Raw genomic sequence first — 57671 nt, 5'->3', positions numbered from 1 at the left:
ATAAAGAAGGTTTGCATTATCCAAAACGTATTGGATCAAATCACTACAACAGATATAAAGAAGATATCGATTTATTAGCAGAAGCTAAAATAGACATCTATCGTATGTCAATCGCATGAGGAAGAATTTATCCAAATGGAGATGAAGCTAAACCCAATGAAAAAGGCTTAGAATTCTATCGCAATGTTTTAACTTATTGTAAACAAAAAGGTTTAAAAGTAATGGCCACTTTAAGTCACTATGATACACCTTATACAATTGCTCAAAAACATGGCGGTTGAATGAACAAAGAAGTCATTGATATGTTTATGAAATATGCTAAAACTATATTTACTGAATTTGGAGACTTGGTTGATTATTGATTACCATTTAATGAAATTAATATGGCTTTAATTTTTCCAATGATATCAGCAACGTTTCCAGAAGATTATCCTAATGTTAGTTTTGATCAATTGAGATTTCAAACCCTACACAATCAATTAGTTGCGCAAGCAAAAGTTGTCCAATTAGGACATGAAATGTTAAAGAAAAAAAACATGGGATGTATGATTGCAAACATGACTACTTATCCAATTGATTGTAATCCAGTTAACGTTATCGAATGACAAAAATTTGACCAACAAGCTCGTTATTTCTTATTTGATATGGTGGCAAAAGGTGAATATCCAACTTACATGATTAAAATGTTTGAAAAGTTAAAGGTTAAACTTCATACTAACGAAGAAGAAATGAATATTTTAAAAAATAATCCAGTTGACTTCTTAACTTTTAGTTATTACATGACAGGGGTTGTAGGGGAAACAACAGCAAACAAAGTTGGTGGTAATTTACTATCAATGGGTAAAAACCCTTTCCTAAAAGCCAACGAATGAGGATGACAAATTGATCCTCAAGGTTTAAGATATACATTAAATGATTTATGAGATCGATACCACTTACCTTTATTTATTTCTGAAAACGGAATTGGTTGAGATGAAAAATTAAACGACCAAAAAACAGTCGAGGATGATTACCGAATTGATTATATGAAAGAACACTTTATTGCCATTAATGATGCAATTGAAGATGGTGTTGATGTCTTTGGTTATACAATGTGAGGAGTTATAGACTTAGTCTCAAACAGTAGTAATGAAATGTCAAAAAGATATGGAATAATCTACGTTGACTATGATGATTATCACAATGGAACTGGGGATCGTTTCAAGAAAAAATCATTCTATTGATTCAAAAAATTTAAAGAAACATTAGAATTATAATTTTCGATATTTCTATATTCTATATTTTTAAAAATACTTTCCAAAATAGAAAGTATTTTTTTAATCCCACTTCTTGTTTCAAAAAAGAAAATAAAAAAATGCCTCCATAATAGAATATTTTTAGGAGGATAATCAAAAGAATGGAAAAAATTGTCATTTACTCTCCAGCTGATGGAGAGATTAAACCGATAGAAAAAATATCTGATCCAGTTTTTGCTGAAAAAATGCTTGGTGATGGTTTTTATATTGATCCTAAAAGTCGAAAATTTTTTAGCCCTTTTGCTAAGGGTGAAATTGTTAATATTTTTGATACTAAACACGCGATTCATATAAAAGCTAATCAAGGACCAACGATTCTGATGCATTTAGGATTAGAAACCGTTTCATTAGAAGGCAAACCTTTTGATATGAAGGTTAAAAATGGTCAAAAGATTGATGCCAAAACCGAAATTGTTGAAGTTAATTGAACTGAAATTAAAAAGCATAAATTATTAACTTCAACACCAATGGTTATTGACGCTAACGACAACCCTGGTTGAACAATTCAAGATATCAAGTATGGATTAGTAAAACAAGGTGAACCAATTGCAACACTGCATTATGAACAACCAAAAATAGATGAGGAAGTTGACAAACCAAAATTAATCAATTTCAAAGAAGCATTGAAAAATGGAATCAGGTTCACTAATCGGTGAGAAGAATTGGCTGGAAAAATTTATGATCAAGTTGGAGGTAAAAATAACTATAGTCGATACTATAATTGTGTTAGTCGTTTGCGTTTTGTTGTTAAAGATAAAGAATTGGTGGATATAGACACACTAAAAAAAATCGATATTGTCAAAGGAATTCATTGAAATAAAAATGAATTGCAAATTATTATTGGTGGAGAAGTCGAAAAAATTAAAGATGGTTTAGATAACTATCTATTTCATGCCCAACAAGCTCAAAATTTTGATTTAAAAAATGTTAAAGCTGAAAAACAAGGTTTGGGTAAATCAATTTTAGCTTTAATCAAAGGTATTATTATGCCGGCCATTCCGGTTATGATTGGGGTCGGATTAATAAATGCTGTTCAAGCCATTTTGCAACAAACAGGAGCAATTCAAAATGTCTCTCCAAGTGCTAATTTTGCTTCTTATACTCTAATAACTCAATTTGTATATTTAATTGCTGGTGGAGCCTTGGTATTTATGGGTATTTACTTTACATATAATGGAGTTAAATATTTTGGTGGCACCCCAATAATCGGAGTTGCTCTTGGGTTGATTTTAACAGCCCCACTTCTTTATAAAGGGAGTTTAGTTTATAACCCATTAACTAATGGTGTTAGTGCATCACCTTGGAGCTTTCCTTTAATTACTTCCAAAATGCAAGGTCTTGATTTTGTTTGGATGAAAATAGGACCATCACCTGGTTCAATCATTACAACCACAATCATTGCATATATAGCTGTTAAAGTAGAAAAATTTGCTAAAAAAAGATTTGCAAATTGAAGTTTAATGTTAACAGTTCCTACATTCACTATTTTGGCAGCTTCTATTTTGGCCTTCTTTGTAGTTGGACCAATTATTTCTGTTTTTGAATCTAGTGTCGGATATATTTTCTCATGGCTTAACAAAGTGCCTTATGGATTTGGAATTGGAATCTTTGCATTCTTATGGGAAATCATAGTTATTTCAGGGGCTCATTGAGCATTAGGGATGATATTGCATATGCCAATGATGAATGATCCCGACCCATATATTCAAGGGTTGAAAACAATCGATTTAAACATTGGTACTCCAATTGGAGTTTTGGGTCAAGTTGGTGCATCTGTTGGTTATTTGATAATCACTAAAAACGCAACTATTAAACAAATACTTTATGCAGGTATTCCTGCAGGAATTTTCGGAGTTCCAGAGCCGCATATGTTCGGGGTCAATTTACCCAAAGTTAGACCTTTCATATTTGGTTGTGTCGGAGCTGGTGCTGGAGGGTTTGTTGCTGGTATAATGGGAGCTAAATATTATGCTGGAATTCAAACCGGAATGGGAGGAGTACTTTCAATTCTGAATGCAAATGGTCCAAATGGTGATACTAAATCACTGATAGCAACATTAGTTGGATGAGCTATTTGTATTGCTGTTCCGATCATATTAGTCATGTTCTTTTGTAAAGAAAGACCTAGCGAAAAATTTGGTGTTTACAAAGCAACAAGATCTTTAGATAATTTTTTAAAAAATCAAAATGTTGTTGTTGATTCTCAATTGCAACAAGAAATTGATGAATTAAAAACTTTTTACAGTAACAAAGAAGTGACTGATAAAATTAAAGTTTTTGAAAAAAACATGGGCAAAATGCAAACATTACAAAGCAAAATTAGTACCTTAGAAGGCAAAGAATTAGAACGCAAAGAAAGTTTAGCAAAACGTTTTTCTAAAAAACAAGCAAATTTAGAAGACACAAAAAACACTGACCAGTTAATGAATAAAATGGAAAATATTGTGGATCAAATTAATGTACCAAAATATGCTTCTAAAATTAAAGAATTAGAAAAATTATTACAACAAGCACGACAAAACAATAACCCAATTGAAGCTGAAGTTGGGAAATTAACTGAAGAAAATAATTTGAAAGCAAAAAAAATTGCAGATAAATTATACAAACTAACAAATTCTAATCTGTCAGAAAAAATTTATAATCAATATTATAATGCAATCAATTCAATTTTTATTAGTTATGGATTTACATCTAAAAAAGATGTTAAATTTTCAAAATTACAAAAACAAGAATTAAGAAAAACAAATAGAAATTAATGAGCAAGAATAAGGGATAAAATATGAAATTTACTAAAAAAGACTTTTTATGAGGTGGGGCAACTGCTGCCAACCAATTTGAAGGAGAATTTAACAAAGATGGGAAATCATGAAGTGTACTTGAAATGATGCCTTATATAAAATTAGAAGAACGAGGAGGCATGCCTCTGAGTAATTCTAAATTGAGCAAAGAGTATCTTGAAAAGTCATTTGAGAATAAAGAAGGATTACATTATCCTAAGCGCATTGCATCAGATCACTATAATAGATATAAAGAAGACATTGATTTATTAGCAGAAGCTAAAATAGATGTTTATCGTATGTCAATTGCATGAGGACGAATTTATCCAAATGGAGATGAATCTAAGCCAAATGAAAAGGGACTAGAATTCTACCGTAATGTTTTAACTTATTGTAAACAAAAAGGCATCAAATTGATGGTTACTTTAAATCACTATGATACACCATATACCATTGCCCAAAAATATGGTGGTTGAATGAACAAAGAAGTCATTAATATGTTCGTAAAATATGCTAAAACTTTATTTACTGAATTTGGAGACATAGTTGATTATTGATTACCATTTAACGAAATTAATGTTTGCTCAATTTTCCCAATGATGTCAGCAACTTTCCCAGAAGATCATCCCAATGTTAGTTTTGATCAATTAAGATTTCAAACTTTACATAATCAATTAGTTGCACAAGCAAAAGTTGTGCAATTAGGTCATGAAATGTTAAAGAAAAAAATCTTTGGATGTATGATTGCAAATATGACTAATTATCCAATGGATTGTAATCCTGTAAATATCATTGAATGACAAAAAGCTGAACAAACGTATCGTTATTTCTACTTTGATATAATTGCCAAAGGTGTCTATCCAACTTACGCGATTAAAATGTTTGAAAAACTAAATGTAAAACTTGATACCAATGAAGAAGAAATGAATATTTTAAAAAATAATACTGTTGATTTCCTATCATTTAGCTATTACAGTTCAGGAATTATAGGCAAAAAAGAAGCAGATCAATCTGGTGGGAATTTAATATCAATGGGTAAAAACCCATTCTTAAAAGAAAATGAATGGGGATGACAAATTGATCCTCAAGGATTGAGATACACATTAAACGATTTGTGAGATCGATACAATTTACCCCTATTCATTTCTGAAAATGGAATTGGTTGAGATGAAAAATTAAATGACAAAAAAACAGTTGATGATGATTATCGAATTGATTACATGAAACAACACTTTATGGCAATTCATGATGCCATTGAAGATGGTGTTAATGTCTTTGGTTATACAATGTGAGGAGTAATCGATCTAGTTTCAACAAGTTCTAATGAAATGTCAAAAAGATATGGAATAATTTACGTTGATTATGATGATTTACATAACGGAACTGGAGATCGTTTCAAGAAAAAATCATTTAATTGATTCAAGAATTTTAAAGAAACTTTAGAACTATAAGTTTATTAATTAATAAAATAAAAACTGCTTAAAAACTTAATTTTAAGCAGTTTTTTGTTTGAGTTTTTTAATATGTCTTGCAAATTTATAATCATCGTTTAAATTTTTTAATATAAAATCTTTATCTAATTGAGTGAGACACAAGTAATAAAAAATAAATCAATGACTATTTTATTAAAGCATAAGACTGATGATTTCGTTTAGATCAATACACCAAATTCAACCTATTCCATTTGTCTGATTAATTTTCCATTTTCAAATCTGGGAAGAAGTTTAACTTTAGTTTTAGCAATAAAAATGTGTTTGTTAAATTTCATCATCTTTCTGCTCTAAATGATTAGAATTAAATAATTTTATAAATTAACAACAAGCAAAAAAGGTGGTAAATGCATGTATTAATTAAGCACTTAAAGCTTTTATGTTCAAAGTCATTGCTGACTGTGTTGATTTGTATCGTTGTCATATTTACCACCTTTTTGCTTGTGGTTAAAGGTTTTAATCGACATCTATGCCAAAGTTTAATGTCTCTTTTATGGTCAAAAACAATGTTAAGTTTTGATTTTTTTTCACTTTTTTGGGTCCAAAAAGATTATTTTAGTCATTTCTGAGATATTATGAGATTGACCTATGTAAATAGATTAATCATCTATTAAAATAGGTTTTAAAAAAGATCCATTTTTAAAAATAGGATTAAGTTCTCTCCTTAATCAAATATTTTTTTTGCGAAATTGAATATTTGATTAGGTCTTAACTTATAAAAAAGGAAATTAAATATATGAAAAAATTATTAAGCTTTTTAGGGACAACAATTTTTGTTGCCTCCTCAGCCTTAACTGTTGTTTCTTGTGTTCACAATAACCAAGAAGATAAAAACAGTAATTTAACACCGCTTCAAGCCGAAATGTTAGATGGGGCTAACTTTATTTCAAGATTAATTATTGGTGGGAGACATGAAAACTTAAATTACAATGTGAATGAAGTTTTATCAATGTATCTAACCCCTCAAGCAACAGCGATGCAAATGCCTGTGGCATATAAATATAATGAACAAAAAATTAATTTAGGAAGTAAAATTTCTAATTATAAAAACCTTTTAGCTCCATGAATAAAAGGTTTTGATGAAGATGGTTATGCTGGAATGTTTGCCAGTTATGTGATGGGAATGTATGATGATAACTTTTATCAAAAAATGTTTAATCCAGGGTCTGATAGCAAAGGGTATTTCGAAGATACCTTTTCTAAAGGTGGTAATGTTGGATACAACAAGAAAAAAGACAATGCAATGGGATATGCTGCTGGTTTAGGTAAAAATGCAAAACTTTCAGCTGATGAAAATAGACGTAATTTAGCATGAGGAATTCAAGACACTGGCGCTTTATCAAATTACTTATTACACAATGGTTTTGATGGAGCATACCCAACAAATACTAATGGTACAGAAGGTCCAAAATCAAGTGCAAATGAAAATAATAAAGGTACCAATGGATCAGGATATGCTTGATATAATTCGATTTTATATGCTGGAAATGCTAGTCAATCAAGAGATTATAAAGATCAGGGTGTTCAAAACAAATTGGATAAAGGATTAATTTTTTTAAAGGCTGATGATAATACTGATTTTAAATCTACGGTTCATGGTTTTAAATTTAACTCGACCGGAGCTTTAATAACTGCGACAGCAGGAAAACTAAATCTTGACGGTAAAATTTCTTTAATGGCATCATTACTTGAAAATTTTTCATCTACAAAATCTGGTGCTTTAAATTTAGCAGAATTTAGTAACTTTTTATTACCTATGATTGTTGATCCAAATTTTCCCCCTATTATTATACCTGGGCTTCCAGGATTTATTCCAGGAACAACATTTCAAACTATGCAAGGTATTACCTTTTCGCTTATCACCAAAATTTGAGAAACCTTTAAAAAACACAGAAATGAGTTTCCTGAAAACACATGGTCTAAAATTGATGCATTAGATAAAGCGCCAGAACCAGTTAATGGGGTTTCTCCAACAAAAGAACTTAATATACAATATTTATTTAATAAACAAGGAAGAGATATAAACAATCCAGGAACTAATGCTAAAGACATTGTTGACATTATAAATTTATTGGATAAAGAATCTAAACTTGATACAACAACAGAAGGCAAAAAAAATTTTTATCAAAAATATTTTGAAGATAGAAAAACAAACAATACTCCATTCGCAACAGTTTATCATAATATCATTAGTAAAATGGTTCCTGGTGATTGAAACTCTGTATTGGAGCAACCTGATGCTGGTATCAATTTATTAAATTATGCTAAAAATATTTATAAAGCTGTTAGTGAAAAACCTTATCAAGATCAATTGTTGGCTGTAATTGAAAAATTTAAAGACAAAAAATATTTTAGAGAATTAAGTTCAAATGAGCAATCTAACTTTTTGGAACTGTTAGGTTATAAAGGCGACAAATATGTTGATGATTCTGTTTTAAAAGGTTTGTATGAAGGAGTTAAAAATGAATCTGTAGTTCCTGGAAAAAAGGAATTTAAAGAATTCTTTAGTAAGTTTGGAAATAGCACTAGTCAAGGGATGGAAAAAGCTCACGAAAACGTTATATCAAACTTATATGATAATAATTTTTGGAATATGACAGAAGTAAAATTCGAATCAACTAGCAATAGTCAAAAGGGTGCAAAAATGCACTATACTTTAAACTACACAGGAAAAGGGGACACTACATCAACTGCGAATCAACAATTTAAAAAAGTTAATGTAGATCAAAATTTCAATCCATACCAAACAATTATTGAACATCAAAAAGATGTTATCAGCGAAACTAATACAGCTCTAATAGATAAATTAGATTTAACTAAAAAATCAGGAAAAGTTCTAGGTGTTGAACAAAACGTTATTGCCGCTAAAGATTTACAGAATTATGATGGATTGGGTAATTACCAAGATTATAAAGATGTTAATCACACATATAAAATTTCCTGAGAAAATATCTCAGACAATCCAAATAACCCATATTGAGTAATAACAACAATCAAAAGTTTTGATCAAAATGGAAAGGAATTCTTTAACATTTATTAGGAGAACAATATAGAAAATGCTTTTATTTAAAAATGGTCTAAAACGACTCTTAAAAGATTATTTGCAATTTTTCATATATTTAATTTTGATTACAATTACAGTTGTTTTAACATCGACGCTCGGAATTGTTTCGGTCAATTTAAAAAATATCAATAATCAAATTAACAGAAATTATGAAAAGCATGATTACTCTTTTAGATACACTTCAAGTGGATATCCAAGTAATGATACGCAAACATTTACGCCATGGTTTTCATTTAACACAGAATTAGTAGGAAACGAAAAGTTAGGGTTTTTTCCAACCCTAACTTTTGGTGACGAAAAAGATTCAGCATTGCTTAAATATAAGTTTGTAACTGGTCCAGTAAATTCATATAAATCTTCAATTTTTGAATATGGTGATAAAAAATATTTTAATTTCCATTTTGGAGACACAGAATCTGATACAACTAAAGATAAACCATTCGCTCCCAAAGATGATGGTCGAGTTTTAAAATTCTCAGAAGCCAAAAAAATCGATGTTGTCAAAAGTGGAAAATTTGGAGATTTTTATAAATTTAACTTTGGTTCAAAATATTTCAAAAATTCTTTAATCGGACAATTGTATGCTAAAAACAATGGTTTTGAAGGTAGTTTAAATCCACAACAAACAAAATCAGCTTTGGATATTTTTGATTATATGTTTGCTTTAAATAACTCTTCACTAACTTACTCAATTAAACAAGAATTGGTCAAAGTTTATGAAAAAAATATAGGCAACAATCCTAGTCAAGCAGTTGAAGATTATATTAATAATCCAAAAAATGATAAAGAAACAGTTGGGCGAATTGGACAAATTATCAAAGCAACAGATTCCGATGGAAAAGATATAGAAAAATATGAGTTTGTTGAAGATGTTAATCTTTATAAAGAAATTTTTGATCCAATTTCTGATGCTAGTGAGTATAATTTATATAAAAATTATGCAAGTTTTAACATTAAAAAACATGATGCTACAACTATTTTAAAAACAGGTTTATATGTGAATGGATACCATATAAATGATAATCCATTAACTCAAAGAAAATGATTTGAAAGTTATTTTAATTTATTGAGTGATCTAAGTAATTTTAAAATTAGAACAACAAATGAAGCTGTTATGTGAGATGCGAATGGACATAAATTCAGGTATATTTCTTCATTCTACAATCACAAACTAGAAGATTCTGACAAATTTAATGTCACTTTCTATAATGAAGATCTTTATTCATTTTTCAAAAAAAATGATAGTCCCGATCTTTTTACAGAAAATAGTTTTATGGTTTCAAATGGATATGCTGAATTCAACAAGTTAAAACTTGGTCAAGTATATAATATTTTTCCAGGATCAATGGGATCTAATGCTCAATATCGTTTAGATGCAACCGGAGCTGATAGCTTAAACATTTATCCGATTATTTATGAAGACGATATTTTAACTAATCAAGAAAATGAAGCCATTTATTATATTAGTAGTAGCACATTTTCTAAAATGTTTAATGGTGGAGTTGATCCTGGTAAATTTCAAGATGTAAGTCGAGCATATTTAATTCATAATTCTGGTAGTCCTCATGATTTAATCAATGATAAAAAGGTTTTCTCAACATATTTAGCAGATAATGTCATGAAATTAAAAGAAGTTGCAACTGCCTTAAATAATCATCAATTAAATGATGAATTAACAACAACTAAAATTCAAGAATATGCCAAAACACCACTATTGAATTTTAGAAGTACACTATTTCCATCAACACTTCAAAAATTTGTGTTAATTTCAATCATTTTTACTGTCATCTTTATTGCTGCATTATGTTTTGTGATTTATACAATCTTTAAAAAAGTTATTAATACAGAACGAGGTCAAATCGGGAATCTAAAAGCTTTAGGAGTTTCTAATTTTAAAATTTTAGTTAATTATATTTCCTATATGTTAATTCCAGTCATTTTTGTCACCTTAATTGGTTGGGGAATTAGTTTAGCACTTCAACCAATCTTTATGACGACATTTGAACGATATTTTAATATCCCAAGCGTCTTTAATATTGATTGAAAAGTGTTATTAATCGAATTATTTGCTTTAGCTGTGATTGTCATTGGAATGGTTTTCATGACTACTTATTTTGTGATTAAACAATCACCAATTATCTTGCTATCCCCAGCTAAAAGCATGCGGCCAAATCTCTTTTTAAAGAAAGTCTTTTCTAAAATTCCGGTTGTTAGATTTAATTCAAAATTAAAATTAGTAATTTTAGCCAGTTCTTGAAAAGATTTATTAGTCTTTTTCTCAGTCTTATTTATTGCCAGTTTAGTAATCTTTTTTGCCGCTTCGATTCCATCGATTTTGAATTCCATGACCAATGAATTTTATCGAAATATTCACTATAATAATAACTATTCTTACATCAATACACTCTCAAATAATCCTTTAACAAGATACTCATTTTATGCTCATGAAAATGATCCTAAAAATAGTAATCTCGAAGCTTCAATTTTTAATGTTTATATTCCTAAAAAAGAAAAAGCAAACGAATATGTTGGTTTTGTAGATCAAAAGGATTTAGAGTATTGAAAAAAAGATAATGGAGAAGAATATCGAAATGTTTTTGAATCAATTCTTTTCAAAAACTTCTTAACCTTTAAAGGTGGGTTAATCTCTGTTGGTGTGATGGATCAAGTTTTAGATTATGCAAGCAAAATCAATGAAGAAAGTCGTAGTATTGTAGAAAAAAAATTCAACCAATTAACTAGTAAAATTTTCCCAATGTTGTTAGGACAAAAACCGATTGATGATGAGAAAAAAGGTTATGAAGAAAATATTAAATATATGTCCAATAACCTACTTCCTTCAGCGACAAAAGAACTATGAGATAAAGACCCAAAAGAAATTAAAAACTTTAGTTTTAACTTTTCTTCAATTCCCGTCAATCCAAATGAAGATGAATTATTTACCAAAATTGAAGGAACAATTGATAATGCTGATGATACAAAAATCATTGGTTTTGGAGTTAATACAGAGCATCCAAATCCTAAACTGCAACTAAACAATCGATCAATCATTGCCCATAATGAAACATTGGATTATATCCCAATCACAATTAGTAAAAAATTAGCTTTACAAAATTTAAAAGTTGGTGATTCATTTAATCTAAATATGAATATACAAAAACTTGCCTTTTCAAATCAAAAAAGTGAAATTGAAGTAATTGAACCTGGGGCATGAAAATATGATTTAGGTGGTAAAGATAATGTTGTTGATTTATATGATATTGATTTAACTAAAATGACATACGATAATGATCCATCAACTTCAAATAATTTTTATTATTATGATTACTTGTCTAAGAGGTATGAACCTTATTACAACTTAAAAAATGTCTTTTTAGATTTAGATAAAAATAAATTCAATCAAGAATTATTTAAAACAGTAAATGAGCAATATCAAGAATATGCAAATAAAAAGACTTACAAACAAAAAACTAACAGAATTTACCCATTTGATATTCTTAAATATGAAGATGGGCAAGCAATTGAAATCGGTCAAGACCTATTACTTTCAGGAACTAATAATTGAATGAATATTGCTTTACAAAATAATTTATTCACTAATAAATTAGTTAAACAAGGTTCATCGAAAAAATTAAAAGTTGTCGCGATTGAAGATTTATATGATGGGGATAAAATTTATTTAGATCAAAAATATGCCAATGAATTACTTGGAATTTCAGAAGCAATTGATCAGACTCAAACGTTGGCTGATGGTCAGCATGTAAATGTTTGAAGTAATGCTAAAATGAGTAGTAACCCCATGATCTCTGACCAATTGCAAAAACTAATTTTGCAATCAATTAATGGTAATAACGCCACAGCTGGAATTGTCAAATATTTCAAAACCGGAATTGGTTTCACAGAATATGTTGATATGAATAAAATGGCGATGCAAAATTTAATTTCAGCCGCCCTTGTTTTTGCCACAATTATTATTCCAATCTTTATTGTGACTGGGGTGATTACCATTTATTTAATTACTGATATTTTTATCAGAAGATATAAGAACTTTATGAATTATATGCGTATTCAAGGTTATACAATGCGCGAATTTCACTCATTAATGCTCTGAATTTTTACCCCAGTGGCTGTTCTGGCAACGAGTTTAGGAATGCTGACAATGTGATTGTTTATTAAATATACAATTCCAATGGCTTTGGTGAAAATTAAAATTGCCTTGCCACTAATTGTGAATCCGTGGTTATTTGTCGGTGTTGCTCTTGTTTGTCTGTTAATCTTTATTGTTGCTTACATTGTGATTATGCAAGGTGTGAAAAAAATAAAATTAAATACACTTCTGGGCAATTCATAAACTTTAATGATTTTTAGGTCTAAGAAAAGGATAACTGATATACAAAAAACAATTTAGAGTTATAATAGTTTAGTAATTATTTTATGAGAGGATAAAGAAAATATGTCAAAAATAACAAGTATTAAAGCCCGTGAAGTTTTAGATTCACGTGGATTCCCAACTGTTCAAGTTGAAGTGACAACTGAATTTGGTGGATTTGGATCAGCAATGGTTCCATCTGGGGCCTCAACTGGTTCAAGAGAAGCTTTAGAATTAAGAGATGGAGATAAAAAAAGATTTAATGGTAAAGGTGTTTTAAAAGCTGTTGCTAATGTCAATGATAAAATTGCTCCCAAAATTATTGGAATGGAAGTGACAGATCAAATTAAAGTTGATATGACGATGATTGCTCTTGATGGTGATGATTTTAAGAAAAACTTAGGAGCAAATGCCATTTTAGGAGTTTCACTTGCGACAGCTAAAGCTGCTGCAAGTGAATTGGAAATGCCATTGTATCGTTATATTGGAGGAGTAAATGCTCGTCGTTTACCAGTTCCAATGTTAAACGTGATTAACGGTGGAGAACATGCTGATTCTGCTTTAGATTTCCAAGAATTTATGATTATGCCAGTTGGAGCGTCTAACTTTAGAGAAGCATTAAGATGAGCAAGTGAAACTTTCCAAGCTCTAAAATCACTTTTACATGCAAAAGGGGATGTAACTGCAGTTGGAGACGAAGGTGGATTTGCCCCAAACTTTAACTGAGCTTACAAAGACCAAAAAATGGAAACTTTCCAACAACATTCACCAGCTGAAGTTGCTTTAGATTTATTAGTTGAAGCGATTGCAAAAGCTGGATATAAAACTGGAAAAGACGGAATCATGATTGCCATGGATACTGCTAGTTCAGAATTATACTTAGAAGATAAAAAATACCACTTCAAAAAAATTGAAGCTTTAACTGGTAAAACATGAGCCTTAACAACTGATGAAATGAATGCTTATTTAAACAAATTAGTTGATAAATACCCAATTGTTTCAATTGAAGACGGTCTTGCTGAATCTGATTGAGATGGATTTGCTAAACAAGTTAAGTTAATGGGAGATAAAATCCAAATTGTCGGAGATGATCTATATGTGACTAACCCAAAAATTACAGCTGAAGGAATTGCTAAAAACACATCAAATTCAGTTTTAATTAAATTAAACCAAATTGGAACATTAACAGAAACTATTGAAACCATTCAAATGGCCCAAAAAGCTGGTTGAACTGCTGTAACTTCACACCGTTCTGGTGAAACTGAAGATACAACCATTGCTGATTTAGCAGTTGCTTTAAACACAGGACAAATCAAAACTGGTTCAATGTCACGTTCTGATAGAATCGCTAAATACAACCGTTTATTAGAAATTAATGACGAGTTAGGTGAAGCTGCAATTTATGATGGATACAAAACTTTCTATAATATGAAAGCCACAAAATAAGCCAAGCTTTGAACTAATCTTGAAGTTTATCAAAATTTAAAGATAAAAAACCGTACGATAACGGTTTTTTATTTTAAAATATTAGATATGAATAAAATATTTTTAAAACACATCCCCGTGATGGTCATCTTAACTTCTTTAATTACCATTTTTCTTGTGGGAACTTTTTTTGACAAACAATTTTCTGAATTGTTTGTCAGAGATGGTTATGAAAAAAACTTTTTTGGTGTTTTTGTCGATATTTTTGGAGTTCCAACTTTTACAATCCCTCTAATGGTTGTTGTAACAGTGTTATATAATTGATTTTTATTTAGCAAAATCAAACCAAAAACACGTGATCGAATTCAACGTTGAAAATTAATTACCTTTTGATTAATTGTTTTTATTGCTTTAACTTTAATGACTTCAATTCCCGTGATGCGAAGTTATAATCCAAATTATTATTTATTAATTTGAGTCTTTTCAACGTTAATTTATTGAACCCTTTTTGGCTATATTTTTTGATTTTTTAATAAAAAAGATCAACGTCAAAAATTTATCAATCAAGAATATAATCTACAAACACTTTTGGTGATGGCCATCTTTTGTGTTGGAGTTTATTTCACAGTTTTCATCTTAAAAATTATTTTCAACAGACCACGACCTGAAGCTACATTATTATCAAATTCTGTTCAAGAATATCAAGCATGATGAAACATTTCTTATCAAAATTTTTCTTTGAAAAATGAATCATTTCCATCTGGTCATGTTGGGATTAGTATGTCTTTGCTTTCAATTTTATTTTTATTTAAAAATAAAAATTGAAAATGATGAACATTAACGACAGTGATTAGTTTAGTAATTTTATTAATTGCTTTTGGGAGAATTATTTTCTTGAAACATTTCATCACTGATGTAACAATGTCAATGATTCTTGGGGTTTTATTTTATGCAGGTGCTGCCAGAATGTTAAAAAAGAATTGATTAAAAAAATGGGAGGTAACAAAGCATGGATAGAAAAATTTTAGGATTAGACGTCGGAAGCAAAACAATTGGTTTAGCCACAAGCAATGGTCAAATTGCTAGTCCATATAAAACCATTCGCTTTGAAGAATATAATTTTGATGAAGGTTTAGAGCAATTAAGTCAAGAAATCGAACAATATCACCCTGATGTGATTGTTGTTGGATATCCACGAAATATGGATGGGAGTATTGGATCGCGAGCTGAGATGGTTGATTACTTTATTGAAGGAATTTTAGCATATAATCCATCATTCCAAGAAAATCAAATTGTACGCATTGATGAGCGTAGAACCACAAAAATGGCCAAAAATATCATGATTGATGCCGGAATTAGTCGAGAAAAACAAAAAAAATCTAAAGACGGACTTGCAGCCCAATTGATTTTAGAGTTATACTTACAAATAAACAACAAATAAGAAGGAGCCAAATGCAACACCCATTAGTTAAAAAAATCTTACATACAAGAGAAGAAATTTCCCTTCGTTCTCAAGCGATGGCTTTAGATGTTGATGCTTATTACAAGCAGCAAAAAGTTCAAGATAACACCGTTTTAGTGGTCGGGATTTTAAAAGGATGTGTCCCTTTTATGTCTGAATTATTAAATCATGTAAAATCTGAATGTGAAATCGATTATATGGTCATGTCTTCATATAAAGGTGGGGTCAAAGCTAATGCTAATCCTGAAATTGTGTTAGATATTAGTACTAATTTAAAAGGTCGTCACGTTTTACTTGTTGAAGATATTATTGATTCAGGTTTAACTTTAGATTTTGTGAAAAAAGATTTTTATCATCGTGGGGCTGCTGATGTAAAAATCATTACAATGATTGATAAACCAGCCAACCGTCAAGCCAAAATTACAGCTGATTGATTCGGTTTTGAAGTCGAAGATGAATTCTTAATCGGATTTGGTCTAGATTATGAAGAAAGATTAAGAAACTTACCATATGTTGCAATTTGTGACACTTCAAAACTTAAAACTTGAAAATGATAACTCTCTAAACTTCAAAAACTTTTATGAGTTTTTGAAGTTTTTTTATTTCAGAAAAAGCTTGGTAAATAAATTATTCTTTTTTGCCCTTTTTAATTGAAATTTGGTTTGACTAAATTACAATTAAAAAGCAATTCTGGGAGAGGAAACGAAAGAAATGACAAAGCAAAAGAAAAATGCTTTAAAAACTAAAAAACAAAGTAAGAATGAACAAATGGTGATTGATGAAAATGATCACATCAATTTTGATTTAATCTTGCTGCGAAGAATGATGTAATTTAATGATTAAAGATTGGATTAATCATCAAGAACAGTTTTAAGTGTTTTTGCATTTTTTTAAGTTTGTTTTTAAAAGATTTTTGATGAATATGAATTTATTCATGGAAAAAATCTTTTAAAAACGATTTTTTAATTTATTCTCGAAAATATTGTGGTAACATTTTCAAAGGTTAAAATCGGAGGAAAAAAAGTGAGCGATATTATTGAGAAAAAACACAAACCCAGTTTAAATTTTATGGGTTATAAAAACGTTATTAGAGATATGAAAGAATTATCCAAAGGGTTTAAAATGCTTCTACTAGTCGGTGGAATTGTCTTAATCTTTTTTGGATTTTTTTCAATCGATGTTTACAAAGAAGAGGCAGGTTTCATCGTTCCTGACAATTTAAAGTATATGGTGGGCTCGCATTTTGCCCCATTTAAACAATATATTAATGCATTTCTTCATGGTTCACCGCTTGGGGAAGCAGGAACCACAATTGCTCTGGCATCAACCATTCTTTATTCAATTAATGGTTTTGCAGCTTTTACAGGCTTGTTTGCTGTGGCGATGATTGTTAGTGGAAAAACATCACAATTCTTTTGAGGGTTAATTAATGCAATTCTCTTTGCTTCATTTGCTTTAGTCGCTGGAAACATTGGTGATTTTCTAGGTCAATCAATGTTAGTACTGGGAGCACCACTAGGTTGATACTTATTCAATTTTGTTTATAAAGAAGGACACGCTAGAACAATTCGAGATCTTGATAAATGATGATTAAGATTAGCTTGTGTGCTGGGAGCATTGGTAGTGATTGTCGGATTATGTTTTGGATGATATTACCTGATTCCTGCTGCTTATGAAGGAATATTTAAATTAGAATATACAATTCCCGACACTCAACATTTCTTTGATGGAGTGGCGAATGGAATTGCCATGTTTGGATATTTCATGCAATTAGGATTCATTTCAGAACAGTTTTGAATTTGAGAATTTATTAATATCTTTAAAATTTTAATGTACAGTCCAGTTGGAATGGGTGATCAATATGTAATTACAATTATTATTCAATACATAGTTTGAACAGCCTTATCTGGATATGGTTTATACAAATTACAACTAATTCCAATTTATGAAATGTTAAAAGCGAAAAGAAAAATTCAATCAACTTAATTTCTAAAAACCAACAAAACGAATCAGTTTTGTTGGTTTTTTTGTTTTCTGAAACATCTTAAACATCAAAAAAGTTGAAAATAAGAATTATCAAATATTCTATGTAATACTATAAATGTAGACAAAAAATCCGAAAAATATTGATCTTACATTTTAAAAATTCAACAAATAGGAGAAATTTTAATGACAAATACTATTCAATCAAAACAAAAAACCAACATTAATTTTATGGGTTACCAAAACGTGATTAAAGATATTAAGGAATTATCCAAAGGCTTTAAAATTCTTTTACTAGTTGGGGGAATTGTTTTAATTTTCTTCGGATTTTTTTCGATTGAAGTCTTTACAGATCCAGAAAATCAGCTTCCAACACATTTAAAATACATGGTTGGTTCACATTTTTCTCCCTTCAAACAATATGCAGAATCTTTTATTAACGGTTCACCAATTGGGCGTCATGGTGCTGGCATTGCATTAGCTTCATCAATTCTCTATTCAATTAATGGAATCGCTGCATTTTCTGGATTGCTGGCTGTAGCAATGGTTGTGGGTGGTAAAACATCACAATGATTTTGGGGCATTATCAATGGAATTTTATATGGTACTTTTGCGATTGTTGCGGGATACATTGGTGATTTTTTAGGGCAAATAATGATTGTTATTGGAGCAGTGATTGGATGATGCTTGTTTACTTTTGTTTATAAAGAAGAAAAATTCAGAAGCTTAAAAGATCTGAGACAATGATGATTAAAAATAGTTTGTTTAGTTCTTGGATTGGGGATTATGATCGGATTTTGTTTTGGCTGGTATTACATGATTCCCGTGGCTTATGAAGGTATGTTTGGTTTAGAATACACCAAGGTTGTGACTTCAACCCAACACTTTTTTGATGGAGTTTCAAATGGGGTAAATATGTTTGCATATTTTATGCAAATTGCCTTTATCACGGAACAATGGTGAATTTGAGAACTGACAAATATTTTTAAAATTTTAATGTATAGTCCGGTTGGATTGAATGAAAACTATGTGATCACAATGATGATTCAATATGTCGTTTGAACAATTATTTCTGGTTATGGTTTATATAAATTAGAAATCGCTCCTTTGTATCAAAAAATAATCACTAAAATAAAAGTACAAAAACAACACAAAAAATAGTCATATTTTAAACACAAAATAAACTTTTTAGAGAGAACCAAAGTGGATTCTGAAAAAACCTACTGATAAAATATTTTTTTACTTAAATAATAGAATTATAATTATAAGGGGATAAAAACATGGAAAACCAAAAACAAGAAAAAAAATGTTGTCAAAGAAAATACTGCTTAGTCAGAGTTATTCGAGAATGAAAAGCAAAAAGAAAAGAAGCTAAAAATAAATAATCAAAAAGATAGACAATTGCGATTGTCTATCTTTTTGTTCTATTGAATCATCGCAGCGTATTTGGTTCATGTTCCTTTGATTCAACGATAAGCATAAATAAATGAACGTGATATTGGATCAAGAACGACGGCAATATAAATTAAGATTAATCCAACCCCTTCATATGTTTTAAATCCATAAACAATGGTGAATGGTAAAGCAACCATCCCAATTCCCATGGTCACAATTGAAACTAATAATGGATACCATAAATCCCCAACTGCCCAACATGCTCTAAGTAAGGTCATATTGACTGTGTCAAAAATTAATTTAAAAGCAACAATTCCCATTAATGTATAACCTCATGGAAAAATTTGAGCATTGTCATGATTGAAAAGTAGCAACAATGGATAGGCTAAAGAAATTGTAAAAATCCCAAATCCAAATGAAGCATACATCGCTGTTTTTCAACAATTAATTCCAGCCTCATATGCCCCTTGAATGTTGTCTTCACCAATCTTTCTTGAAACCATGACCGCAGTTACTGTTCCCATTGCTTGCATGAAAGCAAATGAAAATTGATTGATTGAATTGATTGAACGATGTAAGACAATTCAAGTACTGGTTCCGGTTTCACCAGCTCCATCTGGAACTAAGTGAGCAATCACTGTTCCAGTGGCAAAATTACATAAACTTCAAACTCCCATTTCCAAAGCAATTGGGAGTCCAACTTTGATTGTTTCTTTGACAAGTTTTAAGTTAATTTGATGCCCTTTATTGATTTTATAATCAATAAATTTGATGTTCATAATCACCATGTAAATGAGTTGAAAAACCCCAGCCACAACAATGGATAAAGCTGATCAAAGTGGATTGAGATCAAAAACAAATAATACAAAAACCACAAAGATTAAATCAACAATATTACTGGCAACTGCCCCAATTGTGACATGAATATTTTTTTTAATTGCTTGTAAACCAGAAATAAACACTTGGCAAAATGCTAAAACTAATAATTGAAGATTTAATAAACGATAATAATTACGAATAAAGTCTTGGGGCATTTCCCCATTTGGCAACATTGTTGTTGCTTGTGAAGAATTCATTAAATATAAAATATTGTCAGAAAAAATTTCAACCAAAACAAAAATTACACTCGTGATTAAGAAATTAATAATGATTCCAGTGACCATCACCTTACTGATTTCGTTATTGCGCCCTTGACCAATCAAATTACCACAAACGACCAAACTCCCACTAGCAATTAGGGTTGGGACAAATTGCAGGGTTGTATAGGTTAAAACGGCCTTAGAAACGGAATCTGAATAAATTCCACCTTGATAATAATTAATCGCGACAATATTAATTTGTGTAATGATCACGTTAAAAGCTAATTGGACAAAAATCGGAATTGCCATTTGTAAAATATCTTTTCAATTTTCAATTTTTCAATAAGGATTTTTAATCCGTTCAAAACTTTGTAATGCTCTTTTTTCGCCTTTATTTATCAATTTTAGATCCTACCTTTAAAATATATACTCTCATAATTTGCCATCGATATAAACCTTGATTTTGAATTACTATCAAATAATTTTAAAATTGATAAATAAAATTAGCTTTGTTAAATCAAAAAACACAACCAACTTGTTGGTTGTGAAATTTTGGTTATGTAAAAATATTTATTGAACTAGTTTATTATTTGTTTTCCAATAATTAAATAAATTATTTGGTGATGATTTAGTCTTTAAAATTTGGTTTTTTATCAGCAGTTCATTCGGGATTAGTATCTTCGTCAAAAGAACCATGCCACCCCACTCTTCCAACATCTCATCTTGAAATATCTTGGTTAAACGCTCTTGCACCTTCAAACATATTACCCATTTCCACGACTTTCGAAGTGTCTCATTCTCCAATATCTTGGTTAAATGCTAATGAGTTATTAAACATTCTATGCATTTCTGTTACTCTTGACGTATCTCAGTTTGAAATATCACCATTAAATTTTTTCGCATCAGAAAACATTTCTGACATTTGTCAGACTTTTTTAACATTTCAATTTAGTTTTTTCGGGTTAAATCGTAATGCACCAGAAAACATATATTCCATTGTTTCCACATTTGATGTGTCTCAATTGGAAATATCCCCATTAAACGCCCTCGCGCCATAAAACATATAATTCATATCTTCCACATTTGAAGTGTTTCATTTTTTTCCATCATGGATCAAATCTTGATTAAATGCTCTTGCATCATGAAACATGTGAGTTGTAGTAGAAACATTTGAAGTATCTCATTGTGAAATGTCACCATTAAATTTTTGAGTATATGCAAACATAAAATCCATTAGTTTCACTTGTGAAGTATCTCAACCATTTAAATCTTGACTAAATTCATCAGCTCCATAAAACATAGTGTTCATATCGGTGACTTTTGAAGTATTTCACATATTTAATGGTTGGTTAAACACTTTTGCACCACGAAACATATTTTCCATAGTAATGATATTTGAAGTATTTCATTTTGAAACATTAGCATCATTAAACTTGTTTGTATATTCAAACGTTTGGAACAATTGTTTTATTTGAGGCGAAATATATGGAGGAACTTTTTCAATTGTTTGTGGCATTTGATATGCTTTATAGTCGTCTGTGCCCCCTGTTGGTTTATGTCAACCAATATGAATAACTTCCTTGGTCCCTTCGCTTAAAATAGTACCTATTTCTGGATCTGTAGTGCTTCCGGGAGCACTACCATCAATCATTTTAATTTTGTGATCATTAGCATCAACGTAGATAGTTTCACTGAATGTTTCTTTGTCTTCGACTTGGTATATTTCTAATGAACCATCATATTTATATTCGTTAATGACATTACCTTGACCAGTGAATTTTCATTGCTTAACTGGTATTTTGCCTTCTTTGGACAATTCGACTTCAGAAACTGTGATACCACCATTGATATCTAATTTTTGATCAACAATTGCTTGTTCTAATGTTTCTTTTGTTCAATATTGTTCTTGAGATAAGACAATCTTCTCTAATTCATTTTGAATTAGAGAAATATCTTGTGTAGTTGAAATCAGTGGATTTCAAGTATGAGTTAAACTAATTGTGCCAGAATATCAATGTTCATTATTTGCATTCCCTTTGCCAGTAAAAAGATAATTGTTATTATGGGTCTCACCTGGATTGGAACTACGAATTGAACTAGTTGATTCAACGATAATTTCATCTAGACCATAAACTTCATCAATTTTTGTTTGCAAATCCTTTAAGTTTCATGCTTCATTTTCTTCCATATCTAAAATTGCTTTTAAACTGGTTTTGATATCTGAAATAGGTAGTGTATCATCAACTGTTTTTCTTCAATCATGTATCAACATGATTGCTCCAAAATATTGATATGGATTATCTTCATTACCTTTGCCAAAAAACAAATATTGCTCATAATATAGTTGTTCATGACTAGCTCGTGGAGAACTTATTTTTATAAAATTAACCCCTCCCAAAGGCCATTTTTCATCAATTTTTTGTTGTAGTTCATTTTCGTTTCAAGCTGTATTTGGTTTTTCCTTTAAAAGATTGTTTAACTCGGTTCTAATGGTGGAAATATTTTGTGTATTATCAACTGGCTCGGTTCAATTATGAGTTAAAATAATTGAACCGATATAGATTTTTTCCCCAACAAATCGATATTTATCTGGGTGATTAATAGAATTGGAACTATAAGTTGAGGTTTTGATTTGATTAACTTTAATTGTTCCAGCTCCATATCATGTATCAACTTCAGTTTGTAAATCCTTCAATTTTCAAGGTTGATCTTGTTGTATATTTAAAATTTCTTGTAGTTCATTTTCGATTGATGTAATTGGAGTAAAGTAAATAATTTGGCTTGTACAAGCAACAACTGTTGTGACACTTCCTCCAAAAACTAGAATACTTCCTAATAATGTTAATAACTTTTTCATGATTTTAGAATCCCTTCAAGCCTATCCAGCTTAATTTAATTTTCATTCTTTTTTTTTTTTTTTTTCAACGAAGTGCTTGATAAATCAATCCTTTTGTGATTAAAAAAACAAAAAAAGTCCAAAAAAAATCCAAAATTATGGCTTTTTCATAATTTCAATCTTTTATATGAAATATTGATCATGATAGAAAACAACCGTTCAATATTACTTCTTTTTCGTTAAATGGCATATTTAAAAACCTCATTTGAAATACAAATGAGAAAGATATTGGTTACTTAAATTTATCTTAATTATGTTTTTCCATCATAAAAGAAAGCACCACCTTTTTTAAATGGTGGTGCCTTAACATATTCTAATTAATTAATGTGTTTATTCTATTTTAATTATGAAACCAGCAGTTGGATCATCCTAACTAGATCTGATTGTTTTGCTTCAGAAATTGAATTTTGGAACCCCTTTCAATACGTCATAAAAACCACCACTTCTTTTTTCAATTATAAGTCTAATTTCTCGACTTCCAGATTTATTTTTCCCTGATTCAACCGAAATTCCAAGCCCTGGTAGAGCACTAAAATTAGTAAAATTAATTGGCATCACATTGGCCAATGGGGCATACTTTTTACCAAAATTAATTAAATCTCTATCAGTTTTGATAAGGAATCATTCATTTAAAAATGGTTGGATTGTTGATCAAAATTCGCCATCACTCAATGGTACGTAATCAATTTTAATTACTTTTGTTTGTACTGCTTTTGCTTTTCTAAATGCGTTTGGTGTAAAGACTACATAAAACTCACCTTTTCTTGATGGTGTTGCATCTTCATATTTAACATCAATATGAACGCCGAACATTGAATGGTTTTTGTCATTGTATTTAAAAGCCTCTTTACGGGTTTTGATTTTTGAAACACGATTAAATTCATCTTTAATCGCATTTTCAAAAGCAATTTGAGGATCAAATTCAATTACATTTTTGTTTGACATTATTGGGGTTAAGCCTTCGTATTTTCCCCCATGTTTGGGAGTAAAAGTAACATAGAACAGACCATCTAATCGTTCTTCTGGGATTCTATATTCCAGTTTAATATCAACATCAGGAATTTTAATTTGTCCTTTATCAAATTTATCTCTATATGCGTCTGCTTGTTTATGTGTTTTTATATTATTAGCAATCTTAACTTCTTTATCAATTGCACTTTGATCAATTTTATCAGTTCATTTATGAACTAATTTAAGTTGTCCGTTTCATTTGTATTTATTATCAATTTTCCCCAGACCAACAAATTTGTATTTATCTTCATGGTTGGGGAAGATGATACCAGGAGGTTTTAAACCAATTGGTAGAACTTCAATTTCTCCAGCCCCATATTTTTTATTAACTCTAGTTTGTAAATCTTTGATTTTTCATTCTTGATTTTTACGTTCATTTAAAATTGCTTGTAATTCTTTTTCAATTTTTGAAAGATTGACAGTCTGATCCACTTTCTCACTTCACTTATGAACTAATGGAACTTCACCACTTCATTTGTGCTTATTATCGATTTTTCCTAAACCAATAAATTTGTATTTATCTTCATGATTTTGCATTCCAAAAGCACGTGGTTTTAAACCACTTGGTCGAACTTCAATTTCTCCTGCTCCATATTTCTTATTAACTTTAGCTTGTAAATCTGCTAATTTTCATGCTTCATTTTTGTGCTCATTTAAAATTGCTTGTAATTCTTTTTCAATTTTTGAAAGATTGACAGTCTGATCAACTTTCTCATTTCAATCATGAGTTAATTGAACTTCTCCGTTTCACTTGTGATTGTTTTGGATATTTCCAAGCCCGACAAATTTGTATTTGTCTTTGTGATTTTGGATTCCGAAAGCACGAGTTTTCAAGCCAATCGGTTGAACAATAATTTCTCCAGCACCATATTTTTTATCAACTTTGGCTTGTAAATCTTCTAATTTTCAACTTTGACTTTTGTGTTCATTTAAAATCGCTTGTAAATCTTTTTGAATCTTTGAAATATTGCCAGTTTTATCAATTTGTTCATTTCAATCATGAATTAATGTAACTTCTTTATTTCATTTGTGATTGTTTTTGATGTTACCAAGACCAACAAATTTATATTTATCTTTGTGATTTTGCATTCCAAAAGCACGGTTTTTTACACCAATTTTTTGAACTTTAATTTCTCCATCACCATAAATTACATTAATTTTTGCTTGTAAATCTTCTAATTTTCATGCTTCATTTTTCTTTTCATCTAAAATGATTTGTAAAGCTTTTTGAATATTTGAAATGTTGACAGTTTTATCAACTGTTGCACTTCATTCGTGAGTTAATACAATTTCACTATTTCATTTGTGGTCATTTTGCATGTTACCAAGACCAATAAATTTGTATTTATCAATGTGATTTTCATCGCTAAATGCACGAGTGTTTAATTGTTTTTGTTGTTGAACCTTAATTTGTTTAGGTCCATATTTTTTGTCAACTTTTGCTTGTAAAGCTTTTAAGTCTCATTTTTTATTTTTTTGTTCATTTAAAATCGCTTGTAAGTCTTTTTCAATCTTTGAAATATTGACAGTCTGATCAACTTTTTCACTTCACTCATGAACTAATTTAATTTCACCATTTCATTTGTGGTTGTTTTGAGCATTACCAAGACCAACAAATTTGTATTTATCTTGATGGTTTTGCATTCCAAAAGCACGAGCGTTCAACCCACTTGGAAGAACCTTGATTTCTCCAACCCCAAATGTTTCATCAACTTTAGCTTGTAAAGTTTCTAAGCTTCAAGGTGAAGTTTCCTTTTCTGGAACATCCAAAATCGCTTGTAATTCATTTTGAATCTCTGAAATATTGACAGTCTTATCAACTGTTGCTTTTCATTTATGAGCTAATTTAATTTCTTTATTTCATTTGCGATTGTTTTGAGCGTTACCAAGACCAACAAATTTGTATTCATCAACTTGATTATCAACAACAAAAGCACGAGGTTTTAAACCGCTTGGTCGAACTTCAATTTCTCCTTTGCCATAAATTGCATCAACTTTGGCTTGTAAATCTTTTAAATTTCATGCTTGATTTACTTTTTCGTTTAATATTACTTCTAAACCATTTTTAATGGCTGAAATATTTACAGTCTTATCAACTTTCTCACTTCACTCATGTGCCAAGTTAATTTCATCATTTCATTTGCGGTTGTTTTGGATGTTACCAAGACCAACAAATTTATATTCATCAACATGATTCTCTACAACAAATGCACGAGGTCTTAAACGTTTTGGTTGTAGAACTTTAATTTCTCCAACCCCATATTTTTTATCAACTTTTGCTTGTAAATCTGCTAATTTTCAACCATGATTTTTTTGCTCATTCAAAATTGCTTGTAATTCTTTTTGAATCTTTGAAATATTTACAGTCTGATCCACTTTTTCATTTCATTTGTGAGTTAATTTAATTTCACTATTTCATTTGTGATTGTTTTGGATGTTACCAAGTCCAACAAATCTATATTCTTTAACGTGATTTTGGACACCAAAAGCACGAGCTTGAAGACCAATTGGTAGAACTCTAATTTCTTCAACCCCAAATTCTGCATCAACAGCTTTTTGTAAAGCATTCAAACTTCATGATTCATCCACTTTTTGATTTAAAAGTGTTTGTAATTGATCTTTAATTGTTGTGATATTGTTAGTCTGATCAACTTTTTCACCTCATTTATGAGTTAGTTTAATTTCACCACTTCATTTTTTAATGTTTTGGGCGTTACCAAGTCCAACAAATTTGTATTCATCAACATGATTTTCGTTAGCAAAAGCACGGGTTTTCAAACCACTTGGTAGAACCCTAATTTCTCCAACTCCATAAATTGTATCCATTTTAGCTTGTAATTCTTCTATGGTTCAAGCCTCATTTGGTCTTCCATTCAAGACTGCTTCTAAAACAGTTTTAAGAGCTGAAATATCCACAGTTTGATCAACTTTTTCATTTCACTCATGGGTTAATTTAATTTGACTATTTCATTTGTGCTGGTTTTGCACGTTACCAAGACCAATAAATCTATAATCCTTAACGTGCTTTTGGTTTCCAAAAGCACGAGTTTGAAGACCACTTGGTAGCACCCTAATTTCTCCAGCCCCAAACTCTTGATCAACAACATTTTGTAAATCAATTAAGTTTCATGCTTCAGCATTTTTTTGATTTAAAAGGATTTGTAGTTGTTCTTTAATCTCTGAGATATTAACAGTGTGATCAATTATTTCTTGTCACTCATGACCAAGAGTGATGCTATTTTTATATTTGTGTTGATTATTGACTGCTCCATGACCAATAAATTTGTATCGGTCTAGATGATTTTCAAGATTAAACGCACGATCTTTAAGTCCAACTGTTTGAACAGTAATTTCTCCATCCCCAAAAACTGCATCCACAGCTATTTGTAAAGCATTTAAGTCTCATGCTGCATTTGTCTTTTCATTTAAAATGGTTTCTAGACCTGTTTTAATTGTTGAAATATCTTCTGTGCGATCAATGACTTGTGTTCAAGTGTGGGTTAGTGCAATGGCACCTTTTCATTTGTGATTATTCCCGATCACTCCATTACCAATAAAGTTGTATTTACTTAAAGGCGGAGTTATTTCATTGGCGCGTTCGACAGGAATTGATTTAATTGTAATTTCTCCAACCCCATAAATTGCATCCACAGCTTTTTGTAAATCAACTAAGTTTCAACTTGAACTTGGTTTTTGATTCAAAATGGTTTGTAACCCATTTTGAATCGCTGAAATATTTAAAGTTGTATCGATGATTGGTGCAAATCAAATATGGGTTAAAATGATTTCGTTGACAAACTTACCTGTCTGACCAATAAATTTATATTTATTTTGTTGTTCACTTGAATTTGGGTCATGTTGATCCCCATGACTAGATTGGACAGTGATGACATTTACCCCATATTTTGTATCAATTTCTTTTTGGAGATCCCCCAATTCTCAAGCTTGATCAATTTTTTCGTTTAAAATCGTTTGCAAATCATCTGCAATTTTGGAAATTGAGGTTTTTTGATTTCCACAAGCAACAACGGTTGCTGATGTTGCTGTAAGTAATCCAATACTTCCAAGTAATGTTAATAGCCTTTTCATAATTTAAATCCCTTCCGATGAATTTAATTCAGATTATAGTTTCACCTTTTGGTGTAGGATACGTTTAAGTTTTTCGCTTATTCGACCCTTATTCACATTATATTATTAAAAGCAATGCTAAGTTAAAACACACCCCTTAAAAGTTAAAAAAAGTCCAAAAAAAGTCCAAATTAAGCACCAAAATGGAGCAAAATAAAATTAAAAATCCCTAAAATTACCAATTTATTCTTCCTTTTTTGCACACAAAAAGTGTCATTATTTTAGTAATGACACTTAATATGTTTAAAATTTTGGTTGTTTGTTTTATCTTTAATTCTTATTAAAATGAGGTTTTCATTCATCTTTTCATTGAGAATTAGAACCAAGATCTCCAGCAAAATCGTCGTATTTTTCAACTTTTGTAACATCTCAACCACTTAAGTCGTTGTTAAATGTTTTTGCCGCATAAAACATATAACTCATATCAGTCACATTTGAAGTTTTTCAATTATTTAAAGGTTGATTAAACGATTCTGCACTTGCAAAACAACTAACTAGTGAATTTATTTTTGGACTAATCTTATTAGGCGCTCTCTCGATTGTTGAAGGCGTTTCATATGCTACACCCTTTTTGTCTCAACCAATGTTGACAATTTCTTTTGTTCCTTCAGGAGCTTTATCAGCAATTTTTTTAATTTCATTCGTGCGTACGTCTTTATATCAAGTTCAAGATTATTTAAAGTTGGGTTGTTTTTCTTTTGGAAGTATTGCCCGACCACCAGCGAATTCTTTATACTGTGTCACACTATCAACATTTCAAGTTGAAATATCTTGATTAAATGCTTCTGCAGAGTAAAACATATAACTCATATCGTTCACTTTCGAAGTGTCTCATTTAGAAATATCTTGATTAAATGGTTTTGTCCAATTAAACATATTAGCCATATTTGTTACATTTGAAGTATCTCAACTTGAAATATCTTGGTTAAAGGCATGTGCATAATAAAACATATAACTCATATTAGTCACCTTTGAAACATCTCAATTATTTAAAGGCTGATTAAACGATTTTGCATTACTAAACATTCAAACCATATTGGTCACTTTGGAAGTGTCTCATTTAGATATATCTTGGTTAAATGATTCTGCCCCATTAAACGTTCTTTCCATATTAGTCACCTTTGAAACATCTCAATTATTTAAAGGTTGATTAAACGATTCTGCCCAACCAAACAAATGATATAGCGATTCTATTTTTGGACTAATATATGGTGGAACTTTTTGAATACTTCTAGGCATTTCATGAACTTTTTTATTTGAACTTCAACCAATATTAATAACCTCTTTAACTCCCTCTGGTGCTGAATTGTCATTTGATTTTATCGTACCATCTTGGTCTATATAAATTGTTTTATCTTGATTTTCTCGATTCAAGACTTGAGAGACAATGATTTCACCTTGATATTTACTATATTCATATTGATCATCAGCTCTGATTTTAAAACGTTTAACTTTAAGATTTGGATCATGGGCAACTTCGGTTACTTTTAAGGTATTTTTCTTATCAAGATTTTCCTTTTCGATTGCTAGTTGTAATTCATGAGCTGTTCAAAATTGGTCTTGTTTTGAAGTGGCTAGAATGTCCATGTCATTTTCGATGTTTTGAATATCTAAAACAAAAGTAACAACTGTTTTTTGAAGATAGTCATTCTTTCCTGTTAGTTCCACACCAAATTTTCCATTGTAATCCTTAACTTCCCCGATGGTGTAGTCTTTACCTTCTTTAAGGGTGTATGTTTCTTCTAAACGTTTTTTAATTGTTTCATGCTTATTGTCTTTTAAGCTACCAATTGATGTTTTTCAAAAAATAGTACTACGAATGTCTTTACGATCAGTTGCATTTAAAAATTTATAAGTTGCTTGTCATAAATTTTCAGTCATTTCATCAACTTGATCTTGTTTATCAATTAAAGGTGGGTTTTTAACATAATCTTTGGCCTTAAGTATTTCAGTTTGAAATATATTCCAATCGGATTGTTTCTTGTTTTTTATATTTATTGTTTCTGCCATTTTGATATTCGAATTTAATCATGTTAAATCAGCATTTTGATTTGAGATGTTGTTGAAATCTTTTGCTGCTTGTTGTAAATTTGTAACTTCTTGATCGACAATATTTTGTCGATCAACTGATGGTTTTCCATCGACAACTCCTTGAGCATGCTTAATTGCTTGTTGAAGTTTAAGTCATGCTTGGTTATTTTTAAAATCTTGAGCAATTTTTTTGGCCTCAACAATTGCTTGGTTTAATGCGTCAACATTCGCTTCTGCTTTACTTGCACCAAAAAAGATTTGAATTTCCTTTTTTAAGATTTCAACTTCTTGATCAACAATATTCTGGTCAGCTGTTGTATATTTTTGCTCAATAACTTTTTGCGCATTAGCAATTGCTTTGGTTAAGGATTGGATTACTCCTGGGTGTTTTTTAGGGTAATCTTTTAAAGCCTTTTTGGCCTCATCCATCGCTTTGGTTAAATCTGCATAATTTGCCAAGTCATTAGTTGAATTCAAAAAGTTCACAATTCCAGTTTGCAAGTTTAATAAAGCTTGATCAACTAAATTTTGATCTTTGCGCAGTGTTACTTTTGAAACTAAATTCTCGGCTTCACCAATAACTTTTTTTAATTTTTGTTTTTCTGTCTCTAATTTATTAGTATTTGTTTGTAAAGCATTATTTGCACTTGTGATTCGATTTTTTAAACTTTCTATGTTGGCTTTTTCATCATCAGTTTGTTTAAAAGCATTTATTGCGGCTGTCAATTTTTGATAAGCCTCATTTAAAACATTGAAATTTTCTGTTTCATTGATGTAAATATCCGACGCCCCTTTAGCTTGTCCAATGGCTTGATGCAAGAGCTTGTATGCATTGATTGGTTTACTTTGTTCTTGAGTTGCTAGGGTTTTAGCATCAGTAATTAATTGATTTAATTGGTCTTTAGTTATTATTGCACTTAGAACTTCAGGAATGTTGGTTCTTGGTAATTTGGCAAAAGCAACAATAGCAGTTGCACTAGTTGAAACGAGCCCAAGTGTTCCTAATATATTTAATAGTTTTTTCATTATCAGGATCCCTCCCATCGTGTGAATTTTTCAATTCTTAACTTTATTGTATTAAAAAAAAAAAAAAAACTTGTAAAAAACCTTAAAAAGTCCATATTTAATGCCTAAAAACATCCAAAAAACTCAAAATGGAAAAAAATAAGATTAAAAATTCCTAAAATTGCCAACTTATTGTTCTTTTTAGATTTTTTTTAGTAAAAAAGCAAAGAACTTTTTTATAGTTGATTTATTTAAATCTATGCTTTGTTTATGATCCTAGTTTTACCGTTTTTGCGAAAAATTTTGAATTAATAATCCTTAGATTTTGTATTTGAGACAAAATTCAGTTTTTTAGTTAAAAAAGGTTGTTTTTTAATTAAAATTAGCTTTTTAACTCATTTCATCTTAGACTACAGTTATATAATATTTGTGAGAACAATAAAAAAATAAGAAAGGTGAATAATGAAATTATTATTTATAGCACCCGTCATGTTCTCGGGTATAAATCCTGTCATTGGTCAAGGTATTTTGAATGAAAAAATTGAAAATAAAACACAATTTAATATTCAAAAATATAGTCAAAAAGATGTTGATTCTAATTATAAAGAAGATACTAAAGTTGACGGAACAGATATTGAATACAGATTGTATATAGATACACTGAATGATCGAATGCCTGAAGGTAATAGAAAGATAAATTTTAACTTAGGTTATGTTGAAAAAGATAAATGATATGATGTTAAAATTAATCTAGCAAAATTTAATTTTAAAGATTTTAATGTAGTAAATAAAGAACAATTACTTGAAATTATTGGTAATAAATTTACAATGAACTATTTTTATGCATTTAATGCTTGAGATTCAACCACTGGTTGAAAACATGTTGGAGGTAAATATGTTCATAAAATAAATACATCAACAATTATGGATTTAACCACATCAAGTTATAGTCAAGATATTCAATATGAAAATGCATCAACACAAAAAGGTAAATCTAGACTAGCATATAATCAACAATGAGATTCTTCAGGACTGAATATATCAATTTCTTTGGGTGTCACGTACACATGAAATTGAGGAAGTTGAGTTCAACATGCATCATTAACTAAATTCGGTTTTGATGATGAGCATAGATTTAACACAAATGGAAATCAAACTTTAAAATTTGGTGCTGAAATTAAACCAGTATCACAAATGTATAATACATCTTCATCAATCATTGATTTTAATATTGATCCAATAATTGATGAAGCTAAAAAAATATATAAACAAAAAGAAGAAAGTCATTGAAAATTTGCTTCATTAACTTCAATTCAATTTTCTGGTGCTGGAGTATTATCTGATTACGGAAATGTTGCTTATGTTACGGTGAATCTATTAAATACTCCCGAATTATTTTTGGACATACAAACATTGATACAAACTGGTCTTAACACTAAGCCAAAACTTTTTATTAAAAACTATAATTCAGGTGGTGTATTGTTATCTCAACTTGTGCACAAAAATATTTTAGGAGTGGAGACAACTCTAGCTTCTACAAACATATATAATTCTAGTTCTAACTTATCAGGTTTATTTGTTGGAGTGCAGTCACTTTCATATGTATACATGGAAAAGCAAAATGAAAACAATAAGAATTAATAATTTATCTAAAAATATCAAAAATAAAGTCATTTTAAAAAATATAAATTTGACTTTAAAAGAATCTAAAGTTTATGGTTTGTTAGGTAATAATGGAGTTGGAAAAACAACACTAATAAAATGCATTTTCAACGAATTCAAAATTAATGAAGGGAAAATTTTAGTTAATGATCATCAAATTAGTTTTGATGATTTGAAAGATATGCATTATTTTCCTGAAAACGTTGATTTACCAAAAGAAATGACCGTTTTTGACTACTTACAGATCCAATATTTATTGCATAAAAACAATCTTGATCAATTCAAAGAAAAGATAAATAGAGAAAGTTATCTATTAAAAGATATTAATTTCAAAAAAACCAAAATTAATTCTTTATCAAGTGGACAACAAAAAATAGTTTCTATAATTTTGTGCAAAATATTAGATCCTAATATTATTTTCTTTGATGAACCAACAGCAAATTTAGATATTTCCAATAAAAATATTGTTTTAAATGAAATAAAAAACATGAAAAACCAGAATAAAATTATTGTGATTGTCACACATCTAATAAAAGAGGTAGAACATTTGTTAGATGAAATTATTATATTAAATAACCAAACCATTGTTTTAAATAAACCTGTAAAAGATGAAAATCTTGAACAACTTTTTTTAAAAACAATTAATCAAGAATTGGGGACAAATAAATGTTAAAAACACAATTTAATTATTTAAAACTAAGATCTTTTAAAATTCTATCAAGTAAATTTTTCATCATTTTATTTACAATATTCTTTACAATGATTATTGGTATTAATATTTTTTTAATGCTGCAAATCAATAGAATTAATGATAATGATATTTCTATATGTTATGCGGTTATTACAATTATCTACTCAATTTTAATTGTGATAATGTCAACATATTTGGTAAACAAATTTTATAAAGTTGACATTGAAGAACTCATTAATAAATTGGAGTTACGTAGTGGTTTTAGTAATTTATTCATTTTTTCTTATCGCTATTCATTATCTTTATTATTTACTTTTATGTTTTTAGGAATTCAATTTCTCATAATGGCTATATTTTATGGAATTAATTCATCTAATGAAAATGGCCTTGCTTATAGATTTTTTATTTCCCCAATGCCATGAATTGTTTTTATTGCAATGCTATCCTTTTTCATAAATATCTTATTTACAGTTCTTATAAATTCAAAATATTCCCAAATATTTTCAACAACCATTTTAATTTTGGTAATTGCTTTATCTTCGATTTCTGCAAATTTTTTCACTACTAAAATTGATACAAGTCAGCATCAAAAAAGTAATTTATTAAAACGAGGTAATATAAATGTTGAACTACGACCATTTGAAATTGATGAAAAAAAAGCTTTTGTATATGCAAATAATTTTAATTATTATTTAAATTTTGGGAAAGAAATTGAATTAAATTTTTCTAATTTAAATAATTGATTTTTAGAAAACGAAAATGATGCTCAGCATGATCCACATTTACTTTTTGAAAAAATAGAAAGTTCTCCAGAGTACAAAAACACTAGTTCAGAATTATTAGACATTACTCAAAAAAATACAAAGTTTGGTTTAATGGTTGATTGAGATGGAGTAGTGAAAGATTTGAAAAAAAGTCAAATTGTCATATTAAAAGATTTTGGTCTAATTATGGAAGAATTTGATTTTAAAAGTAATTATGGACTACTTAATTCCATATATGAATGAAATTCTTCAGATGTACAAAAACAATTGATTAATCAATTTTATGGTTTCGCAATTGAGTCATTTCTTTTCACTCACAAAGGAGCCAAATTAGATTTTATAAAAATAAGGGAATTATCCTTAATCAAAGAATTGAATGAAAAAATTAAGTTAAATAAATTTTTAAATCCTTTGCTTCATTTGAATAATTTGTTTTATTTTGAAAATAAAACAAATGCTTTGTATGATGATTTAACAATGACCTATAGACCAATTTTTACAAAACAATTAAATTATAATTATGAAATTGATTATGAAACAGAGAAAATAGATAATTTGAATTACATTTTGAAAATTAAAAATGTTAAAACATCTAAAATAGTGCTAATAGAAATCATGACTTTAGTTTATTCATTAATATTTTTAATCTCTTCATGGTTAACATATTTACATTTTAGAAAAAAGTTAAAAATTTAAAATAAATTACCCATATCATACAAATAATTACAGAAACTTTGGTTTCTGTTTTTGTAATTTAAAAATAATTTTTTCTTAATTTTCTTACTTTTCTTGGAGTAATTTACTTTATAGGTAATATGTCGTGAATAGAATATATAATATTATAAGTGAAAAAGAAAAGGGGTTCCTATGATTAAAAAAATTGGAGTATTAACTTCTGGGGGCGATGCACCTGGAATGAATGCTGCTGTATCTGCTGTGATCAGATATGCTTCCTCAAATAAAATTGAGGTTTTTGTAATAAAAGATGGATATAAAGGTTTGATCAATGATTGAATTGAACAAGCGGATATTAATTATGCACAAAATATTATTGCACTTGGAGGAACAGCGATTGGTTCTGCCCGTTTACCAGAATTTGCCGATATCAAAGTCAGAGAAAAAGCTGTGGCAAATTTAAAAAAACACGCGATTGAAGCTTTGGTTGTGATCGGTGGAGATGGAAGTTATATGGGGGCTCAACGCTTAACTGAAATGGGAATTAATTGTGTGGGGTTGCCAGGAACAATTGATAACGATATTGTTTCTTCAGATTACACAATTGGTTTTGATACAGCTTTAAATACCATTGTTCAAGCCATTGATAAAATTCGTGACACGATGCAATCACATAATCGTGCTGCTGTAATTGAGGTGATGGGAAACCAATGTGGTGATTTAGCATTGTATGCTTCAATCGCCACAGGAGCTGATGTGATTTCTACAAGTGAATCAAAATTAACAGAACAAGAAATTGTTGATCAAGTAACAGCAATTGCCAAAACTGGTAAAAGAAGTGTCGTGGTTGTCGTATCTGAAAAAATGTATCCTGATGTCCATGCATTAGCTGAAAAAGTTGAAGCAAGTTCAGGATATGTGACCCGCGCAACTGTGCTTGGACACATCCAACGTGGTGGATCACCAAGTGCGATGGATCGTCATTTAGCAGTCACTAGTGCGATGTTTGCCGTTGATCAAATCATTGCTGGTAAAGGTGGATTATATATCGGATTAGATGGAACTAAATTAGTTGCTCGTGATATTAACTCAACTTTAAATATGCCAAGAAAAGACAAAACTGAAGAAACGAATAAAATTCGTTTCTTAAACGCACAATTTTTAAAATAAAAAATGATTTCATAATAGAATAAAATAGGAGAAAAAATATGAACAAAAAAGAATTAGATTTAAAGTTAAAAAGAACTAAAATCATTACAACAATCGGTCCATCAACACATGAACCAGAAAACATTGAAGAATTATATATGAATGGGATGACAACTATTCGTTTAAACTTCTCACATGGGGATCAAGTTGAACAAGGATACCGTATTGTTGGGGCGAGAAAAATTCGTGAAAAATTAGGAAAACCAATTTCAATCTTATTAGATACAAAAGGTCCAGAAATTCGTGTTGGAAAATTCAAAGATGGAGCCCAAATCTTTACCAAAGGGGAAAAAGTAACAGTCTTAACTGATGCTGATTCATACAAAAATAAAGAATGTGGACAAGGTGAAATGACTGTCGCTTATGATATGAGCCAAGATTTAAAAGCCGGAAACTTAATCTTAATTGATGACGGAAAATTAGAATTAATCGTTGATTCTGTTAAACCTGGAGTGATCCAAGCAACAGCTTTTAACACTTATAAAGTTAAAACAAACAAACGTGTTAACTTACCTGGTGTCGAATTTTCAATGGAATTCATGAGCGAAAAAGACAAAAATGATATCATTTTTGCTTGCAAAGAAGGATTGGATTATATTGCTGCTTCATTTGTGAATAATGCTAATAATATTGCTCAAATTCGCGAAATTTTAAAAGCAAATAACGGTGAAGATATTCAAATTATTGCCAAAATTGAATCTCAAACTGGACTAGATAACATCGATGCAATTATTGAAGCATCAGATGGAATTATGGTTGCTCGTGGTGATTTAGGATTAGAAATCCCATACTATGATGTGCCATATTGAGAAAAAGTTTTAATCCGCAAATGTCGTGCAGCTGGAAAACCAGTGATTGTGGCAACTCAAATGTTAGAATCAATGACTGATAACCCAAGCCCAACTCGTGCTGAAGTAACTGATGTTTACTATGCAACAGAATTAGGATCAGACGCAACCATGTTGTCTGGTGAATCAGCTGCTGGAACTTTCCCCTTCATTACAACTAACACAATGGCAACTATCAATAAACGTGCAGAAGTTGAATTTTACAATAAAGGGTATTACCAAAAACAATTAGATAATGCTAAAAAATCATCAACAGGACCACGTGCTGAAATCGCTAGTTTATTAGCTGATAAAACTCATTCTGGAGAATATGCTTTCTCAATCGTTTTATCAAGAACTGGAGAATTGTTGAAAGCGGTTTCAAAATTCCGTCCCAACACAGCAATTTTAGGAGTGACAGAATCAGATCGTCTATGAACTGCTTTTGGAATTTGACATTCAATTTTCATGAACAAAACTAAAGACTTAAATGCTTTAGAAACAAATGTTGCTGAATTGTCAAAAATTGCTAAATTATGAGGAGCTAAAACTGGTGAAAAAGTATTAGTTGTTCGTAACACAGATATTCGTGAAATTACAATTGTTTAATTTCATAATTTAAAACAAAAATCCAAGCTTGTAGCATTACTACAAAGCTTGGATTTTTTAATCTAGTAATTTATTAAGCTTTATTATTTGAACCAAAAGCTCTAATTTTTTTAATTGCTTCTTTTTTGACAGCATCAATTCCAGCTTGACCAAATTTTCTGGCATCATATCCATCTGGATTATTGTTTAATCATGTTCTAAAAGCATCAGCGTTAGCAATTTTTAAATCAGTTCCAATATTAATTTTAGTAATTCCCAAACTAATTGCTTTTTGTAAATCTTCTAAATCAACCCCGCTTGATCCATGTAAAACTAAAGGAGTATCAACTTTTGCATTAATTTCTTTGATTAAATCAAATTGTAATTCAGGTTTTCCGTTGTAAACACCATGTGCTGTTCCAACAGCAATTGCTAAAGCATCAACTTTGGTTAATTCAGCAAATTTAATTGCTTCTTCAACACTTGTATAACCACCATTTTTTGACACGCGATCATCTTCTTTACCACCAACATGACCAATTTCAGATTCAACTTGTACACCTTTAGCATGAGCATAAGCCACAACTTCTTGAGTGTGTTTGACATTGTCTTCAAAAGGTTCTTTTGAAGCATCTAACATCACTGAAGTGTAACCATTGTCAACGGCTTTTTTAATCAGTTCAATGTTAAAACCATGATCTCAATGTAAGATAACTGGAACTGTTGAATGTTCCACGGCTGCTTGACCAATGGCAAATACATATTCCAATCCCATATATTTTGCAGCTGATTCTGTACTCATTAAAATGACTGGTGATTTTTCTTCTTCAGCTGCTTGAATAATCCCTTTGGCCATTTCTAAATCATCAAAATTAAAGGCTGGTATGGCATACTTGCCTTGTTTTGCTTTGATTAATTGTTCTTTTAAATTTGCTTTCATCTTTATCTCCATTACAAAATAATTATAGTCATAAACTTTTTTTAAACCAAACATTTTAAATCTTATTTACATTCATTGTTGTTTGGAATAGAATAAATAAGTATTTAAACTTTATGAAAAAAACAATATTATTTTTAGTACCAACATTGTTGGTCCCCACTTTTGCCACGCAAGTTATTTCTTGTGGTCCAAAATATCAAATTTTAAGCCAAGATATATCTAATTGAGATGTATCTACTATTTTTCAATCCAATGCTAATTTATACCAAGCTATTGCGGCTGGAAAAGACAATGTTTATTTAGATCCAGCTAAGGGGTCGACACCATTTTTAGATGAAAAAGGTAATTTCTTGAGTATTTCAGAAGTGGTTGCAAAAAACTGACCAGGTGGGTCTGATAACAATAAAGGTGATCGATCATCTATGTGAATGAACTTGCAATATGTTGCCCCAAGTATGCTTTCTTGATACCAAAAACAATCAGGCGAGGATTTAATATTGACTGATTATCAATTAATAATGGATAATTTCGAAATTGGTTATAGTGGTAGATTGGATATTAACACTGCAGTTGCGAAATTTGGAGAACCTTCAGCAATCCAAAAAATGAATGATGCCAAAATTGAATATGTACCAAAAACTTATTCAGAATATTTGGAAAAAGCAGACCAAGAAAAGAAACAAGAACACACAAATACTTTTTTAGCACCAATGAAAAAATTAAGTCAATCAGGTTTGGCTTCAGAAGCGGTGCAAGTACCTTTTTCAATCCACTTTTTTATCAAACAAGATCATAATCAAACACCAATTTCAAAAGAAATTGATGGAAAAACATATCAATTTAATGTTTCAAAAGATGGATATTATTCAACCAATCTAAATGAACAAAAAGAGCCAACAAATGCTTTGTTAAATATTCGTGTTGGATTCATGTTTACTGCATCGGTATTTTAATATGAAAAGAGATGAACGTGTTCAAAATTACATCGCTGAAATCAAATCTCGTGGTGTAATCACTCAGAAAGAATTTTTCGTTTTAGCCGATAGTTATGAAATTAAAAATTTAACAGCGAGAAGAGATTTGAATTTTCTTTTAGAAAAGAAAATTATTTCTAATCATCTCGGAAAAATAATGGTAGTTAAAAGAAACAATTATCTGGAACAAACTCGTGATGAAAAAAAATATGTTAATGTTGATAAAAAAACCAAAATTGCCAATGCTGCGAATAAAAAAATCCCGATTAATAAAGTGGTTTATGTTTCTGCTGGAACCACTAATGAAGAATTTATCAGAAATTTAAAAAAACCAATTTATGAATTATTTACCAATTCACTGGAGATTTTTAATCTTGCGATTAAATCCAATTATGTGAATTATATTTATTTAGTTGGGGGCCGATATCGTGGTGCTTCAACAGCTTTTGTTGATAAAAATTATTTTCAATGTTTAACTCAACAAACTTTTGATGTTTGTATTTTAACCGGAACAAATTTATGAGAAGACGGGAGCATTTATAACAACGATAAAGGTGAATCCGAATTGATTCAAATAGTTGCTCAAAGGTCTAATCAAATCGTTGCCTTAATGGATTCAACTAAAATAAAGAAGGCTGGCTATTCAAGTGTGATGAAACTTTGCAAAGCTGACACGTTAATTATTGATGATAATTTAACTGAAACACAAAAACAAAATTTAGAAGCGATCACAAATGTTATTTATGTTTAAAAAATGATAAAAAATTATCATTTTTTATTTGCTATTTATTTAAAATCATTGTTGATTTTGGTGCTGTTTTTTAAAATATATACATGGTTATTATTTTTAACTATAGAAAGGAAAATTTAATGACTAACAAAAATAAAAATTCTACAGTCGTAGAACACAAAAACAAAAGTCAAAAAGTCGAAACCTTTTTAAATAATAAGGTTTTGCCCGTACTTAAAGTTGTTTCAGGAAACAAATATTTACGTGCATTAATGGAAGGTTTTTACGTTACATTACCAATTATTGTGTTTTCATCAATTATTGGAATTATCATGTGAGTACCACCAGCAATTAAAGGTGATATGTCATGATATCCACTTGTAATGCGTCAACTTCTAAATCGACTTTATGTCTTAACAATGGGGTTAGTTTCATTATGGTTTGTGATGGGGATTTCCACATCACTTGCTGAGAAACTAAACGCCGAATTACCAGCTGGTCGCAAAATGAACATTATGATGGTTGCATTTGCTGCTGGTTCATCAATCTTTTTGATGTCAGTGACAGGATCATTTGCTTTAACATCAGATGGATTAGCAACTGAAAATTTTGCCAATATTTTAATTGGTAACCTTGGTTCACAAGGAATGATGACAAGTATTATTGTCGGGTTAACATTACCATGACTATTTTACATTCCAGTTAAATATAATTGGACGATCCGATTACCAAAAGCAGTACCACAAGGAGTATCACAATCATTTGCTGATATCGTACCTTATGGATTATCTGTCTTGGTTTATTGAGGATTTGGATATATCTTTATCGGAACATTGGGGGTATCTTTTACAGATTCACTATATCAACTATTTGCCCCAATCTTTTCAGGTCTAGATAGTTATGGATTCTTAGCGGGTGTCTCGCTCTTAACCGCCATGACTTGATTTATTGGAGTCCATGGTCCAAGTGTTACGAGACCATTTTTAACACCGTTTATGTATTCAAATTTAGCAAATAACCAAGCGTTATTTGCTCAAGGAGAACACCCACACTGAGCACTTACATATGAGTTCTCATATGACTTCTCAGCAACACTAGGAGGAACTGGGGCAACCTTTGTAATTCCGTTCATCTTCATTGTGTTTGCAAAATCAAAACAATTAAAAGCAGTTGGAATTGCCTCATATATTCCAGTTTGATTCCAAGTAAATGAACCAGCACTATTTGGTGCGCCAATGATTTTAAACCCAGTTTACTTATTACCATTCTGAATCCTACCAGTAATTAACGTTTTATTATATAAAATGTTTATTGATGTGTTTGGAATGAATGCAGCGATTGCTGATGTACCTTGAAGTATCCCGGCTGTCGTCGGATTACTGATCGGTTCCGCTTTTGATCCACTAACAGTTCTCTTGTGGATTATTATGGTAACAGTAGACTTCTTCTTCTATCTCCCATTTGTCTTAATTCATGACAAAATGGTGATGGCTGATGAAGTAAAAACAGCCGAGGAAAAAGGAATTCCACAACCATTGCACTACGCAATTGGAACGAGGGTCTGGTATGGCATTGGTAAAGCGATGGCCCCAAACAAAGAAAAACGTTTAAACTATGCAACTTTAGGAGCTGAAATTACAGCTGATCTAAAAATTGAAAAAGAAGAAAAAGCTGTTTTCAAAAAAGAAGAAAAAGCAAGAATGGTTCAAGAAAAACTTGATAAAAAAAGCAAAATTAAGCCAGAAACTCAAGAACTACAATTAAAAGAAAAAGATGATAAAATTCATGTTTTGGTTGTATGTTATGGTGCTGGTTCATCAGCGATGATGGCAGCTTCTGCTCAAAAAGCATTCAAAGCTAAAGGAATGGACAACTTTGTGATTGATTCTGCAGCTTATGGAGCGCATTTAACTAAAATGAATTCTGCAAATATTGTTATTTTATCTCCACAAGTTAAAATGTATGTTGAAGATTTTGAAAAAGCTATCCAACCAAATACCAAAATTGTTATTACAAATGGTAAAAAATATGTTGATGCAACTAATAATCCAGAAATAGCATTTGATATTATTATGGATGCAGCCAAAGAAATTATAAAAAAATAAGATAGAAAGAAGTGAAAATTGTGAACATTAAAAAACGTAGACTAATCAATTTTTATTGAGGATTGATTTCATTAATTGTTGTTTTTGGAATAGTATTGGTATCAATTCTGTCTAAAAATTCAACTAGTTGATCATGAAAAACAGATGGAGCGATTTTGGTCGCATTAGATTTTGCAATCTTTTGAGCTTTTTATTTGATTATGACATCATTTAAAAAAACCAAATACCCATTTTTAACCGCTCATCCACAAGATTTCGAAAGAGGATGAATGCAAGCAATTGCTTGGTATAAATGATTATGAATCATTGTTTTACCAATCATTGCTGCTGCAATTGTTCCGATATTTTATGCAATTAGTGTGGCAATGACTGGGATGAATGTTTCAACTGGCCAAATTCTAGTTTATATTTTTGTTCCAATTTTAATTTCAATCAATAATATTGTTTATTCAATCATCATCACAAGAAGTGTTAAACATCTTGAGACAACAGGTGAATTTGAATTAAAAAATAGATAGGAGAACAAAATGACAAAAAAAGAAATGAGTGAAAAAGGGATGGTTTTAGTTGGTTATTCTGGTGATGCCAGAAGTAGCTATCTAATTGCCCTAAAAAAAGCTAAAGAAGGAAAATGAAAAGAAGTGGAAACACTACTAGCTGAGGGAGATGAAATGCTTTTAGAAGCACATCAAGCTCAAACAGAACTCCTTCAAGCTGAAGCTCAAGAAAAATATTCTGATGTAACAATGATAATGGTACATGGTCAAGATCATTTAATGACAACTGTTCTATTAAAAGATCTAATCCAAACATTATTAGACGTTTATCGAAAATAGAAAGGAGAAAGAATTAATGAAAAAATTCTTAACACTTTTCAGTAGCGTTGCTGCGTTGGCAACAACAGCAGCAACTGTTGTTGGATGTGCTGACAGACCAGTCGATTCATTGGCAAACTCTCCCATTAAAATGAAAGAGAAAAATGTTTATGATATAACTTCTTGATCTTCTGATGCCATTAACGCTGCTAAATATAAAGAACATTTCATGTTAGGAATAACTGAAGGTTTCAAAATTGGAAAAATAACATCATTATTGAGTTTTGTTCAAAATGATTATAAACAAACTGATAAACCTTTTATTGCAGTCATGTTAGAGGACTTTAACAAAACTGCAAATCAAAAACTTCCATTAGATGGTGATGCTGATAAATTTACAGCTGATGCACTTGCTAAAAATCTTGAATTTAGTCTTTATGATTTAAATAAAGAAGAACAACCAAGAGTTTCAACTTGAGATGGAACAGATTGAGATTCAGTAAAAACTGATGAAGATGAAAAAATAAATAAAGATCTTTCCATTAAATATCGTGATGATACTAAAGCATTCGTTATTAGTATGGGAATTGAAATTAAACCTCTTAATGTTGAAACAGGTCCGTTTGTTGGTGCTAAAATCAATGTGGGAGAAAACAATAAGGCAGATGCTCTTGATAATTTTTATTCAAAAGAAATCAAAGAGAATTCAGAGTATTACAACCAAACAACAACTCATAAAAAAGGAGAAGATGGAAAAATTCACTTTACATCAAAGGTCTATGATTACCGATATAAAGTGCAATTTAATTTCCAAGTATCATAATGGAAAAAATTAAATTACTCTTACTTGGTAAAAATAACTTTACGTATAAAGAAGATTTATCTAAAGTTATCCAAGATTTAAAAAAAGAATTAATTGTTGAAGAAGCAGAAATGTCTTTTGAAAAATTAATTGAAATAAATGATGAAATTCAAACTAAGAAATTTGATCGCTTAGTGATCATTGAAGATTTTGGGTCATTACCTTTCATGGTTTTGGCTAAATTCCACAGCAACATTGTGGCTCAAATTTCTGACGAATATTCATCACACATGACAAGTGAACATAATGGTTCAAACATTATGGTCATTGGTTCTCAATTAACAGGAAAGGACACTATTCATAATGTTGTCAAACAATATGTAGCCACTGATTTTGCAGCTGGTAGACATATGGTTCGAATTGATATGTTGAATGAACTGGTTTAAGATGAAAATTGCTATTGGATGTGATCACATCGTCACTGATGTGAAAGATAAAGTAAAAAAAATGCTTGAAAATGATGGGCATGAAGTTATTGATTGTGGAACTTTCGATTTCGAAAGAACACATTATCCGATTTTTGGACGCAAAGTTGCGATGCAAGTCAATGAAAAAAAAGCTGACTTTGGTGTGGCAATTTGTGGAACTGGTGTCGGAATTAGTAACGCAGTGCAAAAAACATTTGGAGCAAGAACTGTTCTTGTTCGTGATGCAATTACTGCAATTGATGCGAGAAAAAATTATGATGCAAATGTAATTTCTTTTGGTGGAGCTGTTACAGGAACTGGCCTAATTTATGAAATAATTAAAAAATTTATTTCAACTAAATATGAACCAACCCCTGCAAAAGATGAGCTAATTAAAAAAATAAATAGTTTAATCACAGTTAAAAAATTTGAAGATAATTTATTTGATGAAGAATTAACTAAATGAGATAAAGGACTTTATCACGACTAAAAAATTTGAGTTTTAAACTCAAATTTTTTTTAATTTCTTGGCCAAAAATCCTTGTTGATTGCACATTTTAGAGCATTTGTGGTTAAAAATATTCCATCATATTGATAATTATTTCTCAAATTATGTAAAAAGATGGAATATTTTCACCAATTTCTAAAATTTTTGTCTTATAATGGAATTAACATTTATTAGACACGGTGTCTATTCAGAACTTTAAAGAGAATTGTCGGTTGGTGCAAGACATAAGGGATGGATAAACATTACTACTAATTGCCAAGGTGTTACGTTAAGCGCGTCAAAGCTTTAATTGAGATAACGTAAGTTATGAATTAGGATGGTACCGCGGTGTAAATCGCTCCTAAACATTAAATAGAATTTAATTTTTAGGAGGTTTATATGAAAATTAAATTATTAGATGGTTCAATTAATGAATACAACAAATCAATGACAATTAAAGAAATTGCTGTTGATTTATCAACTAGTTTGGGTAAAACAGTGATCGCTGGAAAAGTCGATGGACTTTTAGTTCCAAGTGATTTTATTGTTGAAAAAGATGCTCAAGTCGAAATTGTTGTCAACAAATCCGAGTTGATTGAAGAAATTGTCAATGCAACTGCTGGGTTTTTAACAATGGTGGCGATTAATAAAATTGATCGCAATGCGATTAATGCTGAAATCAGTTACAAAAAAAATGACATGGAATTTAACGCAACTTTTTTTGCCGATCCACGATGAAAATTAGACCAAATTGAAAGTTTACAAAATGTTGTGAACCAATTAATGGATAAAAATAAAATTGCTTACAAAGCAATTGATGGCAAAATTCTTGACCAAGAATTTAGCCAAAACAAATATTTCTTAGAATTAGGTAAAGAATATATTGCCAAAAATGGGATTGCTTTTTGTTATGAATTAGATGGTGTCAAAGTGGTAACTGATCAAGTGATTTTATTAGACTTATCATTTATTAAAGCCATTGAATTACAACAATTAACTGGTTCATATTGAAAAGATAGTGCTAAAAACGAAATGTTACAACGTGTTCATGGACTAGCAGCGACTGGTAAAAAAATCCTTGAAGAGAAAAAAGCGATGATTGAAGAACGTAAAAGTAACGATCACCGTGAAATCAATAAACGCTTAAAACTATTTGGTTTTGACCCGTTAATTGGTGCTGGATTACCATTATGATTACCAAATGGGGTAATTATTAAAGATGAAATCAGAAAATTTATTAATGAAAAACGTTGAGAATATGATTATTTAAAAGTAACAACACCAGTCATTGGAACTGTTGATCTTTACAAAACTTCAGGTCATTGAGCACATTATAAAACTGATATGTTCCAACCTTTCAAAGCTGGAAATGACGAAGAATTTATTCTTCGTCCAATGAACTGTCCTCACCATATTGCAGTTTTTCGTCAAGAACCACATACATATAAAGAATTACCAATGCGTATTTGTGAGGATGCTTTCCAACATCGTTATGAATCAAGTGGTTCATTAACAGGGTTAGAACGTGTGCGTGCGATGGAAATTACAGATACTCACATCTTTGTTCGACCAGACCAATTAGCAGCAGAGTTTAAATCAATTTATAAAATGGTGAAAGAAATTTTAGATACTTTCCACATTGAAATTGATTACCTATCATTTAGTGTGCGTGATCCTTTAGATAAAGAAAAATTCTTTGATGATGATAAAATCTGAAATGAAGCTGAAGCACAATTAGAAGCTGTGTTAAAAGATATGGGTGTTGAATACAAGAGAATGGTTGGAGAAGCGGCTTTCTATGGACCAAAATTTGATATTCAAATCAGAACTGTGCAAAACCATGAAATCACAGTTGCAACCATTCAATTAGACTTTGTCCAACCACTTAAATTTGATGTGACATATATTGATGCTGACCAATCATTGAAACGCCCAATTATGATTCACTGTGCTCAAATTGGAACTTATGAACGTTTTATCGCAACTTTACTAGAACAACACAAAGGGGCGTTACCATTGTGATTATCACCAAACCAAGTAGAAATTATTGCCGTTGGTGGTCCTGAATCTGAAGCGTATGCTGAAGATGTGAAAAACATGTTGAGAAAACAATATATTCGAGCACGAGTTGATGCAAGAGATGAACGTTTGGCTTGAAAAATTCGTGAAGCTCAAATTCACAAAATTCCTTACCAACTTGTTTTAGGACCAAATGAAGTGAAAAACAATTCTGTTAACTATCGTCAATATGGTGGTGAAGAATTGATTGAAATTTCAAAAAACGACTTCTTAAACAAAGTTTTACAAGAAATTAAACTAAAAAAATAATGCAAAATCCAAAAACCACATCATTTTAATAATGATGTGGTTTTTTGTACTTGGTTGTAGTCTTTTATAAATATTATGTTTAATTTCTTGTGAGTGGTAAAAAAATGTTATAAACATTTTGGACAATTTTTAAAACTTCAAGTTTTATCAAATTGATAACAATAATAATGATTAAGTGAGAGGAATCAAATTATGAAAAAAATACTAACAATCTTGGGAAGTGTTGGAATGGTTGTGTCAACCACTGGAGCGACGTTAACTGTAACTTCATGCACAAATCACAAAGATTTATCACAAATGACAGAACAACAAAAACCAATTGTGCTTTCTCAGATATCAGAGATAGAAAATCAACTAAGGATTTGAAAAGCAATTCACGCTTTTGCATCTGGAGCTATTGAAAAAACCGATTATGAAATTTTATATTATCGAACAGGGGTTAAAATTATGGCAACACCAACTTCTTCAAAGCTAAATGGTGAAATCAAAATTATATTTACTGAAAAAAGAAATATTGATCATTTATGAGGTACAACTGATGGAGACATTCCAGTTGTTGGGGCAAAGAAAAATATTGCTAAAGCAATGATCATCAGTAGAATTAATACAGCACGATGAATTGGAGAAAATCCAATTACAGAACAAGACGTTGTTTTTGAAGGTTCTGCATTGGCTGGTTCAGGAGACGAAATAGTTGCAGGACATTTATATGTCACAGCTAAGGAATCGACTAGATTCAATGGTTGATTCGTGATTAATATCGTTTAATCATTATTTAGATGAAACAACACAAAAAGTAGCAATTCAATTGGATTGCTACTTTTTGTGTTTGAGATATTATTTTAAATATTGTTGCCTCAATGATGATTAGAAATCTAATTTGCAAATAAGTTCTATATCTTGTCCAAGTTTCTTAAGATAATCAAAATGATCGAAATGGTGACAACAATAAAAAGTGATCAATTTATTCATTTGTTTTTATTGCTCATAATGCTTAAATCTCTCCAAATCTTTTTAATGTTTCCAGTTATTTGATAACTTCGTATTTTCCTTGGGCAGCTAATTCATTACCCCCACCTTTAGCCACGATATCTTTTTGATTTCTTAAAATTTCAACAGCTGAAGCTTTACCTTTTAATGATTCACTAATTGTGACATAAATGAAATTACCTTCTTCTGATTGGCTTTTTAAAATCACAATCAGGTCAGCATAATTTTTCTTGAATTCTTCACCAATACTTCTTAAAACGGTGATGTTTAAATTATCTTTTTCGAACTTAATTTCATTGATGCCATCAGCATTTAATTGCGGTTTAAGATCTTTAATTTCTTGAAAAATATTGGCTTCATTTTTTTTCGCAACTTCTTTTTCTAAAATTCGAAGCAATTCAGACAATTCATCAAGTTGAGTTTGAAATAAATGAATATTTTCTCGATTGTGTTCAATCAATTGGATTTCATTAATCGCATGATCAATGTTTTTATTACAGTTTTCATTTTTCATGCCGTTATATTTAGCAATTAGTGACCCAAGTTTTTTGTTTTGTTCATCCAACAAATTATCATAATGGTTTTTAACTGTTTCATAGCTTGTTAATGCTTTAATACGGAATCGACCATTCCCTTTAGATTCCAGATTGGTAATCACATAATCTTCTAAATCTTTAGTATTTGGCACGTGGGTTCCAGCACAAAGTTCACATGAAAAATTACCAAATCTAATAATTCGAACAAGTGTATCTTCATCAAATTTATCACCATCAAAAGAAAGCGCATGATATTTATTAATTGCTTCATCTGGGGTTGTGAAATGGATTTCTCTAGCGATTGCATCATGAATACTTTTCAAAGTTAGACTTTGAATTTTAGCCAATTCTTGTTGAGTCACAGCACGGTGATATGCAAAATCTTTGCGCATTCCGTGTTCATCATTAAATGAGGTTGTGTGATCTAAACTTGGTCCTAAAACTTCGTAAGCTGCAGCTGTTGTTAAATGGGTGGCTGTATGGTTTTTCATTGTTAATAAACGTTTAATTTTATCAACCTTGGCATCAACCTTGTCCCCAACTTTTAACTCGCCTTGGATTTCAATTTCGTGAATATTAATCCCTTCACTTGTTGGTTGGACATCAATTATAATCCCACTTCCTCCAGCTCATTGAATAGTTCCACGATCATTGATTTGTCCACCTTTTTCAGCATAAAATGGTGTTTGATCAAAAACGGCATAAACAACTTGGTTGTGAGCTTGTTTGATTTCATTAATTCCATCATGTAATAAAATGACATTAACCCCTTTTGCCTCTAAATTTTCTTCGCCAACAAATTCAGATTTTAAATCTGAAGATTTAAAATCATTTTGTTCTTTAATAAAATTTCTTAATTTTTCCATAGTCATGTTCTCCTTCGATATTTGCACATATATTAATTATAAGCAATTTTGACAACGATATTTATAATAGTGGTCTGTTAATTTTACAAAAAATTACTAATTTTTGTGCCTAGAACCCTACATAAAACACCTCTTTTATTATATAATTTCAAAGTAGGTGAAACAATGAATAAAAAAATTAAAGGAATCGGTGCTAGTGAAGGAATTGCTGTTGCAAAAGCCTTAGTTCTTGTTGAAGAACACATGAACATTGAACAAAAACAAGTTTCAGATATTAAAGCTGAAATTGAAAAATTAGAAAATGCAATTTCAATTTCTGTTGAAGAATTAGAAAGTTTAAGACAATCAACAGAAAAAAAACTTGGTGAAGAAAAAGCCGCCATTTTTGAAGCGCATAAAGATATTGCCGCAGATCCAGCGATGAAAGATGAATATTTGGAAATGATTAATAGCCAAAAAGTCAATGCTGAATTTGCTGTACATACGATTGCAAATAATTATTATAGTATGTTTATGGAAATGGATGATCCATATTTCAAAGAAAGAAGTGCTGATATTAAGGACGTTTCTTCAAGAATTATCAAACATTTAATGGGGATTAAAATTGTTGATTTAACAACAATTAAAGAAGAAGTGATTATTGTTGCTGAAGATTTAACTCCAAGCCAAACTGCGCAATTAGACAAAAAATTTGTTAAAGGATTTGCAACTAATATTGGGGGAAGAACTAGTCACGCTGCAATTATGGCCAGAAGCTTAGAAATTCCAGCCGTTTTAGGGTTAAAAACAATTACAAGTGATGTCAAAGATGGAGAAGTTTTTGCCTTAGATGGAACTCATGGAATTGTTGAACTTGGTCTTGACCAAAAAATCATTGATCAATACCAAGTTCAAGCCGAACAATTTATTGCTTTTAAAAATGAACTAAAAAAATTCAAAGATGTCCCAACAAAAACCAAAGATGGACAAGAAAAATTAATTGAAGCAAATATCGGTTCACCAACTGATGTTGAAGGTGTCATTGAAAATGGGGGCGAAGGAATTGGGTTATTCCGTTCTGAATTCTTATACATGGACAACGATCATTTCCCAACTGAAGAAGAACAGTTTGTGGCTTATAAAAATGTGATGGAATCAATGAATAATAAAGTTGTAATTATTCGTACATTGGATATTGGGGGAGATAAAAAATTATCTTATTTTGAATTCCCACATGAAATGAATCCATTTTTAGGGTATCGTGCAATTCGTTTCTCTTTAGATAAAAAAGAAATTTTCCGTGACCAAATTCGTGCTTTGTTAAGAGCTTCTGTTTTTGGACAATTAGGAATTATGTTCCCAATGATTGCAACAGTTGATGAATTTAAAGATGCTAAAGCCTTTGTTGAAACATGCAAAAAAGAATTAGACCAAGAAAATATTGCTTATGACAAAAATGTCCAAGTCGGAATGATGGTTGAAATTCCAGCTGCCGCTGTTAATGCTGATCAATTTGCTAAATATGCTGACTTCTTCTCAATTGGAACTAACGATTTAGTCCAATATTCAATGGCTGCAGACCGTATGAGTGAAAAAGTTTCGTATTTATACCAACCAACTAATCCATCATTGCTACGTTTAATTAAAATGACCATTGATGGAGGACATGCCCAAAATCGTTGAGTCGGAATGTGTGGCGAAATGGCTGGAGATGTTCAATCAATTCCATTGTTAATGGGATTAGGATTAGATGCTTTCTCAATGAGTGCTTCTTCAATGTTACGTGCTCGTCAATTGATGAGTCAAATCGACATGAAAGATGCTGAAAAATTAGCCAACAAAGCATTACAATTAGAAACTGATGAACAAGTTCTTGCTTTAGTTGATGATTTCTTAAACAACTTAAAATAATCTAAAAAAGTGATTTTGAATCACTTTTTTAATTTAAATTATCCATTTTCGAAATCAAAGAATATAATTGAAGTGATCATTAAGTAGTAAATGATTAAAGTGTAGCAAGATGTATCTCTTGTAGCGGTTGGGTCAATACGTTGATCCAACTGCGTTTTTTATCTAAAATTTATTCTTAAAGCTTTATCCTTTGAAAAAGGATGTGTTAAAAATATTGTTTTTGTCCCAAAAAATATTATCTTTGTCCCAAAAAATAATATCTTTGTCCCAAAAATATTAATTTTGTCCCAAATTAATGCTAATTCATTTTTGAATTTGTATATAATAAGGATAAAGAATTATGGAGGTTATTTGAATGAATATTGCAGATAAAGAATTATTAAAAATTGCTGAATTTATTTCAAATCAAGTAGAAAATACAGAATCGTTGCAGATTTTAAAAAAAATACACCAGTTGTTTGTTGAAAGCAATTTAAATAATGAGTCAAAAATCCTTCTTGATATGATGGGGAATAGAAATACTAGTTCAAAGACTTCTTCTCAATTTAAAAACATGCAGCCAATAAAAATTTTAAAGTTAGAGAATCATATAGAAGATATGATGGAACTAGATCATGAAGAAGAAAAAATTTTAAATTTAATTAGCAATGAAAAAATTATTTATAAGATGAAAGGATTGAAAATCTTAATAACAGGAAGACCAGGAACGGGTAAAACAACATTTGTAAAAAGTATTTGCAAAGCATCTGGTAGACAACTTTATTCAATAAATGCATCAAAATTAATATCTTATAAATTAGGAGAAACACAAAAAAATATTGATTTAGTCTTTGAGGAAATTAGAAGTGTCTATGATAATTCAATAATTTTAATCGATGAATTTGATTCTATAATAGGGTCTAGAGATTTAGATATGAACAATGAATATCACAGAATGATAGGAAATTTTAATAAGTCATTGGATGATTTGCCAAACGGTTCCATTTTATTTGCAATTTCAAATAGAGACGACCTGATTGACGAATCTACAGTTAGAAGATTTAATGTAAGAATCAAAAAAAACGATATTGATATTGATAAAATGATGAGCATGTTTTTACATAAAGTTGCTGAATTTGAATTAAAAATCGATGAAAAAGTATTGTATAAAATATTAAAAAATAGTTTGGATAAAATAAGTTATGCAATTGTTGATGAGGTTGTAACTAAGAGTTTAATTCATAATCAAAGTTTAGTAAAATCTTTAATTGAAATTTTGCAATTGGACACCACTGATCTTATTGGATTTGATATTACTTACCGGGATTTAGAAAATGCAATGGGGGTTTCTAAATCAACACTTCAAAGAAAGGCTAAAGTTAAATAATGTCCAAAATTATTATATATAGTCAACCTAAAACCAAACTTAATAAGTTTACGGGAAGAAAATTTTCATTTGAAAAATGAAACTATGATATGAAAAAAACCATAAATGATTCAATAGAATCATTAAAAAATATTAAAAAGTATTTTTTAGATTTCCAAGAGTTTGCAGAATTTCCTGTGACGGTTTCGTATAAAAGGGTTGTCCCTAAAACATTTAGGATTCAAGCGATTTTAGTAAATCATGAGTTTTCTGGACCGAATCAAATAGGGTCTAAATATATTTTCAATCGTAATAATAAGTTAGAACGCATAGATGTAATTTACTCTTTATCTATTTCTGATTTGGATAAAACAATCGACAATATGTGCGAGGTTGAAGATTTCATATTGAAAAATCCCATTTTTCAAAAGGAAGTTACTGAAATAACCAATTCTAATCAAAAAGCTGAAGAAAAAAACCAAAAAATAAAAGAACTAATAACTCTTAAATACAGTTCATTAAAAACTATGCATAAAAAGTTGTTAGACGATTTTGTGAATATACTTGAATTAAAAATAAATTTAATAGAACCATTTGAAAAAACACCAATTTTTTCATTCCTAGATCTTAAAATCAATAATTTCAATAAAATTATTGATTTACTTTTAGATAATGGAATCGATATAAGTGAAGAATCTTTAATTGCTTCAGAGTTTTGAAATATCGATATTGAAAAAGTCAATCAAATTGTTACAAAATATCCATTTATTTTTTCACAAACTATGAATGATATTGAAATTGATTTAGATGTTCAAGAATTCATTCAAAGCAGCAAAGTGGAATTGCCCATTATAAAAAATGAAGATATTAATAAAACCGTGATCGGTCTTATAGATTCTCGAGTTAAATATATTGATGAATGATGAGAACAAAAATTTATTGAAAGCCAATATGATATGTTGGAAATCCATCAAAACGAAGATTTGGATCACGGAACACAAGTTGCGTCAATAATTTCATTAAATGATTTTATAAACGAAGAAAAAGATGGATTAGGGATATTTAGAGTTAGATCTTTTAATGTTTTACCAAAGGGAAGAATTTTAACATCCATGTTAATGCGTAAAATACATAAAATTATTTCAGAAAATTATCATGAAATTAAAATTTGAAACATTTCTTTAGGTTCTGAGAAAAGTTATAACGAACTAATAATAACTCCTTTTGGAAAATTGATAGATAAATTACAATTTGAATTTGGAGTTCAAATTGTAACATCTGCTGGTAATTCAGAAAATAGAAATTTAAGTGCTCCAGCAGATTCTTTAACATCTATATCTGTGGGGAGTTTATATAAATCAAGAACAACTGGAAAAGTTCTAGAATGAGAAAGGTCTGGATCTGGAAAAATATTTGGAATGTATCAAAAACCGAATTGTTATGAATTCGGAAACAATAGGGGTAATCCATATTGGGGTGGACCAATTGTTCATTCATTACCTGGTTTATCTGAGAACTTAAAGATTGAAAATGGAACTTCATTTTCAACGCCATTGGTAACTAGAAAAGTTGCATATTTAATTGAAAATTTTAAAATTTCTCCCCAAAGTGCGAGAGCGGTGATCAATTATTTATCGAAATCAAATTCACATGGTATTCCAGATCTTGAAATATTAAAAGGTGAAAATGATATTTTTATTTTTATAGAAGGTTTTATTGATACAAAAGGCAAATATGAAATCGATGTAAATCTTCCTATTAATAGTTCAAATAAAACAGAATTTTCAGCTTCGTATTCTGTTTGTTACAACATTCCTAATGAAATAGAAATCGGAGATGAATATTCTCCTTTAGATATAAGTTTTAGGTTAGCTCAAAAGAATGGGTCCTCACGAAGTAATATATTAAGTCCAATATCAAAAAAAGATAGCGTTGATGCTGACGAAAAGGCTTTAAAGGAATATTTTGGAAAATATAATCCGAATACAGTTGTTTTTGATAAGAATTTTAGTGAAAATAACCCAATTTCATTAAAGAGTAAAGAGTCTTTTTCTTTTGTTGTTGAAAGAATGGATCTACTTAATCATGGGATTCCTTCTGTTGAGTATGGAATTATGGTGCATTTAAAAGAGATTGCAGAGAATTCATTAATAAATTTTGAAGAATTAAATTTTGAAAACATAATTTCAATTTTCAATTATGGTGATATCGATATTGATATCGAATTGTAATCAAGAAAGTATTAATGTGAATACGATTAAAGATGATTTTTTGTAATTTTTTACAAAATTTTACTGCAAAATCTAATTTTGTTTATAAAATTTTGTATTAACAAGCAAAAAAAAGATAAAATGATTATGTAGTTAATAGCGCTTGTATAAACCAACATAACGGGTTGGTGTTTCTACAATTAGACCGATCTAATTACTATAAGTTACTATTGAACTTTGCTGCAAAGCTCTATTAATTACGGGATAAAAACCAAATTAATAGAGCTTTTTTGTTTAAACACTTTCACCTAGTGGCTTATTTTTAAATTTTCTATTTTTGGTTTTAAGAAAATAGGAGTTTAATGAACAAGAATAAAACATTTAAAGCTGATAAAAGCTTAAAACAAAATTATCTTCAGAATAATAAAATCGCTAAATATTTTAAATTTAGTGATTTTAATACATCTTTTAAAAAGGAAATTATTGGTGGAATTAGTACCTTTTTATCAATGATCTATATTTTATCAGTTGAACCAAACTTATTAGGAAAAGCTCAAAGTGTGGCTGATCCAAACCAATTTATGAATGCCGGGGGTGTGTTTGTCGCCACTGCCCTAACTTCATTTGTTGCCACATTTATCATGGGGGTTTGTGCCAATGTCCCAATTGCACTAGCCCCAAGCATGGGGCTCAACGCGATGTTTTCCTTTAACATTGCCAATCAAGGTGGGATTGGTTATGAAGGAGCATTAATTGCGACAACAATTTCTTCAATTATCTTTTGTATTATGTCAGTGACAAAATTACGAGTGATGTTAATCAAAAGTTTACCGCACTCAATTCACTTAGCGATTGGGGTTGGAATTGGATTTTTCATCGCTTATGTCGGAATTGTGAATATGGGTTGAGTTGAAAAATCAGCATCAGGTTTACCAGTTGCTAATTTATCAAATTTTAAATTAAATTACCCAGGGATAATTTTAGGAACTGTGGTTCTATTTGGGGCGATTATCTTATTTTATAAAAAGTTCTTTGCCCCAATTATTGTCATGCTAATTGGGGGATTTATTATTGCAATTATTTTAGCCAATGTAACTGATAATGAAGCAATTCAACATTCATTTGGGGCTGCCAAATGAAAAGCTGGACAATGGAATTATGATGAATTTAAAGGGTTCTTTTCGAATCTAGAAAATACATATAAACAATTTTTAAACCCAGTGATTTGAGCTAAACCAACAATGTATATCTCAATTTTTATCTTTATTATTTTAAACTTTTTTGATGCGACAGGAACATTGACAAGTGTCAATATTGAAATGAATCGTGCATCTGGGTTAAACCAACAACTTTCACATAAAGCCTTAGTGATTGACGCTGGGGCAACTGTTTTAGGATCTGGACTAGGAGTTTCACATATGGCATGTTACACAGAGAGCTGTGTTGGAATTATGCAAGGGGCGAGAACTGGTTTTGCCAACATCATTACAAGTTTTGGCTTTCTTTTAAGTTTAGCTTTATTTCCCATTTTTAGAATGATGCCTGATTGTTTAAGTGGGGCGGCTACCGTCTTTATTGGAACTGTGATGATTAAATCAATTATGGATATTGAATGAAGTAAAACCGAAATTGGACTTGGAGCCTTTTTCACAATTCTCTTTATGATTATTACCTATTCAATTGCCAATGGAATTGTTGTAGGAATTATTGCTTATTCAATTGGGGCGATTGCTACCAAACGCGCTAAACAAGTTCATTACTTAGTCTGGATCTTAGATTTTGTCTTCGTGATCTACTTAGTGGCTTACGCCTTTATGAATTAGATATGCTTTAAAACTCATTTTTTACCAATTGAAATTACAAGTGTTGCACTTGTGATTTCAATTGGTATTTTTTGTTTCTTTAATCAAAAAATACTAGCTTTTGCTAGTATTTTAGTTTTTACATAAATATGCTGAGATTGATTATCTTTTGGCTAATCTTTTTAATGCACCCATTACATATTTATCTTTTTTAATATTTTTTTCTCAAGAGTCAATATTTGCAACGACTCAATCATAATTTTTTTCTTCCATAACAAACGACCTCCTGTTATTTGAATTAATTATGTTCTTTAAATTAAAACATAATTGTTTTTGATGTTTATTAAAACATTTTTTAATGTGTAAAAATTTGCAAAGCTAAAATAGTTAAATGCAATTATATTTACTATCTTTTAGCCAATCTTTTTACTGCACCCATTATATTTTTATCTTTTAAAATTGTTTTTTCTCAAGAGTCAATATTTGCAACGACTCATTCGTATGTTTCTTTCATGTCATCCATAATAAATTACCTCCTTATTTTTATTAATTATACCT

The 57671-nt window shown here is 30.0% G+C and carries 37 protein-coding genes and 1 riboswitch (1 of these 38 running past the window's edge); of the genes, 30 read left to right on the top strand and 7 right to left on the bottom strand.

Annotation, left to right across the window (positions count from 1 at the left end; all coding sequences use genetic code 4):
* The 11 genes from ELUMI_RS04275 to pnuC (ELUMI_RS04225) all read left to right on the top strand — a co-directional run.
* Nucleotides 1-1256: the 3' portion of a glycoside hydrolase family 1 protein gene (locus ELUMI_RS04275; RefSeq protein ID WP_100618556.1), read on the top strand. 193 nt of this gene lie to the left of the window's left edge; only the last 1256 of its 1449 coding nucleotides appear in the window; its start codon lies beyond the left edge, outside the window; the stop codon is at nt 1254-1256.
* Between the two features lie 140 nt (nt 1257-1396).
* Nucleotides 1397-4051, top strand: coding sequence for a glucose PTS transporter subunit IIA (locus ELUMI_RS04270; RefSeq protein WP_025734769.1), 2655 nt, complete (start codon nt 1397-1399; stop codon nt 4049-4051).
* 23 nt (nt 4052-4074) lie between these two features.
* Nucleotides 4075-5523 carry a glycoside hydrolase family 1 protein gene (locus tag ELUMI_RS04265; protein ID WP_025734768.1) on the top strand — a complete coding sequence of 483 codons (1449 nt, stop codon included), beginning with the start codon at nt 4075-4077 and terminating at the stop codon, nt 5521-5523.
* Between the two features lie 775 nt (nt 5524-6298).
* A complete protein-coding gene (locus tag ELUMI_RS04260) occupies nt 6299-8602 on the top strand; it encodes a lipoprotein (RefSeq protein WP_025734767.1) in 2304 nt (767 codons plus the stop codon).
* A 16-nt stretch (nt 8603-8618) separates the two neighbouring features.
* A complete protein-coding gene (locus ELUMI_RS04255) occupies nt 8619-12977 on the top strand; it encodes an ABC transporter permease (RefSeq protein WP_025734766.1) in 4359 nt (1452 codons plus the stop codon).
* Nucleotides 12978-13079: 102 nt separating this feature from the next.
* Complete coding sequence (gene eno / locus ELUMI_RS04250; protein WP_025734765.1) at nt 13080-14441, top strand: phosphopyruvate hydratase; 1362 nt, start codon at nt 13080-13082, stop codon at nt 14439-14441.
* Nucleotides 14442-14528: 87 nt separating this feature from the next.
* Nucleotides 14529-15437 carry a phosphatase PAP2 family protein gene (locus ELUMI_RS04245; RefSeq protein WP_035019105.1) on the top strand — a complete coding sequence of 303 codons (909 nt, stop codon included), beginning with the start codon at nt 14529-14531 and terminating at the stop codon, nt 15435-15437.
* Nucleotides 15430-15861, top strand: a complete 432-nt coding sequence (gene ruvX, locus ELUMI_RS04240) for a Holliday junction resolvase RuvX (protein WP_025734763.1) — start codon at nt 15430-15432, stop codon at nt 15859-15861. Before ELUMI_RS04245 ends, ruvX begins: the two co-directional genes overlap by 8 nt.
* Nucleotides 15862-15872: 11 nt before the next feature.
* A complete protein-coding gene (gene hpt / locus ELUMI_RS04235) occupies nt 15873-16439 on the top strand; it encodes a hypoxanthine phosphoribosyltransferase (RefSeq protein WP_025734762.1) in 567 nt (188 codons plus the stop codon).
* A 466-nt stretch (nt 16440-16905) separates the two neighbouring features.
* Nucleotides 16906-17868 (top strand): nicotinamide riboside transporter PnuC, encoded by a 963-nt coding sequence (gene pnuC / locus ELUMI_RS04230; RefSeq protein ID WP_025734761.1) that lies wholly within the window; start codon nt 16906-16908, stop codon nt 17866-17868.
* A gap of 183 nt (nt 17869-18051) precedes the next feature.
* On the top strand, nt 18052-19026 hold the full coding sequence (gene pnuC, locus ELUMI_RS04225; protein WP_025734760.1) for a nicotinamide riboside transporter PnuC: 975 nt from the start codon (nt 18052-18054) through the stop codon (nt 19024-19026).
* A 263-nt stretch (nt 19027-19289) separates the two neighbouring features.
* Here the strand turns inward: pnuC (ELUMI_RS04225) and ELUMI_RS04220 are convergent, their stop codons facing one another.
* From ELUMI_RS04220 to ELUMI_RS04605, 5 genes are all read right to left on the bottom strand, one after another.
* The gene (locus tag ELUMI_RS04220) at nt 19290-20741 is read right to left on the bottom strand and encodes an MATE family efflux transporter (protein ID WP_025734759.1); all 1452 of its coding nucleotides are present in this window, start codon (nt 20739-20741) and stop codon (nt 19290-19292) included.
* A gap of 226 nt (nt 20742-20967) precedes the next feature.
* A complete protein-coding gene (locus tag ELUMI_RS04215; RefSeq protein ID WP_025734758.1) occupies nt 20968-23196 on the bottom strand; it encodes a BspA family leucine-rich repeat surface protein in 2229 nt (742 codons plus the stop codon).
* A 408-nt stretch (nt 23197-23604) separates the two neighbouring features.
* Entirely contained in the window at nt 23605-28335 is a 4731-nt protein-coding gene (locus ELUMI_RS04205; protein ID WP_025734849.1) for a lipoprotein, read from the bottom strand.
* Nucleotides 28336-28644: 309 nt separating this feature from the next.
* Nucleotides 28645-28797 (bottom strand): BspA family leucine-rich repeat surface protein, encoded by a 153-nt coding sequence (locus ELUMI_RS04660; protein WP_198514015.1) that lies wholly within the window; start codon nt 28795-28797, stop codon nt 28645-28647.
* A 249-nt stretch (nt 28798-29046) separates the two neighbouring features.
* A complete protein-coding gene (locus ELUMI_RS04605; protein ID WP_198514014.1) occupies nt 29047-31431 on the bottom strand; it encodes a BspA family leucine-rich repeat surface protein in 2385 nt (794 codons plus the stop codon).
* Nucleotides 31432-31872: 441 nt separating this feature from the next.
* On the opposite strand from ELUMI_RS04605, the gene ELUMI_RS04190 reads away from it, so the two are divergent.
* From ELUMI_RS04190 to pyk, 5 genes are all read left to right on the top strand, one after another.
* Entirely contained in the window at nt 31873-33051 is a 1179-nt protein-coding gene (locus tag ELUMI_RS04190; RefSeq protein ID WP_025734756.1) for a hypothetical protein, read from the top strand.
* The gene (locus tag ELUMI_RS04185; protein WP_025734755.1) at nt 33032-33745 is read left to right on the top strand and encodes an ABC transporter ATP-binding protein; all 714 of its coding nucleotides are present in this window, start codon (nt 33032-33034) and stop codon (nt 33743-33745) included. Before ELUMI_RS04190 ends, ELUMI_RS04185 begins: the two co-directional genes overlap by 20 nt.
* Nucleotides 33739-35223, top strand: coding sequence for a hypothetical protein (locus ELUMI_RS04180; RefSeq protein ID WP_025734754.1), 1485 nt, complete (start codon nt 33739-33741; stop codon nt 35221-35223). Before ELUMI_RS04185 ends, ELUMI_RS04180 begins: the two co-directional genes overlap by 7 nt.
* 171 nt (nt 35224-35394) lie before the next feature.
* Complete coding sequence (pfkA, locus tag ELUMI_RS04175; protein WP_025734753.1) at nt 35395-36372, top strand: 6-phosphofructokinase; 978 nt, start codon at nt 35395-35397, stop codon at nt 36370-36372.
* Between the two features lie 38 nt (nt 36373-36410).
* Nucleotides 36411-37847 (top strand): pyruvate kinase, encoded by a 1437-nt coding sequence (pyk, locus tag ELUMI_RS04170; RefSeq protein WP_025734752.1) that lies wholly within the window; start codon nt 36411-36413, stop codon nt 37845-37847.
* Between the two features lie 73 nt (nt 37848-37920).
* Here the strand turns inward: pyk and ELUMI_RS04165 are convergent, their stop codons facing one another.
* On the bottom strand, nt 37921-38766 hold the full coding sequence (locus ELUMI_RS04165; protein WP_025734751.1) for a class II fructose-bisphosphate aldolase: 846 nt from the start codon (nt 38764-38766) through the stop codon (nt 37921-37923).
* A 113-nt stretch (nt 38767-38879) separates the two neighbouring features.
* Between ELUMI_RS04165 and ELUMI_RS04160 the strand changes: the two genes are divergently transcribed.
* From ELUMI_RS04160 to ELUMI_RS04115, 10 genes are all read left to right on the top strand, one after another.
* Nucleotides 38880-39719: a hypothetical protein gene (locus ELUMI_RS04160; protein WP_025734750.1), complete on the top strand. Its 840-nt coding sequence runs from the start codon at nt 38880-38882 to the stop codon at nt 39717-39719.
* Between the two features lies 1 nt (nt 39720).
* Nucleotides 39721-40491 carry a DeoR/GlpR family DNA-binding transcription regulator gene (locus ELUMI_RS04155; protein ID WP_025734749.1) on the top strand — a complete coding sequence of 257 codons (771 nt, stop codon included), beginning with the start codon at nt 39721-39723 and terminating at the stop codon, nt 40489-40491.
* A gap of 119 nt (nt 40492-40610) precedes the next feature.
* On the top strand, nt 40611-42575 hold the full coding sequence (locus tag ELUMI_RS04150) for a PTS transporter subunit EIIC (RefSeq protein WP_025734748.1): 1965 nt from the start codon (nt 40611-40613) through the stop codon (nt 42573-42575).
* Between the two features lie 20 nt (nt 42576-42595).
* Nucleotides 42596-43093, top strand: a complete 498-nt coding sequence (locus ELUMI_RS04145) for a hypothetical protein (RefSeq protein ID WP_025734747.1) — start codon at nt 42596-42598, stop codon at nt 43091-43093.
* A gap of 9 nt (nt 43094-43102) precedes the next feature.
* Nucleotides 43103-43411 carry a PTS lactose/cellobiose transporter subunit IIA gene (locus ELUMI_RS04140; RefSeq protein WP_025734746.1) on the top strand — a complete coding sequence of 103 codons (309 nt, stop codon included), beginning with the start codon at nt 43103-43105 and terminating at the stop codon, nt 43409-43411.
* A 16-nt stretch (nt 43412-43427) separates the two neighbouring features.
* Nucleotides 43428-44213 carry a Vmc-like lipoprotein signal peptide domain-containing protein gene (locus ELUMI_RS04135; protein ID WP_025734745.1) on the top strand — a complete coding sequence of 262 codons (786 nt, stop codon included), beginning with the start codon at nt 43428-43430 and terminating at the stop codon, nt 44211-44213.
* Nucleotides 44213-44638: an RpiB/LacA/LacB family sugar-phosphate isomerase gene (locus ELUMI_RS04130; RefSeq protein ID WP_025734744.1), complete on the top strand. Its 426-nt coding sequence runs from the start codon at nt 44213-44215 to the stop codon at nt 44636-44638. Before ELUMI_RS04135 ends, ELUMI_RS04130 begins: the two co-directional genes overlap by 1 nt.
* Nucleotide 44639: 1 nt before the next feature.
* Nucleotides 44640-45149 carry a galactose-6-phosphate isomerase subunit LacB gene (gene lacB / locus ELUMI_RS04125; protein WP_025734743.1) on the top strand — a complete coding sequence of 170 codons (510 nt, stop codon included), beginning with the start codon at nt 44640-44642 and terminating at the stop codon, nt 45147-45149.
* Between the two features lie 396 nt (nt 45150-45545).
* A complete protein-coding gene (gene thrS, locus ELUMI_RS04120; protein WP_025734742.1) occupies nt 45546-47474 on the top strand; it encodes a threonine--tRNA ligase in 1929 nt (642 codons plus the stop codon).
* A gap of 192 nt (nt 47475-47666) precedes the next feature.
* Nucleotides 47667-48242, top strand: a complete 576-nt coding sequence (locus tag ELUMI_RS04115) for a hypothetical protein (protein WP_025734741.1) — start codon at nt 47667-47669, stop codon at nt 48240-48242.
* Between the two features lie 259 nt (nt 48243-48501).
* On the opposite strand, the gene ELUMI_RS04110 is transcribed toward ELUMI_RS04115, so the two are convergent.
* Complete coding sequence (locus ELUMI_RS04110) at nt 48502-49872, bottom strand: alanine--tRNA ligase-related protein (RefSeq protein ID WP_084040376.1); 1371 nt, start codon at nt 49870-49872, stop codon at nt 48502-48504.
* 159 nt (nt 49873-50031) lie between these two features.
* Between ELUMI_RS04110 and ptsP the strand changes: the two genes are divergently transcribed.
* The 4 genes from ptsP to ELUMI_RS04090 all read left to right on the top strand — a co-directional run bounded on the left by ptsP (nt 50032) and on the right by ELUMI_RS04090 (nt 57134).
* Nucleotides 50032-51756 (top strand): phosphoenolpyruvate--protein phosphotransferase, encoded by a 1725-nt coding sequence (gene ptsP / locus ELUMI_RS04105; protein ID WP_025734739.1) that lies wholly within the window; start codon nt 50032-50034, stop codon nt 51754-51756.
* A 355-nt stretch (nt 51757-52111) separates the two neighbouring features.
* On the top strand, nt 52112-53122 hold the full coding sequence (locus tag ELUMI_RS04100) for an ATP-binding protein (protein ID WP_157843911.1): 1011 nt from the start codon (nt 52112-52114) through the stop codon (nt 53120-53122).
* 89 nt (nt 53123-53211) lie between these two features.
* Nucleotides 53212-55332 carry a S8 family serine peptidase gene (locus ELUMI_RS04095; RefSeq protein WP_156921437.1) on the top strand — a complete coding sequence of 707 codons (2121 nt, stop codon included), beginning with the start codon at nt 53212-53214 and terminating at the stop codon, nt 55330-55332.
* Nucleotides 55333-55472: 140 nt separating this feature from the next.
* Nucleotides 55473-55536, top strand: a riboswitch (nucleoside riboswitch).
* Between the two features lie 137 nt (nt 55537-55673).
* Nucleotides 55674-57134, top strand: a complete 1461-nt coding sequence (locus ELUMI_RS04090; protein ID WP_025734736.1) for an NCS2 family permease — start codon at nt 55674-55676, stop codon at nt 57132-57134.
* Nucleotides 57135-57671: the final 537 nt, after the last annotated feature.

The organism is Williamsoniiplasma luminosum (assembly GCF_002803985.1).
GTDB classification, from domain to species: Bacteria; Bacillota_I; Bacilli_A; order Mycoplasmatales; family Mycoplasmataceae; genus Williamsoniiplasma; species Williamsoniiplasma luminosum.
Note: the sequence above shows the minus strand (reverse complement) of the source record. Positions and strands in the feature narration are given on the sequence as shown.